Genomic DNA, 43,264 nt, shown 5'->3' with positions numbered 1-43,264 from the left:
TGCGCCAGTATGCGCTGGGCCGTCGTCCCGTGTCGATCTTCCGTGACGCGGGCTTGGATCCGAGATTGGTGGGGTATAAGCGTATCGAGCGTGCGTTCGCCCGGTGGAAGCAGGCCGAGCATGAGCCTGCTTCGCCATGGGGGCGGCCGGAGGATGGGGCGGTCTCCGAAGCGGCTGACGGGGCCGGCGGGAGCGTGCCGGCCGGTGGTTCATCTGCCGGTGTCGCGCCCGTCTCCGGCCGTGGCGGGACCATGGGCGGTCTAGTCGCCAGTGCCGCCCGTGCGGGTGCCATACCGTCGCGTGCGGGGCGTGCGGCGGATACGCGCGACGTGCTCATCGCCCAGCAGATCCACTACATCCAGTACCTGGAACGCGAACTCGACCGAATGCGCGGGCTACTGAACAAATGACTCAATAGATCATTGAGAGCCGCCAACACTTCGCTGATTTAGCATAATTATGCTAAATTTGGGCTGGAGGTGGTCGGTATGGCTCATCAGATGATTCGCCCGGTGTCGGATCTTCGGAACAATTTCGCGGACGTGTCCCGCACGGTACATGAGACGGGCCAGCCCGTGTTCCTGACGAAGAACGGGTTCGGTGACATGGTGGTACTCAGCATGGATGCGTACGAGAACCTGCGGCTGGACAGTCATGTATACGACATGCTTCTGGAAGGCGAGCGTGAGGCCGAGACCACCGGCACGCGATTCAGCCCCAAGGAGGCACTGGCGTCCATGCGCGCCGCCATCGACGGTGCGGCTCGTGTATAAGGTCGAGATTCTGCCGAAGGCTGTGGGAGACATGAGTTCCGCGGTCGCCTACATTGCGGGTGAGCTGCAGAGCCCTCATGCCGCCGAACATCTCATGATGGGATTGAACGCGGCGATCGAGGGCTTGGCGGAGTTCCCGTATTCCCATCCCTCGTACACACCCATTCGTCCGCTTCGTCATGAATACCGTAGAGTCATGGTCGGCAATTACGGGATTTTCTATTGGGTGGACGAGCAGGCCAGGACGGTGACGGTGTCTAGAGTCATTTACGCGCGACGGGACTTGTCTCAGCAGCTCTCCTGAACGGATATAGTGTTCCGTGCAGCCTGAGCCCATATTTGATGTCCCCGTGCGTGTAGATTGGGGAGCTATGGCAGAAGGAAGCGACACCTCATATCAGGGCTATTCGGGTGGCGGTAGCGGCGCTCGCAGCGCGTCCGGCGCGACCCAGGCGGTCGGCGACGTGATTTTCGACCGCGTGCCCCCGCATGACGACGACGCCGAAATGGCCGTGCTCGGCGGCATGCTGATGAGCAAGGATGCCATCGGCGAGGTTTCGCAGACCATCGATTCCGCCGATTTCTACCAGCCCAAGCATCAGACCATCTACAACGCGATCATCGACCTGTTCTCCGCCAGCCAGCCGGTGGATGTGGTGCTCGTGGCCAACCAGCTGCTTGCGGACGGCAACCTGGACAAGGTGGGCGGCGCGGATTACCTGCACAGCCTGGTGGCGTCCGTGCCCACCGCGGCCAACGCCATGTACTACGCCGAGATCGTGCACCAGCGCGCCGTGCTGCGCAACGTGATCGCCGCCGGCACCAAGATCGCCCAGCTCGGCTACTCCGCCGAAGGTTCGCAGGCCGAGGACGTGGTGAACCTCGCCCAGTCCGAGATCTACGAGATGTCGATGGGCAAGGTGCGTCAGGATTACACGGCCATCGGCCCGGTGGTCCATGACGCGCTCGACCAGCTCGACAAGCTCCAGCAAGGTCTGGTGAACAAGGGCGTGCCCACCGGATTCCGGGACATCGACGACGTGACCCAGGGCCTGCAGCCCGGCCAGATGGTGGTGGTGGCAGGCCGACCGGCCATGGGCAAGTCCACGCTCGGCATCGACTTCGCGCGCGCCGCGGCCCTGCACCACAACATGACCTCGGTGGTGTTCAGCTTGGAGATGAGCAAGGTGGAGCTCGCCCAGCGCATCATCTCCGCCGAGACCAATATCCCGATGGCGGCCCTGCGCCGTGCGGACGACATCACGCCCGAACGCTGGAACACGTTGAACCAGTTCTGGACCAAGATGCAGAACGCGCCGCTGTTCATCGACGATAGCCCGAACATGTCGCTGATGGAGATCCGTGCGAAGTGCCGCCGACTCAAGCAGACCAACGACCTGAAACTCGTGGTCATCGATTACCTGCAGCTCATGACCTCGGGCAAGGCTGTGGAATCCCGTCAGCAGGAGGTCTCCGAGTTCTCCCGTGCTCTGAAGCTCTTGGCCAAGGAGCTGGAGGTGCCCGTGGTGGCGCTGTCCCAGCTGAACCGTGGTCCGGAAATGCGTAACGACAAGAAGCCGCAGCTGTCCGACCTTCGTGAATCCGGCTCCATCGAGCAGGACGCCGACGTGGTGTTCCTCGTGCACCGTCCGGACTTCTACGACAAGGAGGACCGTCCTGGCGAGGCCGACATCATCATGGCCAAGCACCGTAACGGCCCCACCGAAACCTTCCATCTCGCCTTCCTCGGCGCCACGTCCAAGTTCAAGGACATGCCGCAGGACTACAACCAGGGGGTGTGACGCATGGCTGCCGGTAATGTTTCACGCAACGTTTCACGGGTTGACGAATCTGTTTCACAATATGTTTCACGACGTGCCGGAACTGTTTCACGGCATGTTTCACGTATGGAATACGTGCGGTAGGAGGTGCCATGATGGGTGAGAATAATTCGGGCACGAACCAGCCCAAGACGGTCAAGACTTCCTCTGCCCCCAAGGCACCATGGAATGCTTTCGCCACGCCGCTGATCGGCAAGGGCGTACGCTGGGCGGCCCGCGTCACCAAGCATGGCGGCTCGGCGTTCCCGGGCAAGGTTATCGAACGGGTCGACCCCACCTTCCTGGCCCGCACGCTCGGCCAGCTGCCGCTCGGCGTGGTGCTGGTCTCCGGCACCAACGGCAAGACCACCACCACCCGCATGGTGGCCTCGATGCTCGCCGATCTGGGCCTTAAGGTGTTTACCAACCCCACCGGCTCGAACTTCACCCGCGGCGTGGTCTCCGCCTTGCTTACGGAAGTGAACCTCGCCGGCAAGCTGGATGCGGACATCGCCGTGCTGGAATTGGACGAGGCGTACGCCGTGCACTTCGTGCGTCAGGTCAAGCCGCGCTATGCGCTGCTGCTCAATGTGATGCGCGACCAGCTCGACCGCTTCGGTGAGATCGACACCACCGCCAAACTGCTCAGCCATGTGGCCGAGGCGACCAGTGGCACCGTGGTACTCAACCGCGAGGACCCGCGCATCGCCGCGCTCGCCGCCAAGGCCCCGGCCGGCACCGAAGTGCGGTACTTCGGTCTGGCCGATGACCTTAAGCACTACTTCCCCTCCGACGACGACATGGCCACCACCGTGTCCGTGGAGGCTGGCGCAGAGAACGGTGATTCCCGTGGCCTCCCCTCAGACCACTCCGTGGCGCAATTCCTCCCCGCGGACGTGACGCTCACCGCCGTAGGCGACCATCAGGCCACATTCCGCATGGACGACCGCGACTACTCCACCGCCGTCAGGCTCGAAGGCGTCTACAACCTGTACAACGCCGCCGCCGCGCTCGCCGTGGTCCGCGCAGTGCAGAAGGACGCGCAAGCCCTCGCTCTGCCGCCGGCGCCCACCATACGCACCGGTTCGCTTGCCGCCCGCGAACGCGCGTTCGCCGATGCGGACGCCGACAAGCTCATCGCCGCCGTCTCCCGTGTGACTCCGGCGTTCGGCCGCGGCGAGATCATCGACGTCAAGGGCTCGCCCGTCGAACTCCTGCTCGTCAAGAACCCGATGGGCTTCCGCCTCTCGCTGGCCAGCTTCGACCCGGCCGGCGCGGACACCATGATCGTCATCAACGACGAATACGCCGACGGCCGCGACATGAGCTGGCTGTGGGACGTGGACTTCACCTCGCTGCGCACCTCGGGCGTGGCCATGGTCTCCGGCGTGCGCGCATGGGACATGGCGCTGCGCCTCGGCTACGACCAGGTTCCCGTCGCCGCCACGGACCCGGACATCGAATCCGCGCTCACCGTATTCGTCAACGGCAACCCCGGCAAGCCGAAGCACATCTACTGCACGTACACCTCCATGCTCAAGGTCCGCGCCGCGCTCGCGCAGGTGGCGAACGTCGCGGACGCCGGCGTGGGCAAGTGAGCCGGCAGACGACCCAAGGATTCCAAGGAGAACGAGACATGGGCAAGACAATCGATGTGATGTCCCTCTATCCCAAGGACATGAACATCTACGGCGACTCCGGCAACGTGCTGACCATCCGTCGCCGGCTGGAACTGTATGGTTACGAGCCGCGCATCCACCAGTACAACCAGGGCGACGCATGGCCCGACCACGTCGACCTGATTCTCGGCGGCGGCGGACAGGACACCGGCCAGAAGAAGATCATCGACGACTTCTTCAAGCGGGCGGACCTGCTGCGCTCGCTGGCCGCGGACGGCACCCCCATGCTCATGATCTGCGGCCTGTACCAGCTGTTCGGCGAGTACTTCGAGACCGTGGACGGCACCCGTCTGGACGGCATCGGCATCATCGGCGCCCACACCGTGGGCCGTGACGTGCGCATGATCGGCAATCTGGTGGAGCATTCCGAGCCGTTCGGCGACGTGATCGGCTACGAGAACCATTCCGGCCAGACCTTCCTCAACGAAGGCGTGCAGCCGCTGGGCCATGTGGATCAGGAAGGCCGGGGCAACAACGGCGAGGACCATACCGAAGGCGCGCGCGTCAACAACGTGATCGGCACGTACATGCACGGCTCGCTGCTGCCCAAGAACCCCGCCATCAGCGACTTCCTCATCACCACCGCCGTGACCCGCCGCTACGGTACGTTCAATACGAACGACCAGACCCAGGAACAGGCCGCCGAACTGAAGCGACTGGACGCCGTGGCCGCCAACGCCCGCAAAACCGCCGCGGCCCGTCCGCGGTGATGTCGCAAATCCAGACGAAATCGGCCGCGGGGACTAGCGCCAAGGCCGGGCGGTTGCGCTAGGCTTGACAGTACGGGACGCGGCATAAGGCCGCGGACGAACCTCGAAGGAGGGGTTATTATGGCAGATTTCGATTTGGGCGACGGCCTGCGCAAGGTTCTGCTGGCGGGCATCGGTGCCCTGGCCACCGGCTACGAGAAAAGCAGCGAGATCGTCGATGACCTCGTCAAGAAGGGCGAGCTGACCGTCGAACAGGGCAAGAGCCTGAATACCGAGCTCAAGCGCAAGGTGGGCGAGGCCCTCGTCAACGACGCGAACAAGGACGACGCCAAGAAGGCCGAGGCCGCGGATGCCGAGGTCGCGCCGGAGACGCCCGAAGCCACCGACGACAAGTCCGCCGAGGCCTGAGCGATACTCTCGTGACAGCAGTTCAGCCGGAAACCAAGCAGCAAAGCAACGACCAGCCGACCTCATCCAGTACCAGAAGTACCGGCAGCACTGGCAGTGCTGACAACACCGTCAATACTGCCAGCACTGCCAACGCGGAGGCCGGCTGGTCGCAGTATGCCTGGAATCCGGCCGACACCGAAACCATCGGCCTGTTCGGCGGCAGGCGCGACGATTTCTCCACGCGCTATCACCTGACCCGACGCGGCAAATTGAAGCGTCTCGCCCAGATCACGCGCATCGTCAACCAGTTCGACGCGCTCAAGGGCCTGACGCCGGTCAAGATGCGTCTCATGTTCGAGGCGCTCGGCCCCACCTTCGTCAAAGTGGGCCAGATTCTCTCGATGCGCTCCGAGATCCTGCCGCAGAGCTTCTGCGACGAACTCGCCAAACTGCGCGCCGACGCCGACCCCATGCCCTACGCCACCGTGCTGGACGTGCTCGCCGCCGAATACGGCCGCCCCGCGGATGAGGTATTCGCGCAGATCGACCCCAAGCCGCTGGGCTCCGCATCGCTCGCCCAGGTGCATCGTGCCACACTGAAGACCGGCGAGGATGTGGCCGTCAAGGTCCAGCGCCCCGGCGTGCGCGAGACCATGGCCCAGGACGTGTCCATCATGCGCTCCATCGCCAAGGCGGCGACCAAGGTCATCGGCTCCTCGCAGATCGTGGACCTCAAAGGCGTGGTCGAGGAGCTGTGGGACACGTTCGAATCGGAGACCGACTTCCTGGTGGAGGCCCGCAACCTCGCCGAATTCAAGCGGTTCGCATCCCGCTTCAAATACATGGACTGCCCCACGCCGTACCCGGAGCTGTGCACCGAGCATGTGGTGGTCATGGAATACGTGGACGGCATCTCCGTCTCTCATGCCGGCGAACTGGTCGCCGCGGGCTACGACCTCAAGGACATCGGCACCAAGCTCGTGGACAACTACGCCACGCAGATCCTGGACGACGGCTTCTTCCACGCCGACCCGCACCCCGGCAACATCATCATCCGCGGCGGCCAGATCGTGCTCATCGACCTCGGCATGACCGGCCGGCTTGACGCCAAGACCCGTGCGGTGATGAAGGATATGATCTTCGCCGTGGCCAAGCAGGATTCACCGCAGCTGGCGGACGGCCTGCTGCGCTTCGCCGGCGCCGAGGCGGATCCGGCCGACTATCCCTCGCTGTTGGCGGACCTGGACGTCATCGTCAAGGAATACGGCACGGTGGAACTGGCGGACCTCGACATCGCCGCCTTCATCGCCGCGCTCACCTCGCTCGCGCAACGTCACGGCATCGAGGTGCCGAGCACCGTCACCACCGTGGGCCGTGCGCTGGTGACGCTGGAGGGCCTGCTCGACGAATTCATCCCGGACGTGAACATGATCGAGATCATCTCCCAGCACATCGCCACGTCCAAGACCACCAGCCAGGCCGTCAAGGACGAGCTGAAATCGCTGGGCATCGAGGGACACGAGGCTGTCCACAGCGCGCTGGGGGCACTCAGCGAGTTCAACGTGGCCGCCCGCATGCTCACGCGCGGCCAGTTGCGCGTGAACATGGAGCTCGTGGGCTCGCAGGAACCGTTCCAGCTGCTCTCCGACATGGTGAACCGACTGACCATGGCCCTCATCGTGGTGGGCCTGTTCATCGGCTCGTCCATCGTGTATTACGCCGGCATGAAGCCGATCATCTTCGGCATCCCCATCGTGGGCTTCCTGGGCTACGTGGTGGCCTTCGTGCTCGGCGTGTGGATCGTGCTCGACATCTATCTCAAGGGCCGCAAGTCCAAGAGGCGGTAAGTGGCCGCCGGACAGCCGTAATGTGGCGTCGACTTGATCAATATAATGTTGGCCGACATTTCTTGTATGCAAGGAATCGGGAATGCCGCGGCGATGCGGATGGCGGCGGCATGTATTGGTGTCGTCGGCGTTGCCGTATCGTTGGTTGAGCTTCGCCCTGACCGTTTCCGAAGCTGTGCATATTATGTGGTATCGATTCCACTTTGAGAATAAGCGGCATCCAGTGTGTCTGATTTGTTGCATTAACCTTCTGCTTGTAAGATGTGGTATCGATACCACACTATGTGGCGGGACTGCTGTTGGCGGGCGGCGCGGCGACAAAGGCGTCAGTGGCCGCCCGATTGCGATGTAAGGAGTGGCATGGGTACCTTCACTTGGGGCAATGACGCATTGGCCCTGACATTCGAGACGCCGGACGACGGGCCGGCCGCCGTTGCGGGCCTACGCACGACGGATCTGGATGTGCGGTTCGACCATCGGATGCCGTTGACGGAGATTCTCGCCACCGGTACCGGCCACTGGTTGGCCAACGATCGCCTGGTCCACACCGACATCGGCCGGTCGCTGCGGTACGTCTCCCATCAGGAGTCCGTGGACGAGGGCGTCCGTAGGCTTGACGTCACACTTGCCGAAGCCGCGCTCGGACTGACCGTCACCGTCCATTACGAACTGCCGCAGGGCGTGCCGATGTTCCGCACCTGGGTCACGGTCGCAAACACCGGCGATCCCACTGATGCCGCTTCGCCGGTGCTCGGCGCGGACGATACGATCGTGCTGGAATCCGTGACCAGCCTCGTCTCCGCATTCGGCGCCCCGTCAGGAAAATCCGCCGACTGCGATGCCTGGCGATTGCTCGAATGCGAGAACGAATGGCTCGGCGAAGGCCGCTGGCATGCCACGTCCACCTCCGATCTGTTCCCCCGTCTGGCCCAGCAGATGACCGGCCACAACCCTCGTGGTGCGCACTCCGTAGTGAACACGGGCACCTGGTCCACCGGACGCCACACGCCGCTCGCCCTGCTCGAATCGGACGCGCTGGGGCTAACCTGGCTGTTCCAGATCGAGCACAACGCAGCCTGGCGCTGGGAGGTCGGCCGCGATAGCGAAGACGGTTATCTGGCACTCGCCGGCCCCACCAACGTCGATCACGATTGGGCGAAGCGTCTGGCCCCCGGCGAATCGTTCGACACGGTTCCCGCTTCCGCTACGATTGCCCCCGATTTCGATGGCGCCATCGCCAACGTCACTGCCTACCGCCGTGCGATGCGTCTGGAAAAGGCGGACAACGCACGCCCGCGCGTGATCTTCAACGACTACATGAACACCATCAACGGCGACCCGACCACCGACAAGTTGCTGCCGCTGGTCAAGGGTGCCGCCGAATCCGGCATCGAGATCTTCTGCATCGACGCCGGATGGTACGACGACACCGGCGACTGGTGGCCGTCCGTGGGCGAATGGATGCCCTCGAAGAAGCGCTTCCCGGGCGGTATCACCGAAGTCATCGACGCCATCCGCGGCGCCGGCATGATCGCCGGCCTATGGCTGGAGCCCGAGGTGATCGGCGTCAAAAGCCCCATGGCCAAGAGTCTTCCCGAAACGGCATTCTTCCACCGCTACGGGCGCCGCGTGGTCGAACAGGAACGGTACCTGCTGGACCTGCGTGATCCCGCCGCCCGCAAGCACCTCGACGACACCGTGGACCGTCTGGTCAACGACTATGGCGTGGGCTACTTCAAGTTCGACTACAACGTCTCGCCGGACGCCGGCACTGATCTCAACGCCGATAGCGCCGGCGACGGGCTGCTGGGCCACAACCGTGCCTACAGCGCATGGGTCGAGGGCCTGCATCGGCGCCATCCGGAGCTCATCATCGAGAACTGCTCCTCCGGCGGCATGCGCATGGACTTCGCGCAGACCTCGCGGTTCCAGGTGCAGTCCACGTCCGACCAGCAGGACTTCCGACTTTACCCGGCCATCGCCGCCGCGGCGCCCATGCTCATGACCCCCGAGCAGGCCGGCAACTGGGCATACCCGAATGCGAACGACAATCCGGAGGAATTCGCCTTCAACCTCAACACCACGTTCCTGGGCCGGTTCTTCCTATCCGGATACATCAACCGGATGAGCGCCGAACAGCGTGCGCTCATCGTGCAGGCGGTCGAGGCGTACAAGCGGCATGTGCAGCCGGTCATCGGCTCCGCCGTGCCGTTCTGGCCGCTTGGCCTGCCCGGCTGGAACGATACGGTGCTGGCGCTGGGACTTAAGGCCGGCGACCGTTCGTTTGTGACCGTCTGGTCCCGTGACGGCGAAGGCGGGGACGTGACGCTCGTCCTGCCGCAGTTCCGTGGGAAGGACGTTGCGGCGGAGACGCTGCTGCCGGTGGGCGACGGTTTCGTCCAATGGCCGGTTTCCTGGAACGCCGATGACGGTACGGCAACCGTAAGCGTACCGAACGGCGGCGGATACATCTCCCGCACCTTCGAATTCCGCGAGGCATAGCACCGCGGCAACGTACGACGCATGACAGAGGGGCTCCGATCAGACTCATCGTATTGAGTTTGGTTGGAGCCCCTCTGCGCATATGAAAACGGCTTCCCCTCGCAGGGAAGCCGAATCAACTTGGCTCCGTTGAACCAAGATTGACATGAATCCTCATTCTTGGCTCCCCTTGTCAGGGGAGCTGGCGGCGAAGCCGACTGAGGGGTAGTCCGGTAGAATTCATGTCAATCTTGATTTAACAGAGCATCAGTCCTGGGGTCCCGGAAGAGTCCGTGACAAACGAAACTTTCAGATCCGCTCGAATTCGATCAGCAGGCAATGCTCGGGGGCGAGCTGCGGCAGGCGGATGCCCCATTGCGTCAGCAGGGCGCCGTCTGCCGCGATGCCCTCGTCGCTCCACCAATCGAGACGGGTGCGGCAGGCGGGGCTCAACTCGTCGTCATATGGCGCGGTGCCGCCCAACGGACGTACCCGGTACGTCGCCGATTCGTCCAGACCGGGGAACCGCACCAGACCATACGGATATTCGCGGGACGTGGACACGGCCGCGAACCGGAACACCGCGCGCGACCGGTCCGGCGCCAGCAGCCCGTCGACCCGGATTGCCGGATCGGGGCAGTCCGCATGCACCGCATCGCCCTGGGGGATGGCCGCGCGACGCGCCTTGTACAGGTCTATCCACCGCTTCAGACGGTCCAGTCCGGCGTCGTCAAGCTTCATGATGTTCCATTCGATGCCCAGATGGCCGAAGAACGCCGTGGCCGCGCGCGTGGTCAGCGTGGTGGTGCGCTTCGTGGCGTGGTTCGGGGATTCGGAGATATGCTCGCCGATCATCTCCGGGGGCACCAGCAGTGAGGTCCCGCGCTGGATGTCGGCGCGTTCGATGGGATCCGTGCAGTCCGAGGCCCACACGCGACTGCAACGGGTGAGCACACCGGCGTCGATGCGCCCGCCGCCCGAGGAGCACGATTCGATTTCCAGGCCGGGATGCCGTTCGCGCAGCCGGTCCACGATGCCGTAGAATGCTTCGGTCTGGCCGTGCACCGCGGGCAGACCGGACGCCGGTGATACAGGCTCGGTGAGGAACCGGTTGTGATCCCACTTGATGTAATCGATGCGGTACCGCCCGACGAGCGTATCGATGCAATCCTCGACATATCGCGCGGCCTGGGGGTTCGTCAGATCGATGACCTGCTGACTGCGCGCTTCGACCGGGAGACGATCGGCGTTCGGGGCCAGCATCCATTCAGGATGCTCCCGCGCCACATGGGAATCCGGGCTGATCATCTCAGGCTCGAACCACAGCCCGAACTCCATGCCCAGCTCGTGCACATGGTCGGTCACGCGGGTGAGTCCGTGCGGCCAGACATCGGCATCCACCTGCCAATCGCCGAGCCCCCTAGTGTCGTCCCGGCGGCCGGTGAACCAGCCGTCATCGATGACGAACCGTTCAACGCCTATGGAGGCGGCCCGGTCCGCCAGAGACAGCACCTTCTCCTCGCTCTGACCGAAATACATGGCCTCCCAGGTGTTCAGCGTGACCGGACGCGGCTTGGCGAGTTCGGGATGGAAGGAACGCAGATAGGCATGGAACCGTGCGGACGCTTCGTTGAGCCCGTGCCCCACGGACACCAGCAGCCTGGGCGCATGATAGGTCTCGCCCGTCTTCAGCGTCAGCTCGCCCTCATAGGGCAGTTCGCCGCCGCCGATCACCCCATGCGTGTACGGCGTGCGCTCGGCGAAGACCGTGCTGTTGCCGCTGAACGCCACATGCGCGCAGAACACTAGGCCGTGCTCGAAACCGAAGCCGCGCTCGCCGGCGGTCAGCAGCGTCGCCGAGTTGAAATCGGGGCGGCCCATCCAGGAGTTCTTGGCGAACAGTCCCTCGGTGAGCGGCTGCCGCTGCAATGCGCGCTCGCGCAGGTGGTGACCGGTGCAGGTTTCGATTTCGGCGATTTGCGGCGGCAGCGGAACGACCGGGGTGAGCCGGGATACCGTGAGCGCGTTTTCTGCGGTATTGGTCAGTGCCGTATCGATGCTGATGAGGCCTTCCGGGCCGATGGTGAGCGTGCCGTCCAGCGTCAGCCCGGCCGCCTCGTCCTGTGCCTCGAACGTGAACGAGCCGCTGGTATGTGAGAAGGAGACCACGGTGGGCTTGGGGAAGACGGCCCGTCCGTCGCGGCTGACCTGGATGGCCGGGGTGCCGGTCCAGCCTTCTGCCTGCGTGGGCAGGATGGTCGGGAACTCGCTGATGGACAGTCCCGCGTCGAGTGTCTGCGGGAACTGAGGATCGGCCATGACGTCCGCATCGCCGTGGATGCCGGAGGATGCGGGGGAGACGTCCGGTTGCGCGTCTGTTGCGAGGTCTTCCCGCATGTCTGATATCGATGTTCCAGGAGTTTGCCGAGCCGCCGTGGTGATGGACACGATATGCGGGAGCCGGCCCTCGCATAGTCCCACGGTAAGCCGGACGGTACGTCCGTCCTCCGCCTCCCGTGCAGTCGGTTGGGTGATGGAGACAGCGTTCATACGCATGGCAATACCTCGTCGTATCTCAAGGGGAATCGATACCAAACAGCATACAGCGTGGAATCGATACCACAAAATCGCGTTTGTGGGTGAACGAAGGCTTCAAGGGAAGATTTAAGGCTTATAAACGTTGGAATAAAGCCATTTGGTAACTTTTGTTCGGTTATGTTGAATTGAACTTTATGGAAGGCGACACGCCGTGAGTGGTTGACGTGGAATCGATACCACATATGATTGATGGCATCGGATTTCAACAGCTGCGATGCCGCAGTGGAGGGCACCGGAACTACGCGAACCCGACGGTAATCGGCCCGCTGGAGGGCGGGGCGAGGAATCATCAAAGGAAAGGCTCAATGATGAGGAACTGGAAGAAGACCACCGCAGCCATCGCCGGCATTGCGGCCCTGGGCATGATGTTCGCAGGATGCGGCAACCCCGCCGCCGCAGGCAGCGACGACAACACGGACACCTCCTCCGCTGACTACTGGCCGGCCGAGGACACCAAGCTGGACGGCGTCAAGCTCACCTTCTGGGCCGCCCAGAACTCCAACAAGATCCCGGTCAAGGTCATCAAGGATTTCGAGTCCAAGACCGGCGCGACCATCGACCTGCAGACCATCCCGGACAACTACGAGTCCAACGTCCAGACCAAGATCACCACCGGTGATTCCCCGGATCTCATGTTCTGGCAGGCCGTGCCGTCCACCCTGGCCGGCTTCGTGGCCCAGGACAAGCTGCAGAAGCTCGACAACGCCCCGTGGCTCGACAACTACGCCGACGGCATCGCCGACGCAGGTGGCCAGTACGACGGCACCTACTACGGCGCCCTCGTCTCCGCCCCGGACACCGAAGGCGTCTGGTACAACAAGAAGGTCTTCGAGAAGGCCGGCATCACCGATACCCCGAAGGGCTGGGACGGTCTGATCGAGGCCGCCAACAAGATCAAGGACTCCGGTGCCGCCGACTCCGCGTTCTTCGAGATGGCCGGCTCCCAGTGGGGCACCCAGTGGGCCGTGAACGTTCAGCTCGCCGAAGCCGCCAAGGACGGCCTGTGGGACAACGTCAACTCCAACAAGGACAGCTTCGAGGGCAAGGACATCCTCGGCGCCATCAAGGAATACAAGCAGATGCTCGATGACGGCCTGTACAACAAGGACGCCGGTTCCGCCAAGGACACCGACCAGGCCCAGGCTCTGCTCGGCGGCAAGGCCGGCATGATCATCCAGACCAATTCGATGTTCAACGCCATCTCTGCCCTGGCTGACAACGACAAGTCCAAGCTGGACGACACCATCGGCTTCTTCCCGATCTCCAAGGAAGGCAACATCGCCACCTCCATCCCGCAGCAGGGCAACTGCATCGTAGCCTTCAAGACCGGCGACTCCAAGAAGGAGGCCGCCACCCGCCAGTTCATGAGCTTCTGGCTCGGCTCCGAATACGAGACCTTCATCAAGGATCAGAACTACGTCTCCATCATGAAGGACGTCAAGACCCCGGACACCGTGCCGCAGGCCCAGCTGGACGCCTTCGACGCCCTGAAGGACGCCGTCGGCTCCATGCAGTCCCAGGCCGTGGCCAACCCGGACCTCTACCTGAACCTCGCCAACATGGTCAACGGCACCATGACCCCGGAGCAGGTCGCCAAGACCACGCAGGACCAGTTCGCGCAGATCGCCAAGGCCCAGGGCGTCGAGGGATTCTGATCGGCTGACCGGCCGGCCTCGGCGGGGAATCTCTCCTCTTCTTCCTCGCGGGGCCGGATGGTCCCGAGCTTCCAATACAGGCATCCGGCCGGGCAACGCCCGGGATGCGCGCGGCCTATCGCACGTCACCCGGGCCCCGGCCGCCCAGCCATAAAACATAAGGAAACGAAACAATGACGACGACTCATGTCTCGAAGTCCGCCAAACCAGTCAAGGGCACGCGGACTCTGGAGCGCAAGAACTACCCGTTGCGCTACGTCGTTCCCGCGGGCGCAATGCTGTTGGTGTTCTTCTTCCTGCCCACGGTAATGAACTTCATCTATGCGTTCACCGATTGGTCCGCATTCAAGAAAACCATCGACTTCAACGGCTTGGAGAACCTACAGCAGCTCTTCGAGAGCGGCACCCTGATGGCCGATATCAAGGTCACCCTCATCTACGCAGTCCTGGTGGCCTTCTTCCAAAACACTTTCGGCTTGGCGCTCGCCGTGCTCCTGGAGAAAGACACGCCGCTCAACCGCTTCGCCCGCACGATGTTCTTCATCCCCGTGATCATGTCCGCCCTCGGCGCCGGCTACATTTGGCAGGCCATTCTGAAGACCGACGGCGTGCTGAACCAGATCTTCGGCTTCTTCGTCGGCCACACCGTGGACATCCAGTGGCTCGGCTCCACCACATGGACCATCGTGATCGTCACCATCATCCATGGCTGGAAATGGATGGGCTTCGCAATGCTCACCTACCTCGCCGGCCTGAAGACCATCGACTCCGAGGTGCTTGAGGCGGCCTCCATCGACGGTGCCAACGCATGGCAGACCTTCTGGCAGGTCAAGTTCCCGCTGATCGCCCCGGCCATGACCTTCAATGTGGCCACCGCACTGCTCGGCTCGATGAATTCCTTCGACATCGTCCAGGCCACCACCAACGGCGGCCCCGGCGGTTCCACCGAAATCCTGAACCTGTTCATCTGGCGTACCTTCGGCAAGGGCCTGTACTCGCAGTCCACGACCATGAGCCTCGTGCTCTTCGTGATGGTGATGGTCATCGCCATCCCGCTTGTCATCTACCTGCGTAAGCGTGAGGAGAAGATCCTATGAGTAGCGCAACCTACAGCGAATCCGGCGTCAAGACCAACAACCTCACCGTCGTGCGCAAGAAGTCCAAGGCCGGCGACATCATCCACGCCGCGATTGTCATCCTGCTGATGCTGGTGTTCCTGGCGATCCCGTTCTGGATCCTCATCGTCACCGCCGGCAAGACCCAGGCCGAGGCCGTGGTGCCGAGCATGGCGCTGCCAAGCCAGTGGCACCTCATCGACAACATCAAGGAAGTCATCGTGGAGGGCAAGGTGTTCCCCGCCCTGCTCGGCTCGCTCATCGTCACGGTCCCCTCCGTGTTCATCTGCCTGCTGTTCGGCTCGATGGCCGCGTGGATCTTCGGCCGCCGCACCTCCAAGGGCACGGCCATGCTCTACGCGCTGTTCATCTCCGGCGTCATCCTGCCGCCGTCCGTGGTGACCATCATGATGCTGCTCAAGATGATCGGCCTGTCCGGCACCGCACCCGGCATGATCTGCGTGTACGTGGGCATCTACCTGTCCGTGGTGATCTTCTTCATCACTGGCTTCATCCGCACGATCCCGCCCTCGCTTGAGGAGGCGGCCCGCATCGACGGTGCCAGCCCGATGAGGATCTTCTTCACGATCATCTTCCCGCTGCTCGCCCCGACGCTCGCATCCTCCACGATCCTGGTGGTGCTCTACATCTGGAACGACATCTTCTACTCGCTGTTCATCCTCTCCGGCAAGATGAGCACCCTGCCGCTCAACCTCTACAACGTGGCAAGCGCGGGCCTGTACCTCAACAACTGGCACCTCATCTTCGCCTACATCATCCTGATGACCCTCCCGCTCCTGATCGTCTTCGTCATCGGCCAGCGCAAGATCATCTCGGGTATAACGGGCGGCGCCGTTAAGTAAACAGCGCAGTGCGCTGTTTATAGGCTCCGCCGAGCGGCTATGCCGCGAGGTAGCAAAGCAGCCATCGCAAAGCGATGTCCGCAATTGCCGCCCGGAGCCGTTAAGTAAACAACCCACCAAAAAATCAAGACTCTATTAAACCAAGATTGACATAAATCAATGTTCTGACTACCCCTCAGTCGACTTCGCCGACAGCTCCCCTGACAAGGGGAGCCAAGAATAAGAGCTATGTCAATCTTGGTTTAACAGAGCCAAAATCCATCCATCCCATCCCTTCCTCCTCCTGAAAGACACCCCGGCCCCCATAAGGTTCCTCTCCTTCCCTATGGGAGGCCGGGGTGTTCACTTTCACCATTCGTCCATCGTGGACGCCGCATATACTGGGCCATGATGGAAGATAGACAGGTACATATGCCAAGGCCTAAGGAAAAGCGCGCTCCGGTGATCAAGGACGTCGCCGCGCTCGCCAACGTATCGGTGTCAACGGTGTCCCGATACCTCAACGATTCGCCCCGCATCAGCGACGAAAGCCGGGAGCGCATCGCCCATGCCATCAAACTGTTGGACTACCACCCGAGCCGTGTGGCCCGCGGTCTGGTGAACGCCGCGATGAAGTCCATCGCCGTGATGACCAGCGACACCACGCTCTATGGTTCTGCCATGACGATCCAAGGCATCGAGGACGAAGCCCGTGCGAACAACTACCCGGTCAGCATCTCGAAGCTCGACGATGATTCGGCCGAGGGTCTGCGGGCGTCCATCACCATGGTGATGGATCAGAACCCCAGCGGCGTGATCGTGATGAAATACGACGAGCTCGCCGCCAAGGCCCTGCACATGCTGCCGGATACGGTCACCAAGGTGGTCATCGCCGGCGACCGTGAACCCGATCTCGACCAGGTCGATCTGCGCGAGAACCAGTCCGGCCGCGAAATCACCGAATATCTGCTGTCCTTGGGACATTCAAACGTCTACCACGTGACCATTCCGGGCGGTGGCGGCGGTTACATCCGTACCGCCGGTTGGGAGGCCGCCCTGCGCGCCAACGACAAGCCCATCCCGGATATGCGGCACTGCTCGTGGCTGCCCAGCGACGCCCGCGAGCTCGGGCATGCCATGGCCGGCATCGAAGGGCTGAGCGCGATTTTCGCCGGCAACGACGAGATCGCGATGGGCCTTATCCGCGGCTTGGAGGACGAGGGCAAGAGCGTGCCGGATGATATCAGCGTGATCGGTTTCGACGACCACCCGCTCGCATGCGTGTGGACGCCGCCGCTGACCACCTACCGGCAGGATTTTCCCGCCGCGGGCCGCAAGGCCGTGGAACTGCTGCTGTCCCGTCTTGAGGCGCGCGAGCAGGGCGAGGAACTGCCTCCCCGCTTCGTGGAGCTGCAAGGCGAACTCGTCGTGCGCAGCTCCGCCGCCGCTCCGCGGGCGTGACGCCCGTCAGTCCGACGGCTCAGTCCAGCGGAAGCGTGGACTCGCGCTGGATGAGGCGGCAGGGTGTGTAATCCACGCCGTGATGGGGATTGCCGTCGATGGCGTCCATCAGGTAACGGGCGGCGCGGCGGCCGATGGTCTCGGTCTCGTTGTCGATGGAGGTCAGGGCCGGGCGTGAGCTGGAGGTGAGCACGGACCAGTTGTCGTGGCCGATCACGGCCACGTCGTCCGGGATGCGCATGCCCTGCTGCTTGAGCACGTCGATGCAACCGCGGGCCAGCTGGTCGTTCTGGCAGACCACGGCGTCGAACTTCACGCCCTGATCGAGCAGCAGTCGGGTGGCCGCGCGGCCCCAGCCTTCGTCCCACTTGCCGTAGCGGATGGGCCCGGCCGGTTCGATGCCGAGCTCGGCCAGCGCCTCGAGCGCGCCCTTGGTACGGTCCGTCGCGGCGGTGTAGGTCTCGTCGCCGCCGATGATGGCGATGTGCCGGCGACCGCAGGAAATCAGGTGATTGACGGCCATGCGGCCGGCGTCCACGTTGTCGCAGGTCACGGAGCAATCGTCCGGATCGGTGGAGGGGCCGTAGACGTAGACCAGCGGCACGCCCCAGTCATGGCCGAGCGAGGGGCGCGGGTTGGTCTCGCGCTGCACGATAAGCAGGCCATCGACCTTCAGGGAGAGCAGCTTCTCCACATGCTGGCGTTCGAGGGCCGCATCGCCGCGGGCGTTGGCCAGCAGCACGGACGTGGACTGCGCGCGCAGCTCGTTTTCCGCGCCGATGAGGATCGGGGTGGAAAATCGGCCCTGCAGGTCGGAGGTGACCAGGCCGATGAGGCCGGAGGTGCCGCGGACCAGCGACTGGGCCAGTTTGTTGGGGGAGTAGTTGAGCTGACGGGCGGCATCCAGCACGCGCTGCTTGGTCTCCTCGCTGATGCGGGGCTTGTTGTGCAACGCCTTGGATGCGGTGGCCAGTGAAACGCCGGCCAATGCCGCAACGTCCTCAAGTCGGGCCGAACGTCCGGCTGGTGCCTGGGCCATCATCATGCCTCGATTCCTCATCGTGCCGCTTCTATATCTATCCAGTATGCGTGTGCGGGCCGTTCGCCACGCTCCATTCCGGCACCTCTGGAGGAGTGCATTGCCGAAAGACGGTCACGCGGCGAAGCATCCGGTCAAGTACATCGCTGTGCTGCAATCGATTGTAGTGCAAAAATGCGAAAAAGTTTTCGCAAGGCGTGTTTCCAGGGGTATGTTTATAACGAAACGATAACAACAATGTTCGTTTTTGCAAGAATTGAATGAAAGCGTTTGTTTTCTGTGAGGTTTTGTGTTGCTTGTGCGACACGCCGTAGAAAAGCTGAAAATAAGCCGATTTTTGCATGATTTAGTTCGGTGATTTACATATCGAACCCGTTTGGCCTGCGAAAGAAAAGGAAAATGCGAAAGCGTTTTTGCAAAAACTCCGATGTTCGCTTATATTGAGAAAAGGCTTTCGCAAGGTTTCATTCCACCGAAGGAGGGAGGAACGGAGCCCCGAAGGACCGGAGGCGGAAACTCCGCCACCGCCTCTCAGAGATGAGCGGAACATTTTAGAGAAAGAAGCGAATATGTCCTTCAACAAGGTCACCCGCGCGCTCGCCGGCATCGCCGCCGCTGCAATGTTGATCCCGCTGGCCGCCTGCGGTGGCTCCGGCAATGGTGGCACCGCCACCGCCGAAGGCATCCCGGCCAAGGGTACCGACGACGGCACCGAAATCACCCTGTGGACCCGTTCCCCGCTGGAGCGTCAGGCCAAGGCCGCCGTCGAGGCCTACAACAAGAGCCACAAGAACCAGGTCAAGCTCGAGATCATCCCGAATGACGATATGGAAGGCAAGGTCGGCGGCGCCTCGCAGACCGACTCCCTGCCCGACATCCTCGCCGGCGACGTGGTCCGTATTCCGTACTGGGCCTCCGAGGGCATCTTCACCGAGATCACCGACCAGATCAAGGGCCTCGACAACCTGGACGACATCCAGCAGGGCCACATCAAGGCCGGCACCGTGGACGGCGCCGAGTACACCCTGCCGTTCATCACCGACGTTTCCGTGTGGGTCTGGAACAAGGACCTGTACAAGGAGGCCGGCCTCGACCCGGAGCAGGGCCCGACCGACATCAAGACCTTCACCGAGCAGGCCAAGAAGGTCGCCGCGCTCAACAAGGACGGCGTGGCAGGCTCCTACCTGGCCGGCCAGTCCGGTGGCGCCCTGGTCTTCGACCTCTTCCCGTCCGTGTGGGCTGACGGCGAATCCGTCATGAACGACGACGGCACCGAGGCCACCCTGAACAACGACTCCATGAAGGCCGTGCTCGACTCCTACAAGGAGCTGGCCAACACCACCAACGGCCTCGGTGCAGGCTCCAAGGAAGAGACCGGTGCCACCTGGACCGCTCCGTTCGCCAACGGCAAGATCGGTGTGATGCCTTACCCGAACACCTCCCTCAACGACATCTTCGACGCTGAGAAGTCCGGTGGCTTCCAGGTCGGTGTGACCCCGATCGCCGGCACCTCCGGCAAGACCTCCACCTTCCTCGGTGGCGACGCCATGGGTATCTCCAAGGATTCCAAGCACGTCGCTCAGGCCTGGAACTTCCTCTACTGGCTGATGCAGTCCGACACCCAGAAGGAAGTCTTCGCTGACAACGGCTACACCGCCTCCAACATCGAGACCCTGAAGACCGCCTACGAGGACGCCGATCCGCGCATCCAGACCATCAACTCCACCATCATCGACGGCAACGGCCAGACCCCGAAGTCCGCGGCCTTCAACGAGGCCTTCAACGCCGCCGGTTCCCCGTGGCAGCTGCTCGTCCAGAACGCCGTCTGGGGCGATGGCAACCTCAAGTCCGACAACCAGGCCGTCTCGGATGTCCTGTCCGCCCAGTGATTCCGCTGAATCGCTCGCATAGCCCAATAGCTACCAATAACTGAATATCGCTCTCCTCGGTCGCTTTGCGGCGGTTCCCCTCAAAGAAGGAAGCCGGACGAATCATCTCCGGTTCCCCTCTCTGAGGGGAGCTGGCCGGCAGGCCGGACTGAGGGGAGCCTTCCCAAGCCAAACCACTCACCCGCTGACTGTGGTCTGCTGCCAAGGTCGATTCCGGTTTCCTGTTGTACTCTCCTTCCTTTCTCCTTCACACAGGAATCGGCCTTGATAACGGATTGCATTCGCCTTTCAACAACGAATCACATCCGATTTTTCGATCAACGTCCGATCGTCCGATCAAATCCATTTCCCCATAAAGGAGTGAAACATGTCGAGTGTTTCCAAGTCCGCCGCGGCCGTGCCCGAGCACAAGTCCACGGCAAAGGCCCAGGCATTCCGGCGCGGCATCCTGTACGCGCTGCCCGACTGGGTGATGATCATCGTCCTGTTCTTCGTGCCGATCGTGCTGCTCGTCATCATGGCATGCTCCCGCTGGAGCCTGCTGGGCGGCAACCGCGGCACCAACTTCCCGGACAACTTCACCAAGGTGTTCGAACACAAGCTGTTCTGGCCTTCGATCGGCTTCACGCTTGAGTACACCGTGATCGTGACGATCTTCCTGCTGGTGCTGGGCCTCGGCATGGCCCTGATCGTGCAGGAGTCCAGCAAGTGGAACAACGTGCTTCGTACCTGCTTCCTGCTGCCCTCCGCCACCGGTCTGGCCTCCGCATCCCTGCTGTTCTACGCGCTCTACTCTCCGCAGGTGGGCCCGGTCACCAAGATCCTGAGCTCCCTGGGACTCATGCAGGAGGGCGGCTCCGTGCTCGCCACCGGCCAGTCCGCGCTGTGGGCCACGATCATCGTCATCGTCTGGCGCTTCTCCGGCTACTACATGCTGCTCATGATGATCGGTCTGCAGGCCATCCCCGGTGACCTGTACGAGGCCGCCCGCATGGACGGCGCCGGCACCTGGCGCATCTTCCGCTCCATCACCCTGCCGTTGATGAAGCCGACCATCGTGATGTGCCTGGTCTACTGCGTGACCGGCTCCATCCTCGCCTTCGATCAGTTCTTCATCCTGACCAAGGGCGGCCCGAACAACTCCACCATGACCGTGGTGCAGCTCATCTACAACTTCGCCTTCGACTCCAAGAAGGACCTCGGCATGGCCGCCGCGCTCTCGCTGATCGTGCTCATCGCCCTGGTGATCATCAACTCCATCCAGATGCGCGGCATGCGCGACAACACCAAGTGAGAAAGGGGAGGTAATACATCATGACTACCCCATTGTGGAAGCGCGTCATCGCCCGAATCCTCGGAGGCCTTCTGGCCCTGATCTTCATCAGCCCGCTGATCTGGGTCGTGATCAGCTCCTTCAGCCCGCAGGCCGGTTCGGCCCAGTCCCAGGGCTGGGGCGTGGCCAACTACCTGACCCTGTTCGGCTACCAGGAGGGTCTGCCCAAGTACCTGTTCAACTCCATCATCGTCTCGCTGGTCGCCGTGGTGTTCTCCGTGGTGGTCTGCACCCTGGCCGGCTACTCGTTCTCCCGCTTCGACTACCCGGGCCGCAACCTCGGCTTCATGGTGACCCTGTCCATCCTTATGGTTCCGTACGCCTCGCTGCTGATCCCGCTGATGGTGTGGTTCAAGGACATTGGCCTCAACGACACGCTGCTCGGCGTGGGCCTCGTGATCACGCTGTTCCAGCTGCCGATGTCGACGTTCATCATGCGTAACGCCTTCGACGCCATCCCGAAGGACATGGAGGAGGCCGCCATGGTTGACGGCTGCAACTCCTTCCAGGCCCTCGTCAAGATCCTGGTGCCGGTGGTCAAGCCCTCCATGGTCACGGTCGGCCTGCTCGCCTTCCTCGAGGCATGGAACAACTTCATGATCCCGCTGTACCTGTCCTCCTCCGCGAAGAGCACCCTGCCGCTCGCCATGGTGAACATGCGCCAGCAGACCATGGGCGTCATCGACTACGGTGCCACCGAAGCCGGCGTCGTGGTCCTCCTGATCCCCTGCGCCATCCTCTTCCTCGCCCTGCAGAAGTACTACGTGAAGGGGTTCATGGCGGGTGCGGTCAAGGGCTGAGCTTGGCTCAGCCCTGACAGGGGAAGCCCGGTGGGCTTCCCCTAGCACCCGCCTGAGCGAGGCGATAGCCGAGCGAAGGTGATACTGAGCCTCGCCGAAGGCGAGTCCTTAATCGCAGGGCCGGAGGCGGAGCCATATAGCAAGCGCACTTGGATTTAATCCTGTTCCCGCTCTTCCTCCCGCAAGGCTACTCAGTCAAAAGCCGGCCAACCCCCGCCTCCGCCCTCCCTGCCACCCAAAGCGGCAACCATCTGTCTTACAAGACATACAAGGAACAATCATGAAAGTAACGATTACCTCCCCGTTCTGGAAGCAGCGTCGCGACCAGATCGTCGAATCGGTGATTCCCTACCAGTGGGGCGTGATGAACGACGAGATCGACACCGTCGTTCCGGACGATCCCGCCGGCAACCAGCTCTCCGACAACAAGAGCCATGCCGTGGCCAACCTCAAGGTGGCCGCGGGCGAACTCGACGACGAGTTCCATGGCATGGTCTTCCAGGACTCCGACGTCTACAAGTGGCTGGAGGAGGCCGCCTACGCGCTGGCCTACCACCCGGATCCCGAGCTCCAGGCCCTGTGCGACAAGACCGTGGACCTCATCGCCCGCGCCCAGCAGGATGACGGCTATCTGGATACCCCGTATCAGATCAAGTCCGGTGTCTGGGCCAGCCGTCCGCGCTTCAGCCTGATTCAGCAGAGCCATGAGATGTACGTGATGGGCCACTACATCGAGGCCGCCGTGGCCTACCATCAGGTCACCGGCAACGAGCAGGCCCTCGACGTGGCCCGCCGCATGGCCGACTGCCTCGATGCGAACTTCGGTCCGGAAGAGGGCAAGATCCACGGCGCCGACGGCCACCCGGAGATCGAGCTGGCCCTCGCTAAGCTGTACGAGGAGACCCACGAGGAGCGCTACCTCAAGCTCGCGCTGTACCTCATCGACGTGCGCGGCCAGGATCCTGAGTTCTACGTCAAGCAGCTCAAGGCTCTGAACGGCGACAACATCTTCCCTGACCTCGGCTTCTACAAGCCCACCTACTTCCAGGCGGCGCAGCCCGTGCGCGACCAGCAGACCGCGGACGGCCATGCCGTGCGCGTCGGCTACCTGTGCACCGGCGTGGCGCATGTGGGCCGTCTGCTCGGCGACGAGGGCCTCATCGAAACGGCCAAGCGATTCTGGAGGAACATCGTCACCAAGCGCATGTACGTGACCGGCGCGATCGGCTCCACGCATGTGGGCGAGTCGTTCACCTACGACTACGACCTGCCGAACGACACGATGTACGGTGAGACCTGCGCGTCCGTGGCCATGAGCATGTTCGCCCAGCAGATGCTGGACATCGAGGCCAAGGGCGAGTACGCGGACGTGCTGGAGAAGGAACTGTTCAACGGTTCGATCGCCGGCATCAGCCTGGACGGTCGCCAGTACTACTACGTCAACGCTTTGGAGACCACCCCGGACGGGCTGGCCAACCCGGACCGTCACCACGTGCTCTCGCATCGCGTGGACTGGTTCGGCTGCGCCTGCTGCCCGGCGAACATCGCGCGTCTGATCGCCTCCGTGGACCGGTACATCTACACCGAACGCGACGGCGGCGATACGGTGCTCAGCCACCAGTTCATCGCCAACAACGCCTCGTTCGTCTCCGGTCTGACGGTCGAGCAGCGTTCGAACTTCCCGTGGGACGGCCACGTGGAATACACGGTGGGCCTGCCCGCCTCCGCTGCGCTGAGCTCGGTGCGTTTCGGTTTGCGCATCCCCGGCTGGTCGCTGGGCAAGTATGCGCTGACCGTGAACGGCAAGCCCGCTTCCGCCGGGGTCGAGGACGGGTTCGTGTACCTGACGGTCAACGCCGGCGACACGCTTGAGATTGCCCTCGATCTGGACATGGGCGTGAAGTTCGTGCGCGCCAACTCCCACGTGCGTTCCGACGCCGGCCAGGTGGCCGTGATGCGCGGCCCGCTGGTCTACTGCGCCGAGCAGGCGGACAACCCCGGCAACCTGTGGAACTACCGTCTGGCTTCCGGCACGATCGCTGCCGACGCCAAGGCCGAGTTCAGAGCCGACCTGCTGGGTGGCGTGGACACGGTCTCGCTGCCCGCCGTGCGCGAGACGCCCGACGCCGAGGACGCCCCCCTGTACGCCCCTGCCGACGACGAGCCCGCCGAGCCCGCGACCCTCACCCTGGTGCCCTACTACTCCTGGGCCAACCGCGAAATCGGCCAGATGAGAGTGTGGCTACGCCGTTAAGCGGAAAGCCCGGTGGGCTTTTCGTAGGCGTGGCCTGAGCGAGGCGATGTCTTCTCCTCTGGCTCCCCTCTCTGAGGGGAGCTGTCAGCGAAGCTGACTGAGGGGAGCCGGAACAACCCGCGATACAGAGCCTTCCGTGAACGTTCACGGAAGGCTCTTGCATATCCGGGGTAAGATTGGGATTCGATTCAGCGGGGAGAACACTATGACGGCATATATGGACCATAAGGATCTCGCGAACGAGGTCATCGATCAGGCACGTGCGCAGGAGATCGCGGACGGCGTGCACAAGGTGCTGGACGGCATCGCGCAGGCCGAGGCCGCGGCCGGGCGTGAGGCGGGTTCCGTCAAACTGCTGGCGGCCACCAAGACCCGCGATGTGGGCGAGATCATGGCCGCGATCGACGCCGGCATCCACATGATCGGCGAGAACCGTCCGCAGGAAGTCGTGGTCAAGGCTCCGGGACTGACGCGACTGCTGGCCGAACGCGGCATCGCGCTGGGTGTCGGCGGCGATGACGCGGTGGCCGAGGCCGGTGCGGGTGCCGCCGCGACGGACCATATCCCGTTCCACCTCATCGGCCAGCTCCAGTCCAACAAGATCGGCAAGGTGCTGCCGGTGGTGAACACCATCGAATCGGTGGATTCCATCGAATTGGCGGAGAAGATCGCCCGTCGCGCCACCATGCACGGCGTCACGGTGGGTGTACTGCTGGAGGTCAACGAGTCCGGCGAGGAGTCCAAGTCCGGCTGCGCGCCGAGCCACGCCATCGACCTGGCCAAGCGCATCGGCGCCATGGGCGGCTTGGAACTGCAGGGCCTGATGACCATCGGTGCCCATGTGAATGATGAGCGTGTGATTCGCGCCGGATTCGCGCATCTGCGTCGCACGCGCGACCAGATCCTGGCCTCGGGTGCGGAAGGCACCGCGAACTGCAAGGAGCTTTCGATGGGTATGACCCAGGATATGGCCTATGCCATCGAAGAAGGCTCCACCATCGTGCGCGTCGGTACCGCCATCTTCGGCGCCCGCGCGTTCATCTGACGCCCAGTTTGGCTCCCCTCAGAGAGGGGAGCCAGAAAACGCGAGAAGGCCACTGCCCATTACGTTGGGCAGCGGCCTTCTCGTTGAAATATCAAGTATCAATCACGCATAGATGTTGCGCGGACGCATATCCTCCGGCAGACCCTCCAGCAGCGTGGCCACGGAGCCTTCCTCGAACACGGAACGGATGCCGGCGGCCAGCAGCGGGGCCACGGACAGCACGGTCATGTTGTCCAGTCGCTTGGATTCCGGAATCGGCACGGTGTCCATGAACACGATTTCCTTGGCGCCGCAATGCTCCAGACGCTCCACGGCCGGGCCGGACAGCAGGCCATGCGTGGCCACCAGCGTGACCGACTTGGCGCCGGACTCGTTCAGCGTGCGCACGGCCTCGCAGATGGTGCCGGCGGTGTCGACCATATCGTCCACCACCACGCAGTCGCGACCGTCCACATCGCCGATGATGCCATGGGCCTCGGCGTGGTTCGGGCGCGTGATGTCGCGCTGCTTGTGGATGAAGGCCAGCGGCAGTCCGCCGAGCTTGGCGGCCCACTGCTCGGACACCTTGATGCGGCCGGCATCAGGGGAGACGACGGTCGTGTTGCCCAGATCCACGGCGCCACGCACGTAGTCGAGCAGCACCGGCATGGCGGTGAGGTGATCGACCGGGCCGTCGAAGAAGCCCTGTTCCTGGGCGGCGTGCAGGTCGACCGTCATGATGCGGTCGGCACCGGCGGCGCGGAACAGGTCGAAGATGAGGCGGGCGGTGATGGGCTCGCGGCCGCGGTGCTTCTTGTCCTGACGGGAGTAGCCCAGGAACGGCGCCACCACGGTGATGGAGCGGGCGGAGGCGCGCTTCAGGGCGTCGATCATGAGCAGCTGCTCCATGATCCACTTGTTGATGTCGCCCGAGTGGCACTGCAGCGCGAATACGTCGGCGCCACGCACCGGCTCCGCGAAGCGCACGTACATCTCGCCGTTGGCGAAGTCGTACGCCGTGGTCTCAAGAATCTCGGTGCCCAAGCATTCGGCCACCTTCTCAGCCAGCTCGGGGTACGCGCGGCCCGTGACCAGTACGAGTCGTTTATCCGGAGTGCCTTCAAGAATCGCCGACATGCGTTCGCATCCTTTGTTCGAGTGCCGTGTAATTTTTCGCCTTACCCAGTGTACAAGCACCCCGTCGCAGCGTGTGCCACGGCGGGGTGCCTGTTTCGTGAGAATTGCCGGAATCAGTCAGAATCAGTCGGAATCAGTTCGCGATGCTGACCGAAACCTTGCCATCGGAGATGGAGAACGTGCCATTGGCGGTGAAGGATCGTGAACCGTCCTCCGGCTCCCAGCCATCGCTGGAATGGTATTCGTAGTTCATCTTCACCTCGCCCTCCTTGGTGGTGTACGAGCTGCGGGCCATTTCCACGTCATCCACCGTGGCATAGTCCTTGACCTTCCACTTGAAGTTGCGGTAGCGGCTCGTGCCGTAATAGGAGGAGTAACCGAACGGGCAGCCCTCCGGCTCGGCCTCGGTGGACGCGGCGCATTCGTCGATGGCGGACTTCAGCGCGTCGTTCAGAGCGGACTTGAGCTTGTCGGTGGACTCCAGCTTCAGCGAATCGCTGGAATCGCTGTTGGTGCTCACGGAGACGGTGTTGCTGCTGTAGTACTCCGACTTCGGCGCGGTGGCCTTATAGGTGCCGGGGTATACGGGGAACTCGAGGGAACCGTAGTAGGAGTAGTCGTCCGAGCTGGTGGTCGAGTTTTTGGACGTGACCGTCACGCCGTTGATCACCACGCTGTCGATCGAGCTCGGCAGGGAGACCTTGATGCTCTTGACCAGCGGTTCGGCCACGGTCCAGTTCTTGAAGATCAGGAACTTGCTGCCGTTGGACACCATCTTGATGGAATCGGAAGTGACCTCCTTGCCTCCCAGCGTGTAGGAGAGCTTGGCGGTCACAGTACCGTCCGCGTTGGTGGTGGTCTCGGAGATGCGCGCGTTGGTGATCGTGGTGTTCTCGCCTGCGGAGGCCTTGCTGGTCAGCAGCGCGGCTTTGGACTGGTCCACCGCTGGCTTGGCGATGTCGTTGGCCTTGTCGTAGTCGCCGGATTCGATGGCGGAGATGTAGCTGTTCGCCACGCTCTTTGCGCTGAACACGGAGGAGGACAGGGCGCCGTACGCGATGCCGAACACCACCAGGAAGCCCACCACGGCTCCGGTGATGATGAAGATGCGCTTCTGCTGGGCCGTCATCGTGGTGGTTGCGGCGACCGGCGCGGCACCGGGGGTACCGGGAGCGGCGGTGGGCGCCGCGGTCGGTACGGCCGGAATCGCGGTCGGGGCTGCGGTGGGTGCGGCGGCGAACGGAGCCACACCGGGGGCGGGCGCCGGAGCCGCGGCAGGGGAGCTCGGCGAGCCCGGAGCGGTCGGCGCGGGCGGCGTCGGACCGCCTACCGGGCCTCCCGGCGTCGCGGGCGGATTGGAACCACCGTCAAAAGGGCGGACGGACACTCCCTCGCTCGGCGCGCCCCAGGTGGGCCACTTGCCGAACATCGCGCCGGAGGCGTAGATGTAATCGACCACCGGCTGCGGGGTGGCGCGCACGGTGCCGCCCACGAGGGCCGGCCACAGTGCGGGCACGGAGACCACGATGGTCGGGCCGAAGGTCATGGCGGCGACCTCCACCAGCACGGCCCAGATGCCCATGATGATGAAGTTCCACATGGCGGGCGCGATGATCATGTGCAGGTTCGTGATGGCCGACAGGTCGAATCCGATCGTGCCGAAGATCGCGTTGACGAGCAGCCAGAACACCATCACGGCCACCGGCATCTTCCAGGTATGCTGCCAGCCCATGTAGGCCGGGTCGTACATGTTGCGGGCGGAGGCGCGCAGGGCGGTCAGGGCCGTGACCAGGAAGAAGAGCACGAACAGCAGCCAGATCGGCCAGACCGGCATGCCCAGATCGGGGCTGAACAGGCTGGCGTTGCTCGGCAGCTGGTTGGTTCCCTCGGTGATGGACATGGTGCCGAACGTGGCGAAGGTGAAGAACATCTCACCGATGAACAGCATGGTGATGGGGAACGTCATCAGAATCATGCCTTGGCCGGCCTTGAAGGTGATGACGAACAGCGCGACGATGGCGGCCACCAGGAACAGGGCGAGCTGCAGCGTCAGGACCTCGGCGGTGGAACGCACGAAGCCGCGGCTGCGGTGGAGCCACTGCCAGAAGGCCTGGAACACGGTCTTGGAATCGGAGGCGTACTGCGCCAGCGCGTAGCCGGCCACCGCACCGACGGTGCCAAGCAGGAAGGTCACCAGGAACGTACGCCAGGTGGCGCCGGACAGATGGGCCACGATGACGTTGCTCTCCACGATCGGCGCCTGTCCGATGGCGGACAGCAGGGTGACGACCAGCGCGGACAGCACGCCGGAGATGACGCCGGAGACAAGACCCGCGAACTTGAAGCGGATGCCCTTGAGCCGGGCCACCATGTAGGCGCCGTAGGCCGCGCCGATCACCAGCGCCACGCCGGTGAGGCCGAGCGGGTAGGAGATCAGGTTGGCTACGTTGAGGTTGGAGGTGATGCCGGAGATATCGATTCCGGACTGGCTGGCGTAGTTGGACAGCGCGGAGGTGTTCAGGTTGATGGTGGAGCCGCCGCCCACGCCGATCGCCAGGCTCAGGATGAGGTAGTGGAAGAAGTTGACGCCGTGGGTGATCTGCAGCATGTCGGTCACGCCGGACATCAGTCCGTTGCTGCCGAAGATGCTGCCGGAGCCGAGTGAATTGAGCGCGATGGCCGGGAACACGGACAGCACGATCGCCGCGATGACGCCGATGCCCGCGGAGGCGCCGATGGCCTGCATGTTGCCCACGCTGGTGAGTTCCTTGACCATCGGGTTGGCGGAGGCGGGCTTGACCTGCACGGGTGCGGGGGCTGCGCCGGGCTGGGCGGCGGCCTGCGAGGTCGGGGCGCCGGGCTGCGGTGCGGGTGCGGCGGCCGGGGTCGGAATCGGGCCGGTCGGCGTGGTCGGTGCCGCCTGGGCCGCGGGCTGGGGAGCCGGTGCGGGAGCAGGAGCGGGAGCAGGAGCGGGGACCGCCGGGAACGTACCGGTCGGCTGGGGCTGCGGTGCGGCCGTGGTCTGCGGGGCCGGAACCTGCGGGACCGGAATCGCGGTGGTCGACTGCGCGTTGGGAGCCGGCACGGTAGGTGCGGGCACGGCCGGGAACGCGCCGGTCGGCTGGGCCGCGGGCGTCGGAGCGGGCTGGACGGGCTGGGCGGCTGTCGGGACTGCCGGGGCGTGCGTGGACAGTACGGTCGCGTCGCTCACGGCATCGGACTGGACCGGCGCCGGTGCCGGGGCTGCCGGCGCCGCGGGCTGGGCCACTCGCGTGCCGCACGAGGCGCAGAACTGCGCACCTTCGCGCACGGGAGCGCCGCAATTCGGACAGAACATGAGAACTTCCCTTCTTCTGATGGACTCTTCACCGCTCATCGTACCCCCGTGCGATTGCACAAAACAGCGCGATTCCGCGCTTTTTCGAACATTCCGGCGTCGCTGCCGGCGGATCGCGGAGGGCGTCGTCCGCTGTCTCGGCCTGTTCATAGTATGGGCAAGTTGCCCAAAAGGGCTTCGCGTACGATGCGTGGGGTCCGGGCAAGCGTATACACACTCCTGCCACGGAACGTCCGTGGCCGATTAGTCCGAAGGAGGTGGGTGATGTCTGCGCACAAGTACGAACTGATGTTCATCGCCGATCCTGAGCTGGATGAGCGCGGTCTGAAGAAGCTGACCGAGCAGTATCTGGAGCTCGTCACCAAGGAAGGCGGTTCTTTCGATGAGCCCGATTACTGGGGCCGTCGCAAGCTCGCCTATGAGATTGCCGGTAAGACCGAAGGCAACTACGTCGTCGTGAAGTACACCGCCGAGCCCGCTGTCAGCGATGAGCTCGATCGTGTGCTCAACCTCAACGAATCCGTGATCCGTACGAAGATCCTTCGTAAGGACGCCTGAGTTACAGCGTTTCAGTCAGCCGATCAGCTGGCGAACAGATAAGTAAGGACCGTTATGGCAGGCGAAACCGTCATCACCATCGTGGGTAACCTCACCTCGGATCCCGAGCTGCGCACCATTGGCAGCGGGGCCACCGTGGCGAGCTTCACGATTGCTTCCACCCCGCGAACCTACAACCGCCAGACCAACCAGTTCGAGGATGGCCAGGCGCTGTTCATGAGGTGTTCGGCATGGCGCGATCTGGCCGACCACTGCGCCCAGTCCCTGAAGAAGGGCATGCGCGTGATCGCCCAGGGCCGCCTGCAGCAGCGTTCCTACCAGGCACAGGACGGTACCCAGAGGACCGTGGTGGAGATGCAGCTCGACGAGATCGGGCCCTCCCTGCGGTACGCCACCGCCCAGGTGACCCGCACGTCGTCCGGTCAGGGCGGCTTCCAGGGTCGCAACAACGGTGGCTACCAGGGTGGCCAGCCGAACAACGGCTACGGCAACCAGGGCGGCTACTCCGGTGGCCAGGGAGGTTACAACGGTGGCTACCAGGGTGGCGCCGGTTACTCCCAGCAGCCCGCGGCGCCGTCCGCCCCGTCCGCTCCGGCGGCCGATCCGTGGAGCTCCGGCTCCTCCGATTCCGGCAGCTTCTCGACCTTCGGCGCTTCCTCCGATTTCGGTGGCGGCGACGATTCCGACCCGGAGTTCTAAGCCTGCATCGCAAGCTGATCAGCATTAGCAAATCGAATTTTTAAGGAGAACATCATGTCACGTAAGAGGCCGCAACCGCCGGTCAAGCCGTTCAAGAAGAAGCCGAACCCGCTGAAGGCTGCCAAGATCACCGAGATCGATTACAAGGACGTTGCGCTGCTGCGCAAGTTCATCTCCGATCGCGGCAAGATCCGTTCCCGTCGTATCACCGGCGTGACCGTGCAGGAGCAGCGCGAGATCTCCAAGGCCATCAAGAACGCCCGCGAGATGGCTCTGCTGCCGTACGCCACTTCGGGTCGCTGAGTTAGGGAGGCTTTGAACAATGGCTGAATCCAAGGTTATTCTCACCAAGACCGTGTCCAACCTGGGCCACTCCGGTGACGTCGTCACCGTCAAGGCCGGCTACGCTCGCAACTTCCTGATCCCGCAGGGCCTCGCCTTCGCGTGGAACAAGGGTGCCGAGGCCCAGATCGTCGCCATGAAGCGCGCCCGTCTGGCCAAGGCCGTCGCCACCCGCGAGGATGCCGTCGCCGCCAAGGCCGCCATCGAGGGCACGACCGTCGAGATCGCCGCCAAGGTGTCCGAGTCCGGCAAGCTGTTCGGTGGTATCTCCAACGAGGCCATCGCCATCGCTCTGGCCGACAAGGCTCCGGTGAACCCGAAGGCCATCGAGGTCGAGACCATCAAGACCACCGGCGATTTCCCCGCCAAGGTGGCCCTCCACCCGGAGATCACCGCTTCCTTCTTCGTGAAGGTCGTGGCCGAGTGAACCATTCCGGCTTCACGCTGGAATCTTTCAGACTGAAGGTCTGAGCTTAAGCATCGGAAAGCCCCGTGTTCGCATGTTCGCGTGCGACACGGGGCTTTCTGTATGCTCTGCTAGGCCAAGATTGACGTGGGCCATTTATTCTCGGCTCCCCTTGTCAGGGGAGCTGTCGGCGAAGCCGACTGAGGGGTAGTCCGACAGAGATTCATGTCAATCTTGGTTTAATAGAGTCTTTCTGTATTGCTCGAGGACGTGCATTCAGGAAACTCCGTAGAGGTTGTATCCGTGGATTCCGAGTTCGGACCACGCCCCTGTGTGATGTCGCTCGATATTTACCTGCCATAAATATGTGTTTATTTTGTGAAGGCCTGATTTTGATGGTCTGAAAGGTGCTTTTCGAAGGCCGTCCAACCTGAAAATCACGTTTTTAAAAACGTTGGAATTCCGGGCGACACGCCGAGACTTGCATCCGTTCTGAATCCGAGTATATTTATCACTCGTTGCAAGGAACACTTCAACAACTAACCAACGCCCCTGTAGCTCAGTTGGTTAGAGCAGCTGACTCTTAATCAGCGTGTCCAGGGTTCGAATCCCTGCGGGGGCACAGATAAACCGGAATCGAAAGATTCCGGTTTTTTGTTTTTCCGGACAGGACTCAGACGGTTCCGGCCAGTCGCCAATCAGCTCCGCGTCGGCCGGCGTGGACCATCGTCCACGTTCAGCCCTCGGCGTACACTTGCCTAGTTTGCTTGACTCCTGCTTGTCGAAAGCAGTCACATCACCCAGTAATTAGGAAGAAAAGAAGAAGCAGTGGAATACTCCCTCTTTACCAAGCTGGCCGCCGAGTTCTTCGGCACCGCCATCCTGATGATCTTCGGCAACGGCTCCGTGGCCAACGTCGAACTCAAGAACACCAAGGGCCACCACGCCGGCTGGCTGAACATCGCCATGGGCTACGGCTTCGGCGTGATGTTCCCGGTCCTCATGTTCGGTAGCGTCTCCGGCGCCCACATCAACCCGGCCATGACCCTCGCCCAGGCCATCAACGGCCTGTTCCCGTGGAACGAGGTGCTGCCGTACATCATCGCGCAGCTGCTCGGCGCCGCCCTGGGCCAGTTCATCGTCTATCTGACCTACTGGCCGCACTACAAGGAGACCGAGGACGCCAACGCCATTCTCGGCACCTTCTGCACCACCGACGCCCACAACGACAAGATCAACTACTTCCTCAACGAGATGTTCGGCACCCTCGTGCTCGTGTTCGGCGCGCTGTGCTGCCTCTCCCTGGATTGGGGCAAGCAGGATTACGCCGCCGCCTCCATCGTGGTCGGCTTCATCGTGTGGGGTCTCGTGACCTCCATGGGCGGCCCGACCGGCCCTGGCCTGAACCCGGCCCGCGACCTCATGCCGCGCCTCCTGCACGCCATCCTGCCGATTCCGCACAAGGGCTCCTCCCGCTGGGGCGAGGCCTGGATCCCGGTCGTGGCCCCGATTGTGGGCGCGATCATCGGTTGCTGGATGTTCGTGATCTTCTTCGCCTGATATCAGTGGCGATCACGCCGGTACCTGCCTGATAGGCGGTGCCCCGGATATGCGAAGACGGCCCCTGCGATTGCATGCAGGGGCCGTCTTCGTATATCGTGCCTGGCCTTACTCGTGGCCTTGCTGTGGCTTCCTCATTGGTGAAAGCTGGCTGAAGTGTGGCTTCGCGGGATTTCCCGTCAATAGCGTCTTGCCGCGCTTTGCCAGTCGTCCATACGCCCGGCCGTTCAGTCGTTCAGGAAGATCTGCGGGGCCTTGGCGAAGTTGTTGGCGCAATGCGCGCCGCAGAAGTAGTAGGTCTTGCCGTCGTGTTCGCGCGTGATGGCGTCGGCGTTCACGGCCACGGTCATGCCGCACACCGGATCGGTGGCGGTCTCGCCCTCGGCCGGTGCGGCGTGATGCATGTGCATGTTCATATCCATGGGATTCTCCTTGGTGGTTGGATGGTTGTTGTCCGTGTGCGCGGACAAGTGCAATGAGGTGCGATCGTCGATGATGACGGTCGGTTCAGCGGCGGGGGAGTGGGATGCCGAGGCCGCTGCCGTGGCGGCGGACTTGTCGCCGGAAGCCTGCCCGACGCCGATATCGGCCCCGTGCAGACGGTTCGCGTTGAGCACCAGGCACACCGAGCTCAACGCCATCGCCAGACCTGCGATCATGGGGCTCAGCAGCCAGCCGGTGAACGGGAACAGCACGCCTGCCGCGATCGGGATGCCGATGACGTTGTACCCGAACGCCCAGCCCAGATTCTCGCGAATATTGCGCATCGTGGCCTGCGACAGGTCAATGGTCTTCAGCACGCCCCGCAGGTCGCCGCTCATCAGCGTCACGTCCGCGGACTGCATGGCTACGTCCGTGCCGGTGCCGATGGCGATGCCGAGATCGGCCTGCGCCAGTGCGGGCGCGTCGTTGATGCCGTCGCCCACCATCGCAATGAGATTCGCGGACTGTCTGGCACCGGACCGCTCGCCCTGTGCGCCGTGTTCGTCGCGCTCGCGCTGCAGTTTCTCGATCCAGTAGGCCTTGCCGTCCGGCTTGACCTCGCAGATCACCGTGTCGATGCCCACCTCGCGTGCGATGCGGGAGGCTACGTCCGCCTTGTCGCCGGACAACATCACCGTGCGGATGCCTCGGGCGCGCAACGCCGCGACGGCCTCGACGGAACCGTCTTTGACCGTGTCCTGTTCGTAGCTCGGGCGGCTCCAATCCGCGGATTCGTCCACCACGCCGCGTGTGATGGTGCCGGTCTTGTCGAACACCACGGTACCGATCAGGCGCGCCTGCTCCAGCGCCTTGGCGGACGTGACCAGCACGCCGTTCGTGGCGCCCAGGCCCAGCGCCACCGTCACCGAAAGCGGCGTGGCGAGGCCCAACGCGCACGGACAGGCGATGATGAGCACGCTGACCGCCGTGACCATCGCGTGCGCGAGCTTCGGATCGGGGCCGAGCGAAACCCATACGGCAAACGTCCAGATGGCGATGATCATCACCGCAGGCACGAAATACCGGGCGATACGGTCGGCCAGCTGCTGCACCGGGGCCTTCGTGGCCTGCGCGCGGGCCACCATCGCGGCGATCTGCGAAAGCACCGTGTCCGCGCCCACTTGGGTCGCGCGCATCACGCAATCGCCCTTCAGCAGCACGGTCGCGCCGGTCAGCGGGCTGCCGGACGACTTGACCACGGGCTTCGATTCGCCGGTGATCATCGACTCGTCCACCGTGACCTCGCCGGCCACGATGACGCCGTCAGTGGGCACGCGCTCGCCGGCGCGCACGATCAACAGATCGCCGGTGGAGACGGCGTCGATGGGAGTGTCCGTGGCATTGGCGGGATTTCGCCATTCGATGTTCCCGAGGTCGGCGGCGGAACCGTTGGTGCCGACGCTCAGCAGGTGAGCGGAGGTCGGACGCAGCTTGATGAGGGACTGCACGGCCTTGCCGGTGCCCTCGCGGGCCTTGGTCTCCAGAAGACGACCGACCAGAACCAGCGTGATGACCACGCCCACCGATTCGAAATACGGTTCGCGAGAGCCCTCGGGGAAGACCCACGGGGCGATGCAGGTCACCAGACTGTACAGGTAGGCGGCCGACGTGCCCAGCGAAACCAGCGAATTCATGTCCGGGGAACGATGGGCCAGTGCCGGGAACCCAACTGAATGGACGGGGTGACCGCAATAGAACATCACCGGGGTGATGAGCATGGCCTGCAGCCACGGGTTCACCATCCAGTGCGGCACGAGCGCGGGATTCGCCATATGCAGCATGGTGACGACGAACACCGGGATGGTCAGTACCGCGCCGATGATTACCAGTCTGGTGAGCGACCTGATTTCGTTGCGGCGTTCCTGGGCCTCGCGTTGCTCCGCTGCCGCCGCATCCTTGGCTCCCTCTGACGAGGGGACTGTCGAGTGAAGCGAGACTGGGGGAGAGAAGCGCTCGGCCTCGGCCGGGCCACCGGACCGCGAGCGAAGCTCGTCCTCCTTCCCCTCCACGCGCAGCAACCCATGCACCATGTTCATGCCGCAGGCGAACGGATACTCGCCCGCCGGCAGTGCCGGCAATTCCACGTCGGTCGTGGCATTGCCCGGCAGCATGACGTCCATGCCCAGATCCGCGAACACCACATGCGAGGTGCACTCGCCGGTTTCCTTCCGGTCGAACGTGAGGGTGATGGGCATGCCGGCCCGCATGGTCACCTGCGCGGGGGAGTAACCGCCTTTGACGGTGATGGTCGCATGCTGCCGGCCATTGCTGACCGTGCCGGCCTCGCCACGTTGCGGGGCGAAGAAGAACCGCAACACCAGCCATGTCAGGGCCGCCGCAGCCAACAGGGCCGCAGCCACCGGGAAGATATCGAATTCCATACCCGCTCCTTCCTCTCTTCATTGTATCGGGCAACAGTGTATACCCAATACCCCTATAGGGTATATAATGTGGTGTGTTCAGCTTGAGGAATAACGGATAGCGAAAGAGGTCTGTCAAACCAAGATTCCGGGATCGGCACGGTCTTCGTCCCTGGCTCCCCTTGCCGGGGGAGCTGGCTGCGGGGCGGTCTGAGGGGTGGCCCAATCGGATTTATGACGATTTTGGTTTGACGGGGCTTTGCGGAAAGGCTGGTGGATTTATGCACGGCTATAGCGGCGACAAGTCGAAGGTGGTGGCGCGGCTGCGCCGCATCGAGGGACAGGTGCGCGCCATCGAGCAGATGGTGGAGGACGACAAGTACTGCATCGACATCCTCACGCAGATTTCCGCCTCGAATTCCGCGTTGAAATCCGTGGCGTTGCTGCTGTTGGACGACCACCTCAACCATTGCGTGCGTCAGGCCTCCGCCGAGGGTGGTCCCGTGGCCGATGAGAAGCTCGCCGAGGCCTCCGCCGCCATCGCCCGTCTCGTCAAGTCCTGATGGATGGGGTTTCTTCTACCTTCTGAGCGCCGGAATCTCGGCGAGAGGCCTGAAAACGGCGTGATTCCGGTGTGAAGGGAAAAATTTTACCGTCCTTCTCAAACAATGCGATACTGGGAACCATGTCTGAACAAATGGGAACCGTAGTAATTGTGGTGCTGGTACTGGTGGTCGGAGTCGTGATGGGACTCGCCGCCGGATTCCTGCTGGGGCGGAACAAGGGCCAGGAGATGGCCCGCGGTGCCAAGGCCGAGGAATTGGAGGAGGCGCGCGCCGCATTGGAGTCCGCCCGATCCGAAATCGCCGAGCTGCATGCCGTGAAAGCCGCCGCCCGTGCTCAGATGGAAGGTGCGGAACGCCAGTTGGCGTTCGTGAAGTCGCAGTTGGCACAAGCGCAGCAGGCCGAGCAGATTCGCATCCAGCATGAGCGTGAGCGCGCCGCTGCCGAGGCCGAGGAACGTCGCCAGGCTGAGGCCAAGGCTGCCGAGGAACGTCGTCGTGCCGAAGCGGAGGCCGCGGAAACGAAGCGACGCGAGCAGGAGGCGCGGCTCCAGGAACAGAGCAAGGTGCTGGAGGCGCTGGCTCCGGTCGCCAAGAACCTCGATGCGCTGCAGAACAAGGTCACGCAGATCGAGGAGGGCCGCAAGCAGGAGATGGGCGCCCTCGGGGCCCAGCTCAAGGGGCTCAATGATCAGCAGGCTCGCTTGGACAAGGAGACCAGCTCCCTGTCCGCCGCGCTGCGCAACAACAAGGTGCGTGGCGCTTGGGGTGAGGCCCAGCTGAAGAACATCGTGGAATCCGCGGGACTTCTGGAACATGTGGACTTCGATACGCAGGTGGTGGTCACCGGTGCGGACGGCCGCACGCTGCGACCGGATATGATTGTCCACCTTCCGGGCGGCAAGACCATTCCGATTGACGCCAAGGTGCCGTACGCCGATTACCAGCGCGCCTGCGAGATTCCGGAAACCGCTAGTCCGGAAGAATTGGCGCGGCGAGACGAGCTGCTGCGTTCGCATGCCAAGGCGCTGCGCGAGCATGTGCGTGCCCTCGGCGAGAAGGCCTACTGGAACGCCTTCGACACGGCCCCGGACTTCGTGGTGGCGTTCATCCCCAACGAGGCATTGCTTCAGGCCGCGCTCGAAGCCGACTCCACGCTGATGGACGACGCCTTCTCCCGCAAGGTGGCGCTCACTTCGCCGGTCACGCTGTGGGCTGTGCTGAAGTCCGTGGCGTATGCCTGGCAGCAGCAGTCCCTGACCGATGACGCCAAGCAGCTGTTCGATCTGTCCCGTGAACTGTACGACCGTTTCGCCGTGCTGGGCGATTACGCCACCAAGCTCGGCACGCAGATCTCCAAGACGGTCGGCGCCTATAACAAGTTCGCCGCCAGTCTGGAGAAGCGCGTGCTGCCCACGGCGCGCAAGCTGCAGAAGATCGAGCCCACCAAGATCATCGGCGAAGTGCCGCTCATCGAATCCGAATCGGGCAACATCAACGAGCTCGCCGCGCCCGAGGTTGCGCCCTCGGACTCCGATTCGTCCGATAACGCCAAAGACTGAGCCGACGTGTTCCGATTGCGGCCGGGTTCCAGCCCATCCCTGACCCCCTCAGGCGATAGTCTGGGAACATGACTGAATCTGGATTCCGCCGTACCGGCACCCCGGACCTTGCCGCCTCGAAGAACGCCACCGATTTCGCCATGCTTGACCCGCGCGAGCAGCTGGCCTCCCTGCTCAAAGAGCACGTGGTGGGCCGTCCCTTCTCCGAACTGGCCGCCGTGACCTTCGACCACCGCGCGGCCGTGGTGATGGGCCATGTGCTGCTCGACGCCCTTGAGGACGCCGGCTACTCGGTGGACGACTTCGACGCGGTTGGCGCCCTGACCGCCGCCGCCGTGCCGATGGTCTCCGCGATGATGCAGGCAGCCGCCTCCCGCGGCGAGGACCTGGACGGATTCGTCATGGACTTCGTCTATCCGTCCATCAAGGGGCCGTCCATCGAAGGCCGCCGTGTGGTGCTGCTGGACGCATGGTTGTCCGAGAAGTCATATGTGCAGACCAGCTCCCTGGTTACCCTGCGCAACGGCAACGAGCTGAGCCTCGATTTCGGCGTGGTGGAACAGCTGGGCGCCTCTGTGGTGGCCATCGCCTCGCTGGTCGGCGGCGGCGCGAAGAACATCGACGTCATCAACCCCTCCACCGGCGAGAGCCACATCCTGCCCTTCGTCCAGGTCTTCGACGAATCCGAGCTGCGGTAATTCGTCGTTGCCGGTTTCGATTGAGCAGATTTCATCTGTCATAGGCGGATTGTTTTCCTGAGAGAGTGCCCTCGTTAATCGTGTCTCTCCGGGAATCCGCCTAATACCAACGGTTTTCCAATACTTTTCGCCTGATTCTGGCGAAAACCATGATGTGCAATCACAGGAGGTATGCGGCTTGCACGCGCCGAATCAGATTTCCCTGGCCGCCAAGGCATCCGGCGAACCCGAATTCCGTGAAATCGGCGTAGGCCCGTGGGTCGAAACACATCCCGACGAACCCCGTCCGGATGATGCCGCATCACCCAACTACGATTCCCGTTTCGATACGGAACTCCTGAACGAAGGCGATCGGCGCAACGTGCTCGACCGATACCGGTATTGGTCCGTGCAGGCCATCAAGGACGATCTGGACGTTCGTGGCCGTCATGATTTCGAAGTCGCAGTGGAGAACTGGACCCACGACTTCAACATCGGCTCCATGGTGCGCACCGCCAATGCCTTCCAGGCAAGGCGCGTGCATATCGTCGGGCCTCACAAGTGGAACCGCAAGGGCGCGTTGATGACCGAGCTCTACCAGCACGTGGAGCATCACCCGTCCATCGCCGAGCTGGTGGAATGCTGGCGCAACCGCATCGCCGGCGAAATCGCCTACGAGCGTGCCCGCGCCGCGGCCGCCGCCGTACACGTCCATGAATCCGCGGTTCTGACGCCACGCCCCTCGGCCGCATCGCTGATCTCCGAAAACGACAGGCTCATGGCGGACATCGATGCCGGGGATTTCGGCGTTCCGGCCCGAACCCCCGCCGCGGCTGCCAGTGCATCGGTCGCCCCGCTCCCGTCCAATCCCGTTCCGTCTGATACGCACGCATCGGTCTCGGTCCCTGACGCCAGACAATCCGCGCTGGCCGAACTCACCGCCGCGGACGCGCGCATCAAGGAGCTGGAGGCCGCCCGCGTCATCGCCCTCGACATCATTCCCGGTGCGGTGCCGATGGAAACCTACGTTTTCCCCAAGCGCTGCCTGCTCCTGTTCGGTGCCGAAGGCCCAGGTCTGAGCCAGAAGGCTCTCGACTTGGCCGACGACGTGGTCTACATCTCCCAATTCGGTTCGGTCCGTTCCATCAACGCCGGTGCGGCCGCCGCTGTGGCGATGCACGCCTGGATCGCCCAGCACGCGGTTATCGGCCGATAGACACGGCGATTCCGATCTGCACGGACCGGAACGTTCTGCCCCCGATGCGTACGGTGCCAAAACGGGTAGCCATACGTCGACAGCCAGGCCGTCGCACTGGCGAGGTGCCGGCTTGTCGCCTAGAGTTGAACCATGATTGAGGTTGAGGGGCTCAGTAAACGGTTCAAATCCAAACAAGCACTCAGTGACGTGACGTTCACCGCCGAGGACGGCAAGGTCACCGGTTTTCTGGGACCCAACGGTGCCGGCAAATCCACCACCATGCGCGCGATGCTCGGTCTGATCGCTCCGGACGACGGCCATGCGCTGATCGACGGCAAGCCATTCGTCAGCCTGCGCGCGCCCATGCGTGCCGTCGGAGCGGTGCTGGACGCCAAGTCGGCGCATCGGTCGCGTTCGGCCCGTGACCATCTGCTTGCGCTGGCCTACACCAACAACATCCCCAGACGCCGGGTGGACGAGGTTATCGACATGACCGGCCTGACCAGCGTGGCCAAGACCAAAGCGGGCCGCTTCTCGCTCGGCATGAGCCAGCGGCTGTCCATCGCCGCGGCCCTGCTGGGAGACCCGCATAACCTGGTATTGGACGAGCCGATCAACGGACTCGACCCGGAAGGCGTCAAATGGGTGCGTGAACTGTGCCGCTACTATGCCTCGCAGGGACGTGCCGTGCTTCTGAGCTCGCACCTGATGAGCGAGGTGGCGCTCACCGCGGACAACCTCGTGATCATCGGCCAGGGACGCATTCTGGAAACCACCACGGTCGGCAGGTTCGTGGCCGAGCATTCCGCACGTTCCATCCGCGTGGTCACACCCGAACCGGCCAAGCTCATGGCGATTTTCGCCAATGCTGAAGGAGTCAGCGTCACGCCGGACCAACGCACGCCTGCGGACCCGCCCATGGGCGAGGTGTTCCGCATCACCGGTGCCGATCTGGTGGCCGCCGCCCGCGTGTTCGCCCAGGCGGGGCTGATCACCTACGAACTCGTCGAGGAACACGCCTCGCTTGAGGAGGCATACATGGCTCTGACCCATAACCAAACCGAATACCGTGCGCAGGAGGTCGGATGATGAACGGCCCGGAGATGGATGCCTTGAATCCGGATGGTGAGAAAACGGCCATGGCCGGGGACCGTGTCCCTGCCTCGTCCCGTGAAACCGGACGCCGCGCCAACCGTTGGAGTCGCCGTATCCGATTGTCCTTTCTCGGCGTGCTCAAGGCCGAGCTGCTCAAGCTCAAATCGCTGAACTCCACCTGGATCCTGCTCGGCCTGGCCTCCGCACTCATGGTGGGCATGGCCGCGCTGAGTGCCTGGACCATCACGTTCATGGCCACCATCGACATCACCACCGGCAAAACGCTTGACCATCCCAAGCCGCTCGCCGCCGCCGATCTGTGGGCCGTGCTGGCGTCCTCGGGCAGCACCGCGGCGCTGGTGATCGGCATCTTCGGCGTCATGGCCATCACCAGCGAGTACACCACGTCCGCCATCCAATCCAGCCTGACCGCCAATCCCAGACGCGGCATGTTCTACGTCGGCAAATCGCTTGCCGTGGCGCTGTACGCGCTCGCTTCCGGAATCGTGGGCATATTGCTGGCATCCGGCATGCTGTTGCTGTTCGCCAGAGGCTATGACGTCACGCCGCTCAAAGACGACCAGTGGCGCATCATCCCCATCACCGTGGCCGGCTTCCCTCTGATCATCATGCTCATCGCCCTGATGGCGGTGGGATTGGGGGCACTGACCCGCTCCACAGTGGGCGGCGTGAGCACGGTGGTCGTACTGCTCATGGTCCTCTCCTCCATACTGGCCATCGTCTCCATGGCGGTCAGCCAGGTCTCCTGGCTCGGCACCCTGGCCTACCTCACGCCCGACATGGCGATGAACAACTTCCTCGGCGGCAGCATCCGCAGCGATGCCGTCTCCTCGGTCTCGGTCCTGCAGGACTACTGGATTCCCGAATGGTGGCAGTCCGGCCTCATTCTGCTCGCCTGGGTCGCCGCCGCCTGGATCGGAGGCCTCATCGTCACGCAACGCGCCGATGTGAAGTGACGGCATACGGCGCCTGTTTCTTCGATGCTTCAGCAGGCGTTGCTCAATACCCTCGACGTGTCCTGTCCGCGAGTTCGTCGGGGTTTGAGGGATTCAGCAGTCTCTGTTGAACCAAGATTGACATGTGGTCCTTATTCTCGGCGCCCCTTGCCGGAGGATCTGCTGGCGCAGTCGGATTGGATGCACGTCAATCCTGGCTTAGCAGGGCCGTTCAGTATTGTGCTCGCTCTCCTGAGTGTTGCCGAGCGGGCGCTGACGGCAGGTAAAACGCGGTTCTACAGATATGTCCTTTCTTGCTTGCTGATGGCTGTTCCGCCGAGCAAGAAAGGTGAATTGATCCCTATGCCGCCTCGTTGATAGGCATCTGATGGGGGCATAAGGGGCAGCTGCCCCTGTTCTGCCCCTGCCAGCGGATATCCTGCGGGGCAAGGATGGTGATTGCTCCCTGTGCCGTCCCGCTGATAGAAGCTCAGCGGGGGATTGCCGATGGCTGGTCCCCCTTCTGCTCCGCTGCCGGATTCTGAGCGGGGCGTGAACGCGAATAGGTCCCCGATTCGTCCCGCTGACGAGTCCCTAGTGGGGCATTGCCGGCATATGATG

Annotated in this window: 33 protein-coding genes, 1 tRNA gene and 2 pseudogenes; 31 read left to right on the top strand and 5 right to left on the bottom strand. The window is 63.3% G+C overall.

From position 1 onward, the window contains the following. From KIH81_RS08975 to KIH81_RS08935, 9 genes and pseudogenes are all read left to right on the top strand, one after another. Positions 1–410, top strand: a pseudogene (locus KIH81_RS08975) (hypothetical protein); the annotation flags it as partial. 78 nt (positions 411–488) lie between these two features. Then, positions 489–773 carry a type II toxin-antitoxin system Phd/YefM family antitoxin gene (locus KIH81_RS08970; protein WP_214305037.1) on the top strand — a complete coding sequence of 95 codons (285 nt, stop codon included), beginning with the start codon at positions 489–491 and terminating at the stop codon, positions 771–773. After that, the gene (locus KIH81_RS12205; protein WP_214305036.1) at positions 766–1,077 is read left to right on the top strand and encodes a type II toxin-antitoxin system RelE/ParE family toxin; all 312 of its coding nucleotides are present in this window, start codon (positions 766–768) and stop codon (positions 1,075–1,077) included. Before KIH81_RS08970 ends, KIH81_RS12205 begins: the two co-directional genes overlap by 8 nt. Before the next feature lie 67 nt (positions 1,078–1,144). Continuing rightward, the gene (gene dnaB, locus KIH81_RS08960) at positions 1,145–2,575 is read left to right on the top strand and encodes a replicative DNA helicase (RefSeq protein ID WP_214305035.1); all 1,431 of its coding nucleotides are present in this window, start codon (positions 1,145–1,147) and stop codon (positions 2,573–2,575) included. 134 nt (positions 2,576–2,709) lie between these two features. After that, the gene (locus KIH81_RS08955; protein WP_214305043.1) at positions 2,710–4,191 is read left to right on the top strand and encodes a Mur ligase family protein; all 1,482 of its coding nucleotides are present in this window, start codon (positions 2,710–2,712) and stop codon (positions 4,189–4,191) included. 38 nt (positions 4,192–4,229) lie between these two features. After that, a complete protein-coding gene (locus KIH81_RS08950; RefSeq protein ID WP_214305034.1) occupies positions 4,230–4,982 on the top strand; it encodes a type 1 glutamine amidotransferase in 753 nt (250 codons plus the stop codon). Positions 4,983–5,102: 120 nt separating this feature from the next. Next, positions 5,103–5,390: a phasin family protein gene (locus KIH81_RS08945; RefSeq protein WP_214305033.1), complete on the top strand. Its 288-nt coding sequence runs from the start codon at positions 5,103–5,105 to the stop codon at positions 5,388–5,390. Positions 5,391–5,575: 185 nt separating this feature from the next. After that, positions 5,576–7,219, top strand: a complete 1,644-nt coding sequence (locus KIH81_RS08940) for an ABC1 kinase family protein (protein WP_338024752.1) — start codon at positions 5,576–5,578, stop codon at positions 7,217–7,219. A gap of 360 nt (positions 7,220–7,579) precedes the next feature. Further along, positions 7,580–9,721 carry an alpha-galactosidase gene (locus KIH81_RS08935; RefSeq protein ID WP_214305031.1) on the top strand — a complete coding sequence of 714 codons (2,142 nt, stop codon included), beginning with the start codon at positions 7,580–7,582 and terminating at the stop codon, positions 9,719–9,721. Positions 9,722–10,009: 288 nt separating this feature from the next. Here KIH81_RS08935 and KIH81_RS08930 read toward each other — a convergent pair whose 3' ends face one another. Then, positions 10,010–12,097, bottom strand: a complete 2,088-nt coding sequence (locus tag KIH81_RS08930; protein ID WP_214305030.1) for an alpha-galactosidase — start codon at positions 12,095–12,097, stop codon at positions 10,010–10,012. 506 nt (positions 12,098–12,603) lie between these two features. Here KIH81_RS08930 and KIH81_RS08925 point away from each other — a divergent pair. From KIH81_RS08925 to KIH81_RS08910, 4 genes are all read left to right on the top strand, one after another. Beyond that, the gene (locus tag KIH81_RS08925; RefSeq protein ID WP_236029462.1) at positions 12,604–13,953 is read left to right on the top strand and encodes an ABC transporter substrate-binding protein; all 1,350 of its coding nucleotides are present in this window, start codon (positions 12,604–12,606) and stop codon (positions 13,951–13,953) included. A gap of 173 nt (positions 13,954–14,126) precedes the next feature. Further along, positions 14,127–15,050 (top strand): carbohydrate ABC transporter permease, encoded by a 924-nt coding sequence (locus KIH81_RS08920; RefSeq protein ID WP_214305029.1) that lies wholly within the window; start codon positions 14,127–14,129, stop codon positions 15,048–15,050. Further along, a complete protein-coding gene (locus tag KIH81_RS08915; RefSeq protein ID WP_109057947.1) occupies positions 15,047–15,931 on the top strand; it encodes a carbohydrate ABC transporter permease in 885 nt (294 codons plus the stop codon). The genes KIH81_RS08920 and KIH81_RS08915 overlap by 4 nt, the downstream gene beginning before the upstream one ends. 411 nt (positions 15,932–16,342) lie before the next feature. Continuing rightward, positions 16,343–17,371 carry a LacI family DNA-binding transcriptional regulator gene (locus KIH81_RS08910; protein ID WP_214305028.1) on the top strand — a complete coding sequence of 343 codons (1,029 nt, stop codon included), beginning with the start codon at positions 16,343–16,345 and terminating at the stop codon, positions 17,369–17,371. A 19-nt stretch (positions 17,372–17,390) separates the two neighbouring features. On the opposite strand, the gene KIH81_RS08905 is transcribed toward KIH81_RS08910, so the two are convergent. Further along, entirely contained in the window at positions 17,391–18,413 is a 1,023-nt protein-coding gene (locus KIH81_RS08905; RefSeq protein WP_420829142.1) for a LacI family DNA-binding transcriptional regulator, read from the bottom strand. 566 nt (positions 18,414–18,979) lie between these two features. Between KIH81_RS08905 and KIH81_RS08900 the strand changes: the two genes are divergently transcribed. From KIH81_RS08900 to KIH81_RS08880, 5 genes are all read left to right on the top strand, one after another. Then, the gene (locus tag KIH81_RS08900; protein ID WP_214305027.1) at positions 18,980–20,299 is read left to right on the top strand and encodes an ABC transporter substrate-binding protein; all 1,320 of its coding nucleotides are present in this window, start codon (positions 18,980–18,982) and stop codon (positions 20,297–20,299) included. A gap of 367 nt (positions 20,300–20,666) precedes the next feature. After that, positions 20,667–21,593 (top strand): carbohydrate ABC transporter permease, encoded by a 927-nt coding sequence (locus tag KIH81_RS08895; RefSeq protein WP_109057944.1) that lies wholly within the window; start codon positions 20,667–20,669, stop codon positions 21,591–21,593. A gap of 20 nt (positions 21,594–21,613) precedes the next feature. Further along, the gene (locus KIH81_RS08890) at positions 21,614–22,432 is read left to right on the top strand and encodes a carbohydrate ABC transporter permease (protein WP_214305026.1); all 819 of its coding nucleotides are present in this window, start codon (positions 21,614–21,616) and stop codon (positions 22,430–22,432) included. A 280-nt stretch (positions 22,433–22,712) separates the two neighbouring features. Then, a complete protein-coding gene (locus tag KIH81_RS08885; protein ID WP_214305025.1) occupies positions 22,713–24,686 on the top strand; it encodes a glycoside hydrolase family 127 protein in 1,974 nt (657 codons plus the stop codon). Between the two features lie 205 nt (positions 24,687–24,891). Then, the gene (locus KIH81_RS08880; protein WP_214305024.1) at positions 24,892–25,731 is read left to right on the top strand and encodes a YggS family pyridoxal phosphate-dependent enzyme; all 840 of its coding nucleotides are present in this window, start codon (positions 24,892–24,894) and stop codon (positions 25,729–25,731) included. A gap of 102 nt (positions 25,732–25,833) precedes the next feature. On the opposite strand, the gene KIH81_RS08875 is transcribed toward KIH81_RS08880, so the two are convergent. Both KIH81_RS08875 and KIH81_RS08870 read right to left on the bottom strand, forming a co-directional pair. Further along, on the bottom strand, positions 25,834–26,847 hold the full coding sequence (locus KIH81_RS08875; protein ID WP_214305023.1) for a ribose-phosphate diphosphokinase: 1,014 nt from the start codon (positions 26,845–26,847) through the stop codon (positions 25,834–25,836). Positions 26,848–26,980: 133 nt separating this feature from the next. Continuing rightward, positions 26,981–30,184, bottom strand: coding sequence for a zinc-ribbon domain-containing protein (locus KIH81_RS08870; protein WP_214305022.1), 3,204 nt, complete (start codon positions 30,182–30,184; stop codon positions 26,981–26,983). A gap of 264 nt (positions 30,185–30,448) precedes the next feature. Between KIH81_RS08870 and rpsF the strand changes: the two genes are divergently transcribed. From rpsF to KIH81_RS08840, 6 genes are all read left to right on the top strand, one after another. Continuing rightward, positions 30,449–30,742: a 30S ribosomal protein S6 gene (gene rpsF, locus KIH81_RS08865; protein ID WP_109057843.1), complete on the top strand. Its 294-nt coding sequence runs from the start codon at positions 30,449–30,451 to the stop codon at positions 30,740–30,742. Between the two features lie 54 nt (positions 30,743–30,796). Further along, on the top strand, positions 30,797–31,441 hold the full coding sequence (locus KIH81_RS08860) for a single-stranded DNA-binding protein (protein WP_214305021.1): 645 nt from the start codon (positions 30,797–30,799) through the stop codon (positions 31,439–31,441). A 54-nt stretch (positions 31,442–31,495) separates the two neighbouring features. Continuing rightward, the gene (gene rpsR, locus KIH81_RS08855; RefSeq protein ID WP_033890661.1) at positions 31,496–31,744 is read left to right on the top strand and encodes a 30S ribosomal protein S18; all 249 of its coding nucleotides are present in this window, start codon (positions 31,496–31,498) and stop codon (positions 31,742–31,744) included. A gap of 19 nt (positions 31,745–31,763) precedes the next feature. Then, entirely contained in the window at positions 31,764–32,210 is a 447-nt protein-coding gene (gene rplI, locus KIH81_RS08850) for a 50S ribosomal protein L9 (RefSeq protein ID WP_109057841.1), read from the top strand. A gap of 527 nt (positions 32,211–32,737) precedes the next feature. After that, positions 32,738–32,811, top strand: a tRNA-Lys gene (locus tag KIH81_RS08845). Positions 32,812–33,017: 206 nt separating this feature from the next. Next, positions 33,018–33,749, top strand: coding sequence for an MIP/aquaporin family protein (locus KIH81_RS08840; protein ID WP_214305020.1), 732 nt, complete (start codon positions 33,018–33,020; stop codon positions 33,747–33,749). A 227-nt stretch (positions 33,750–33,976) separates the two neighbouring features. Here KIH81_RS08840 and KIH81_RS08835 read toward each other — a convergent pair whose 3' ends face one another. Further along, entirely contained in the window at positions 33,977–36,613 is a 2,637-nt protein-coding gene (locus tag KIH81_RS08835) for an HAD-IC family P-type ATPase (RefSeq protein ID WP_214305019.1), read from the bottom strand. 260 nt (positions 36,614–36,873) lie between these two features. Between KIH81_RS08835 and KIH81_RS08830 the strand changes: the two genes are divergently transcribed. From KIH81_RS08830 to KIH81_RS08805, 7 genes and pseudogenes are all read left to right on the top strand, one after another. Then, positions 36,874–37,155, top strand: a complete 282-nt coding sequence (locus KIH81_RS08830; protein ID WP_214305018.1) for a metal-sensitive transcriptional regulator — start codon at positions 36,874–36,876, stop codon at positions 37,153–37,155. 122 nt (positions 37,156–37,277) lie between these two features. Next, a complete protein-coding gene (locus tag KIH81_RS08825; protein ID WP_214305017.1) occupies positions 37,278–38,717 on the top strand; it encodes a DNA recombination protein RmuC in 1,440 nt (479 codons plus the stop codon). A gap of 68 nt (positions 38,718–38,785) precedes the next feature. Next, positions 38,786–39,415: a type I phosphoribosyltransferase gene (locus KIH81_RS08820; RefSeq protein ID WP_214305016.1), complete on the top strand. Its 630-nt coding sequence runs from the start codon at positions 38,786–38,788 to the stop codon at positions 39,413–39,415. A gap of 178 nt (positions 39,416–39,593) precedes the next feature. Then, positions 39,594–40,104 (top strand): annotated as a pseudogene (locus tag KIH81_RS12390) (RNA methyltransferase); the annotation flags it as partial. Between the two features lie 68 nt (positions 40,105–40,172). Beyond that, complete coding sequence (locus tag KIH81_RS12385; RefSeq protein WP_420829141.1) at positions 40,173–40,610, top strand: TrmH family RNA methyltransferase; 438 nt, start codon at positions 40,173–40,175, stop codon at positions 40,608–40,610. Between the two features lie 132 nt (positions 40,611–40,742). Beyond that, the gene (locus KIH81_RS08810) at positions 40,743–41,681 is read left to right on the top strand and encodes an ATP-binding cassette domain-containing protein (RefSeq protein ID WP_214305014.1); all 939 of its coding nucleotides are present in this window, start codon (positions 40,743–40,745) and stop codon (positions 41,679–41,681) included. Continuing rightward, on the top strand, positions 41,678–42,664 hold the full coding sequence (locus KIH81_RS08805) for a permease of ABC transporter system (RefSeq protein ID WP_236029460.1): 987 nt from the start codon (positions 41,678–41,680) through the stop codon (positions 42,662–42,664). The genes KIH81_RS08810 and KIH81_RS08805 overlap by 4 nt, the downstream gene beginning before the upstream one ends. Positions 42,665–43,264: the final 600 nt, after the last annotated feature.

It is taken from the genome of Bifidobacterium miconisargentati (assembly GCF_019331675.1).
GTDB lineage: Bacteria > Actinomycetota > Actinomycetes > Actinomycetales > Bifidobacteriaceae > Bifidobacterium > Bifidobacterium miconisargentati.
The sequence above is the reverse complement of the archived record's forward strand: the minus strand, read 5'-3'. Positions and strand labels throughout refer to the sequence as shown.

Excerpts from the sequence above, each read along its gene's own strand:
- KIH81_RS08970 (WP_214305037.1), top strand. The coding sequence starts at position 489 with ATGGCTCATCAGATGATTCGCCCGGTGTCGGATCTTCGGAACAATTTC.
- dnaB (WP_214305035.1), top strand. The coding sequence starts at position 1,145 with ATGGCAGAAGGAAGCGACACCTCATATCAGGGCTATTCGGGTGGCGGT.
- KIH81_RS08955 (WP_214305043.1), top strand. The coding sequence starts at position 2,710 with ATGGGTGAGAATAATTCGGGCACGAACCAGCCCAAGACGGTCAAGACT.
- KIH81_RS08950 (WP_214305034.1), top strand. The coding sequence starts at position 4,230 with ATGGGCAAGACAATCGATGTGATGTCCCTCTATCCCAAGGACATGAAC.
- KIH81_RS08945 (WP_214305033.1), top strand. The coding sequence starts at position 5,103 with ATGGCAGATTTCGATTTGGGCGACGGCCTGCGCAAGGTTCTGCTGGCG.
- KIH81_RS08935 (WP_214305031.1), top strand. The coding sequence starts at position 7,580 with ATGGGTACCTTCACTTGGGGCAATGACGCATTGGCCCTGACATTCGAG.
- KIH81_RS08930 (WP_214305030.1), bottom strand. The coding sequence starts at position 12,097 with ATGCGGGAAGACCTCGCAACAGACGCGCAACCGGACGTCTCCCCCGCA.
- KIH81_RS08925 (WP_236029462.1), top strand. The coding sequence starts at position 12,604 with ATGATGAGGAACTGGAAGAAGACCACCGCAGCCATCGCCGGCATTGCG.
- KIH81_RS08920 (WP_214305029.1), top strand. The coding sequence starts at position 14,127 with ATGACGACGACTCATGTCTCGAAGTCCGCCAAACCAGTCAAGGGCACG.
- KIH81_RS08915 (WP_109057947.1), top strand. The coding sequence starts at position 15,047 with ATGAGTAGCGCAACCTACAGCGAATCCGGCGTCAAGACCAACAACCTC.
- KIH81_RS08910 (WP_214305028.1), top strand. The coding sequence starts at position 16,343 with ATGCCAAGGCCTAAGGAAAAGCGCGCTCCGGTGATCAAGGACGTCGCC.
- KIH81_RS08905 (WP_420829142.1), bottom strand. The coding sequence starts at position 18,413 with ATGATGGCCCAGGCACCAGCCGGACGTTCGGCCCGACTTGAGGACGTT.
- KIH81_RS08900 (WP_214305027.1), top strand. The coding sequence starts at position 18,980 with ATGTCCTTCAACAAGGTCACCCGCGCGCTCGCCGGCATCGCCGCCGCT.
- KIH81_RS08895 (WP_109057944.1), top strand. The coding sequence starts at position 20,667 with ATGTCGAGTGTTTCCAAGTCCGCCGCGGCCGTGCCCGAGCACAAGTCC.
- KIH81_RS08890 (WP_214305026.1), top strand. The coding sequence starts at position 21,614 with ATGACTACCCCATTGTGGAAGCGCGTCATCGCCCGAATCCTCGGAGGC.
- KIH81_RS08885 (WP_214305025.1), top strand. The coding sequence starts at position 22,713 with ATGAAAGTAACGATTACCTCCCCGTTCTGGAAGCAGCGTCGCGACCAG.
- KIH81_RS08880 (WP_214305024.1), top strand. The coding sequence starts at position 24,892 with ATGACGGCATATATGGACCATAAGGATCTCGCGAACGAGGTCATCGAT.
- KIH81_RS08875 (WP_214305023.1), bottom strand. The coding sequence starts at position 26,847 with ATGTCGGCGATTCTTGAAGGCACTCCGGATAAACGACTCGTACTGGTC.
- KIH81_RS08870 (WP_214305022.1), bottom strand. The coding sequence starts at position 30,184 with ATGTTCTGTCCGAATTGCGGCGCTCCCGTGCGCGAAGGTGCGCAGTTC.
- rpsF (WP_109057843.1), top strand. The coding sequence starts at position 30,449 with ATGTCTGCGCACAAGTACGAACTGATGTTCATCGCCGATCCTGAGCTG.
- KIH81_RS08860 (WP_214305021.1), top strand. The coding sequence starts at position 30,797 with ATGGCAGGCGAAACCGTCATCACCATCGTGGGTAACCTCACCTCGGAT.
- rpsR (WP_033890661.1), top strand. The coding sequence starts at position 31,496 with ATGTCACGTAAGAGGCCGCAACCGCCGGTCAAGCCGTTCAAGAAGAAG.
- rplI (WP_109057841.1), top strand. The coding sequence starts at position 31,764 with ATGGCTGAATCCAAGGTTATTCTCACCAAGACCGTGTCCAACCTGGGC.
- KIH81_RS08835 (WP_214305019.1), bottom strand. The coding sequence starts at position 36,613 with ATGGAATTCGATATCTTCCCGGTGGCTGCGGCCCTGTTGGCTGCGGCG.
- KIH81_RS08830 (WP_214305018.1), top strand. The coding sequence starts at position 36,874 with ATGCACGGCTATAGCGGCGACAAGTCGAAGGTGGTGGCGCGGCTGCGC.
- KIH81_RS08825 (WP_214305017.1), top strand. The coding sequence starts at position 37,278 with ATGTCTGAACAAATGGGAACCGTAGTAATTGTGGTGCTGGTACTGGTG.
- KIH81_RS08820 (WP_214305016.1), top strand. The coding sequence starts at position 38,786 with ATGACTGAATCTGGATTCCGCCGTACCGGCACCCCGGACCTTGCCGCC.
- KIH81_RS12385 (WP_420829141.1), top strand. The coding sequence starts at position 40,173 with ATGGCGGACATCGATGCCGGGGATTTCGGCGTTCCGGCCCGAACCCCC.
- KIH81_RS08810 (WP_214305014.1), top strand. The coding sequence starts at position 40,743 with ATGATTGAGGTTGAGGGGCTCAGTAAACGGTTCAAATCCAAACAAGCA.
- KIH81_RS08805 (WP_236029460.1), top strand. The coding sequence starts at position 41,678 with ATGATGAACGGCCCGGAGATGGATGCCTTGAATCCGGATGGTGAGAAA.